This window comes from Streptomyces sp. Wb2n-11 (assembly GCF_001049855.1).
In the GTDB taxonomy this organism is placed as follows: domain Bacteria; phylum Actinomycetota; class Actinomycetes; order Streptomycetales; family Streptomycetaceae; genus Streptomyces; species Streptomyces altiplanensis.
Genome location: NZ_CVPB01000001.1, coordinates 3170907 through 3226267 on the forward strand (window position 1 = coordinate 3170907; position 55361 = coordinate 3226267).

55 protein-coding genes and 1 pseudogene (1 of these 56 only partly in view) are annotated in these 55361 nt (G+C 72.0%); 25 read left to right on the forward strand and 31 right to left on the reverse strand.

The window, feature by feature from the left end:
• Positions 1-166 precede the first annotated feature (166 nt).
• The 6 genes from folE to dacB all read right to left on the reverse strand — a co-directional run bounded on the left by folE (position 167) and on the right by dacB (position 7559).
• Positions 167-772 (reverse strand): GTP cyclohydrolase I FolE, encoded by a 606-nt coding sequence (folE, locus tag BN1555_RS14350; protein ID WP_093799747.1) that lies wholly within the window; start codon positions 770-772, stop codon positions 167-169.
• Between the two features lie 124 nt (positions 773-896).
• The gene (gene ftsH, locus BN1555_RS14355) at positions 897-2930 is read right to left on the reverse strand and encodes an ATP-dependent zinc metalloprotease FtsH (protein WP_093799748.1); all 2034 of its coding nucleotides are present in this window, start codon (positions 2928-2930) and stop codon (positions 897-899) included.
• A gap of 197 nt (positions 2931-3127) precedes the next feature.
• The gene (gene hpt / locus BN1555_RS14360) at positions 3128-3667 is read right to left on the reverse strand and encodes a hypoxanthine phosphoribosyltransferase (RefSeq protein WP_037647340.1); all 540 of its coding nucleotides are present in this window, start codon (positions 3665-3667) and stop codon (positions 3128-3130) included.
• A 44-nt stretch (positions 3668-3711) separates the two neighbouring features.
• Positions 3712-4755: a tRNA lysidine(34) synthetase TilS gene (gene tilS, locus BN1555_RS14365; protein ID WP_093799749.1), complete on the reverse strand. Its 1044-nt coding sequence runs from the start codon at positions 4753-4755 to the stop codon at positions 3712-3714.
• 175 nt (positions 4756-4930) lie between these two features.
• On the reverse strand, positions 4931-6061 hold the full coding sequence (locus BN1555_RS14370) for a zinc-dependent metalloprotease (RefSeq protein ID WP_093799750.1): 1131 nt from the start codon (positions 6059-6061) through the stop codon (positions 4931-4933).
• Between the two features lie 76 nt (positions 6062-6137).
• Entirely contained in the window at positions 6138-7559 is a 1422-nt protein-coding gene (gene dacB / locus BN1555_RS14375) for a D-alanyl-D-alanine carboxypeptidase/D-alanyl-D-alanine endopeptidase (protein ID WP_093799751.1), read from the reverse strand.
• Positions 7560-7740: 181 nt separating this feature from the next.
• Here dacB and BN1555_RS14380 point away from each other — a divergent pair, with 181 nt between their 5' ends.
• Both BN1555_RS14380 and BN1555_RS14385 read left to right on the forward strand, forming a co-directional pair.
• Positions 7741-8235, forward strand: a complete 495-nt coding sequence (locus BN1555_RS14380) for an inorganic diphosphatase (protein ID WP_069930540.1) — start codon at positions 7741-7743, stop codon at positions 8233-8235.
• Positions 8236-8422: 187 nt separating this feature from the next.
• Positions 8423-10114 carry a threonine/serine exporter family protein gene (locus BN1555_RS14385; protein ID WP_176710036.1) on the forward strand — a complete coding sequence of 564 codons (1692 nt, stop codon included), beginning with the start codon at positions 8423-8425 and terminating at the stop codon, positions 10112-10114.
• A 27-nt stretch (positions 10115-10141) separates the two neighbouring features.
• Here the strand turns inward: BN1555_RS14385 and BN1555_RS14390 are convergent, their stop codons facing one another.
• From BN1555_RS14390 to BN1555_RS14425, 8 genes are all read right to left on the reverse strand, one after another.
• Entirely contained in the window at positions 10142-10834 is a 693-nt protein-coding gene (locus BN1555_RS14390; RefSeq protein ID WP_093799752.1) for a DedA family protein, read from the reverse strand.
• A gap of 166 nt (positions 10835-11000) precedes the next feature.
• Entirely contained in the window at positions 11001-11759 is a 759-nt protein-coding gene (locus BN1555_RS14395) for a MerR family transcriptional regulator (RefSeq protein ID WP_093803399.1), read from the reverse strand.
• A gap of 324 nt (positions 11760-12083) precedes the next feature.
• Complete coding sequence (locus BN1555_RS14400; RefSeq protein ID WP_093799753.1) at positions 12084-12875, reverse strand: ABC transporter permease; 792 nt, start codon at positions 12873-12875, stop codon at positions 12084-12086.
• A complete protein-coding gene (locus tag BN1555_RS14405) occupies positions 12872-13846 on the reverse strand; it encodes an ATP-binding cassette domain-containing protein (RefSeq protein ID WP_093799754.1) in 975 nt (324 codons plus the stop codon). The genes BN1555_RS14400 and BN1555_RS14405 overlap by 4 nt, the downstream gene beginning before the upstream one ends.
• A 78-nt stretch (positions 13847-13924) precedes the next feature.
• A complete protein-coding gene (locus BN1555_RS14410) occupies positions 13925-14542 on the reverse strand; it encodes a PadR family transcriptional regulator (protein ID WP_093799755.1) in 618 nt (205 codons plus the stop codon).
• A 66-nt stretch (positions 14543-14608) separates the two neighbouring features.
• Complete coding sequence (locus BN1555_RS14415; protein ID WP_093799756.1) at positions 14609-15157, reverse strand: DinB family protein; 549 nt, start codon at positions 15155-15157, stop codon at positions 14609-14611.
• Between the two features lie 103 nt (positions 15158-15260).
• A complete protein-coding gene (locus tag BN1555_RS14420; RefSeq protein WP_093799757.1) occupies positions 15261-16718 on the reverse strand; it encodes an aldehyde dehydrogenase family protein in 1458 nt (485 codons plus the stop codon).
• A gap of 63 nt (positions 16719-16781) precedes the next feature.
• On the reverse strand, positions 16782-17645 hold the full coding sequence (locus tag BN1555_RS14425; protein ID WP_093799758.1) for a helix-turn-helix domain-containing protein: 864 nt from the start codon (positions 17643-17645) through the stop codon (positions 16782-16784).
• A gap of 340 nt (positions 17646-17985) precedes the next feature.
• Between BN1555_RS14425 and BN1555_RS14430 the strand changes: the two genes are divergently transcribed.
• Positions 17986-18492 carry an ATP-binding protein gene (locus tag BN1555_RS14430; RefSeq protein WP_093799759.1) on the forward strand — a complete coding sequence of 169 codons (507 nt, stop codon included), beginning with the start codon at positions 17986-17988 and terminating at the stop codon, positions 18490-18492.
• A gap of 60 nt (positions 18493-18552) precedes the next feature.
• Here the strand turns inward: BN1555_RS14430 and BN1555_RS14435 are convergent, their stop codons facing one another.
• The 5 genes from BN1555_RS14435 to rpmG form a co-directional block, all read right to left on the reverse strand.
• Entirely contained in the window at positions 18553-18795 is a 243-nt protein-coding gene (locus BN1555_RS14435) for a DUF397 domain-containing protein (protein ID WP_093799760.1), read from the reverse strand.
• A gap of 117 nt (positions 18796-18912) precedes the next feature.
• Positions 18913-19158, reverse strand: coding sequence for a 30S ribosomal protein S18 (gene rpsR / locus BN1555_RS14440; RefSeq protein ID WP_093799761.1), 246 nt, complete (start codon positions 19156-19158; stop codon positions 18913-18915).
• The gene (locus BN1555_RS14445) at positions 19158-20309 is read right to left on the reverse strand and encodes a CobW family GTP-binding protein (protein WP_093799762.1); all 1152 of its coding nucleotides are present in this window, start codon (positions 20307-20309) and stop codon (positions 19158-19160) included. The genes rpsR and BN1555_RS14445 overlap by 1 nt, the downstream gene beginning before the upstream one ends.
• Positions 20306-20557 carry a type B 50S ribosomal protein L31 gene (locus tag BN1555_RS14450; protein WP_093799763.1) on the reverse strand — a complete coding sequence of 84 codons (252 nt, stop codon included), beginning with the start codon at positions 20555-20557 and terminating at the stop codon, positions 20306-20308. Before BN1555_RS14450 ends, BN1555_RS14445 begins: the two co-directional genes overlap by 4 nt.
• 77 nt (positions 20558-20634) lie before the next feature.
• Complete coding sequence (rpmG, locus tag BN1555_RS14455) at positions 20635-20799, reverse strand: 50S ribosomal protein L33 (RefSeq protein WP_093799764.1); 165 nt, start codon at positions 20797-20799, stop codon at positions 20635-20637.
• A 51-nt stretch (positions 20800-20850) separates the two neighbouring features.
• Between rpmG and rpmB the strand changes: the two genes are divergently transcribed.
• The 3 genes from rpmB to BN1555_RS14470 are packed head-to-tail and all read left to right on the forward strand — an operon-like array spanning position 20851 to position 21920.
• Complete coding sequence (rpmB, locus tag BN1555_RS14460) at positions 20851-21087, forward strand: 50S ribosomal protein L28 (protein WP_093799765.1); 237 nt, start codon at positions 20851-20853, stop codon at positions 21085-21087.
• On the forward strand, positions 21087-21392 hold the full coding sequence (gene rpsN / locus BN1555_RS14465) for a 30S ribosomal protein S14 (RefSeq protein WP_093799766.1): 306 nt from the start codon (positions 21087-21089) through the stop codon (positions 21390-21392). Before rpmB ends, rpsN begins: the two co-directional genes overlap by 1 nt.
• Before the next feature lie 39 nt (positions 21393-21431).
• Entirely contained in the window at positions 21432-21920 is a 489-nt protein-coding gene (locus tag BN1555_RS14470) for a hypothetical protein (RefSeq protein ID WP_093799767.1), read from the forward strand.
• A 283-nt stretch (positions 21921-22203) separates the two neighbouring features.
• Here BN1555_RS14470 and BN1555_RS14475 read toward each other — a convergent pair whose 3' ends face one another.
• Positions 22204-23385, reverse strand: coding sequence for a DUF2786 domain-containing protein (locus BN1555_RS14475; RefSeq protein ID WP_176710037.1), 1182 nt, complete (start codon positions 23383-23385; stop codon positions 22204-22206).
• Positions 23386-23962: 577 nt separating this feature from the next.
• Between BN1555_RS14475 and BN1555_RS14485 the strand changes: the two genes are divergently transcribed.
• The 7 genes from BN1555_RS14485 (at position 23963) to BN1555_RS14515 (ending at position 31213) form a co-directional block, all read left to right on the forward strand.
• Positions 23963-25261 carry a helix-turn-helix transcriptional regulator gene (locus BN1555_RS14485; protein WP_093799769.1) on the forward strand — a complete coding sequence of 433 codons (1299 nt, stop codon included), beginning with the start codon at positions 23963-23965 and terminating at the stop codon, positions 25259-25261.
• A 73-nt stretch (positions 25262-25334) separates the two neighbouring features.
• Positions 25335-27044, forward strand: a complete 1710-nt coding sequence (locus tag BN1555_RS14490) for a bifunctional 3'-5' exonuclease/DNA polymerase (protein ID WP_093799770.1) — start codon at positions 25335-25337, stop codon at positions 27042-27044.
• 59 nt (positions 27045-27103) lie between these two features.
• Complete coding sequence (locus BN1555_RS14495) at positions 27104-27508, forward strand: DUF6479 family protein (protein WP_255306036.1); 405 nt, start codon at positions 27104-27106, stop codon at positions 27506-27508.
• A 135-nt stretch (positions 27509-27643) separates the two neighbouring features.
• Positions 27644-28117 (forward strand): Dps family protein, encoded by a 474-nt coding sequence (locus BN1555_RS14500; RefSeq protein ID WP_093799772.1) that lies wholly within the window; start codon positions 27644-27646, stop codon positions 28115-28117.
• Positions 28118-28145: 28 nt separating this feature from the next.
• A complete protein-coding gene (locus tag BN1555_RS14505; protein WP_093799773.1) occupies positions 28146-29507 on the forward strand; it encodes a cytochrome P450 in 1362 nt (453 codons plus the stop codon).
• Positions 29508-29646: 139 nt separating this feature from the next.
• A complete protein-coding gene (locus BN1555_RS14510; RefSeq protein WP_093799774.1) occupies positions 29647-30405 on the forward strand; it encodes a DsbA family protein in 759 nt (252 codons plus the stop codon).
• The gene (locus BN1555_RS14515) at positions 30392-31213 is read left to right on the forward strand and encodes a VOC family protein (protein WP_093799775.1); all 822 of its coding nucleotides are present in this window, start codon (positions 30392-30394) and stop codon (positions 31211-31213) included. Before BN1555_RS14510 ends, BN1555_RS14515 begins: the two co-directional genes overlap by 14 nt.
• 98 nt (positions 31214-31311) lie before the next feature.
• Here BN1555_RS14515 and BN1555_RS14520 read toward each other — a convergent pair whose 3' ends face one another.
• On the reverse strand, positions 31312-32661 hold the full coding sequence (locus BN1555_RS14520) for an ABC transporter permease (RefSeq protein WP_093799776.1): 1350 nt from the start codon (positions 32659-32661) through the stop codon (positions 31312-31314).
• A gap of 5 nt (positions 32662-32666) precedes the next feature.
• Positions 32667-33497: an ABC transporter ATP-binding protein gene (locus tag BN1555_RS14525; RefSeq protein WP_093799777.1), complete on the reverse strand. Its 831-nt coding sequence runs from the start codon at positions 33495-33497 to the stop codon at positions 32667-32669.
• 249 nt (positions 33498-33746) lie between these two features.
• Between BN1555_RS14525 and BN1555_RS14530 the strand changes: the two genes are divergently transcribed.
• Both BN1555_RS14530 and BN1555_RS14535 read left to right on the forward strand, forming a co-directional pair.
• Entirely contained in the window at positions 33747-35204 is a 1458-nt protein-coding gene (locus tag BN1555_RS14530; protein ID WP_093799778.1) for a Gfo/Idh/MocA family protein, read from the forward strand.
• A 22-nt stretch (positions 35205-35226) separates the two neighbouring features.
• Entirely contained in the window at positions 35227-36225 is a 999-nt protein-coding gene (locus BN1555_RS14535; protein ID WP_176710038.1) for an NEW3 domain-containing protein, read from the forward strand.
• A gap of 131 nt (positions 36226-36356) precedes the next feature.
• Here BN1555_RS14535 and BN1555_RS14540 read toward each other — a convergent pair whose 3' ends face one another.
• On the reverse strand, positions 36357-37181 hold the full coding sequence (locus tag BN1555_RS14540) for a DeoR/GlpR family DNA-binding transcription regulator (RefSeq protein WP_093799779.1): 825 nt from the start codon (positions 37179-37181) through the stop codon (positions 36357-36359).
• 219 nt (positions 37182-37400) lie between these two features.
• Here BN1555_RS14540 and BN1555_RS14545 point away from each other — a divergent pair, with 219 nt between their 5' ends.
• Complete coding sequence (locus BN1555_RS14545) at positions 37401-38351, forward strand: SIS domain-containing protein (protein WP_093799780.1); 951 nt, start codon at positions 37401-37403, stop codon at positions 38349-38351.
• Between the two features lie 3 nt (positions 38352-38354).
• Here BN1555_RS14545 and BN1555_RS14550 read toward each other — a convergent pair whose 3' ends face one another.
• The 4 genes from BN1555_RS14550 to BN1555_RS14570 all read right to left on the reverse strand — a co-directional run bounded on the left by BN1555_RS14550 (position 38355) and on the right by BN1555_RS14570 (position 44161).
• A complete protein-coding gene (locus tag BN1555_RS14550; RefSeq protein ID WP_255306037.1) occupies positions 38355-38867 on the reverse strand; it encodes a 2'-5' RNA ligase family protein in 513 nt (170 codons plus the stop codon).
• A gap of 90 nt (positions 38868-38957) precedes the next feature.
• Positions 38958-40220: an APC family permease gene (locus BN1555_RS14555; protein WP_255306413.1), complete on the reverse strand. Its 1263-nt coding sequence runs from the start codon at positions 40218-40220 to the stop codon at positions 38958-38960.
• Positions 40221-40937: 717 nt separating this feature from the next.
• A complete protein-coding gene (locus tag BN1555_RS14565; RefSeq protein ID WP_093799781.1) occupies positions 40938-43433 on the reverse strand; it encodes an ABC transporter permease in 2496 nt (831 codons plus the stop codon).
• Complete coding sequence (locus tag BN1555_RS14570) at positions 43427-44161, reverse strand: ABC transporter ATP-binding protein (protein ID WP_093803406.1); 735 nt, start codon at positions 44159-44161, stop codon at positions 43427-43429. Before BN1555_RS14570 ends, BN1555_RS14565 begins: the two co-directional genes overlap by 7 nt.
• 243 nt (positions 44162-44404) lie before the next feature.
• Here BN1555_RS14570 and BN1555_RS14575 point away from each other — a divergent pair, with 243 nt between their 5' ends.
• Genes BN1555_RS14575 through BN1555_RS14585 form a run of 3 tightly spaced genes read left to right on the forward strand, consistent with a single transcriptional unit; the run spans position 44405 to position 47119 of the window.
• Positions 44405-45148: a thioesterase II family protein gene (locus BN1555_RS14575; protein ID WP_093799782.1), complete on the forward strand. Its 744-nt coding sequence runs from the start codon at positions 44405-44407 to the stop codon at positions 45146-45148.
• Positions 45149-45188: 40 nt separating this feature from the next.
• On the forward strand, positions 45189-46475 hold the full coding sequence (locus BN1555_RS14580; RefSeq protein WP_093799783.1) for a sensor histidine kinase: 1287 nt from the start codon (positions 45189-45191) through the stop codon (positions 46473-46475).
• Positions 46475-47119 (forward strand): response regulator transcription factor, encoded by a 645-nt coding sequence (locus tag BN1555_RS14585; protein ID WP_093799784.1) that lies wholly within the window; start codon positions 46475-46477, stop codon positions 47117-47119. Before BN1555_RS14580 ends, BN1555_RS14585 begins: the two co-directional genes overlap by 1 nt.
• 123 nt (positions 47120-47242) lie before the next feature.
• On the opposite strand, the pseudogene BN1555_RS40335 reads toward BN1555_RS14585, so the two are convergent.
• Positions 47243-47656, reverse strand: a pseudogene (locus tag BN1555_RS40335) (LuxR family transcriptional regulator); the annotation flags it as partial.
• Here BN1555_RS40335 and BN1555_RS40340 point away from each other — a divergent pair.
• A complete protein-coding gene (locus tag BN1555_RS40340) occupies positions 47655-47810 on the forward strand; it encodes a hypothetical protein (RefSeq protein ID WP_255306038.1) in 156 nt (51 codons plus the stop codon). The pseudogene BN1555_RS40335 and the gene BN1555_RS40340 sit on opposite strands and share 2 nt — an antisense overlap.
• The gene (locus BN1555_RS14595) at positions 47803-48084 is read left to right on the forward strand and encodes a hypothetical protein (protein WP_093799785.1); all 282 of its coding nucleotides are present in this window, start codon (positions 47803-47805) and stop codon (positions 48082-48084) included. Before BN1555_RS40340 ends, BN1555_RS14595 begins: the two co-directional genes overlap by 8 nt.
• A 129-nt stretch (positions 48085-48213) precedes the next feature.
• Here BN1555_RS14595 and BN1555_RS14600 read toward each other — a convergent pair whose 3' ends face one another.
• The 3 genes from BN1555_RS14600 to BN1555_RS14610 form a co-directional block, all read right to left on the reverse strand.
• Entirely contained in the window at positions 48214-49545 is a 1332-nt protein-coding gene (locus tag BN1555_RS14600) for a hypothetical protein (RefSeq protein ID WP_093799786.1), read from the reverse strand.
• Between the two features lie 200 nt (positions 49546-49745).
• The gene (locus BN1555_RS14605; RefSeq protein WP_093799787.1) at positions 49746-50096 is read right to left on the reverse strand and encodes a hypothetical protein; all 351 of its coding nucleotides are present in this window, start codon (positions 50094-50096) and stop codon (positions 49746-49748) included.
• A gap of 161 nt (positions 50097-50257) precedes the next feature.
• The gene (locus BN1555_RS14610; RefSeq protein WP_093799788.1) at positions 50258-51658 is read right to left on the reverse strand and encodes a MocR-like pyridoxine biosynthesis transcription factor PdxR; all 1401 of its coding nucleotides are present in this window, start codon (positions 51656-51658) and stop codon (positions 50258-50260) included.
• Between the two features lie 243 nt (positions 51659-51901).
• Here BN1555_RS14610 and BN1555_RS14615 point away from each other — a divergent pair, with 243 nt between their 5' ends.
• The 4 genes from BN1555_RS14615 to BN1555_RS14625 form a co-directional block, all read left to right on the forward strand.
• Complete coding sequence (locus BN1555_RS14615; protein WP_093799789.1) at positions 51902-53485, forward strand: anthranilate synthase component I family protein; 1584 nt, start codon at positions 51902-51904, stop codon at positions 53483-53485.
• Entirely contained in the window at positions 53482-54078 is a 597-nt protein-coding gene (locus BN1555_RS14620) for an anthranilate synthase component II (protein WP_093799790.1), read from the forward strand. Before BN1555_RS14615 ends, BN1555_RS14620 begins: the two co-directional genes overlap by 4 nt.
• Before the next feature lie 61 nt (positions 54079-54139).
• Positions 54140-54304, forward strand: coding sequence for a hypothetical protein (locus BN1555_RS38955; protein ID WP_176710039.1), 165 nt, complete (start codon positions 54140-54142; stop codon positions 54302-54304).
• A gap of 407 nt (positions 54305-54711) precedes the next feature.
• Positions 54712-55361, forward strand: partial view of a phenylacetate--CoA ligase family protein gene (locus BN1555_RS14625; RefSeq protein WP_093799791.1) — the beginning only. Its footprint extends 772 nt past the window's final position; the window shows 650 of its 1422 coding nt (coding positions 1-650); the start codon lies at positions 54712-54714; its stop codon lies off the right edge, out of view.

The window sequence follows — 55361 nt, forward strand, 5'->3', positions numbered from 1 at the left end:
CCGCGCTCGTCGTCGATCTCTCCGTAGACCCCGGGCGAGAGGACATCGCGCCGAAACCGAGCGCGGACACGTCCAGGCCGCCCAGGCGGCGTACGGGCAGCAGATTCTCAGCCATGCGCCCGATGCTTGCGCAACCCCGCTTCCGCCAGAGGAAGTTGGCCGGACATCAACGAGCCATGATCAGGCTCATCGCCTCGTTGCGCGTCGCCGCGTCCCTGAGCTGCCCGCGCACCGCGGAGGTGATGGTCTTCGCGCCGGGCTTGCGGATACCGCGCATCGACATGCACATGTGCTCGCACTCGATGACCACGATCACGCCGCGCGGCTCCAGGATCTCCATCAGGGAGTCGGCGACCTGCGTGGTGAGCCGCTCCTGCACCTGCGGGCGGCGGGCGAAGACGTCGACCAGCCGCGCCAGCTTCGACAGGCCGGTGATCTTGCCACTGGTCGCCGGGATGTACCCGACGTGGGCGACCCCGCGGAACGGGACCAGGTGGTGTTCGCACGTACTGAACACCTCGATGTCCTTGACCAGGATCATCTCGTCGTGACCCAGGTCGAACGTCGTCGTCAGTACGTCCTCGGGCTTCTGCCACAGGCCGGCGAATATCTCCCTGTACGCCCGCGCCACGCGCCCCGGAGTGGCCAGCAGCCCCTCCCTGTCCGGGTCCTCCCCGACCGCGATGAGGAGCTCGCGTACGGCGTTCTCGGCCCGCTTCTCGTCGAACTCGCCGATCGAGCCTTCGCCGTCCAACGTCACCGGGTCGGTCATCTGTGCCTCGTTCCTGTGCTTTCACATGACGCAAACGTTCCGGCGTACGAAAACGCCGCGTCCCCCAGGCTAAAACCTGGGGGACGCGGCGTTCATTCCGGGCCCCGCGGGGGCTCCGGAGCGATCAGCTCTCGGGGCGCTCCTCGGGAATCGCCTCGGTGGCCTGGGCGTCCGTGGAGCCGGCCGTCACCGCGGGAGTCACACCGTTGGCAATGGCGCCGTTGGTGAGGGAGAGCTCCTTCGGGGAGAGCACCGGCGGCCGCGTGGACGGCGTACGGCGGGAAGAACCGGTCCACGCGGGGCGGGCCGGACGCTTCACGATCGGGCTGAAGATCTCGGCGATCTCCTCCTTGTTCAGCGTCTCCTTCTCCAGGAGGGCCAGAACCAGGTTGTCGAGAACGTCGCGGTTCTCGACGAGGATCTCCCACGCCTCGTTGTGCGCGGTCTCGATGAGCTTCTTGACCTCTTCGTCGACCAGCGCGGCGACCTCTTCCGAGTAGTCGCGCTGGTGACCCATGTCACGGCCGAGGAACGGCTCGGAGCCGTCCTGGCCGAACTTGATCGCGCCGAGACGCTCGGTCATGCCGTACTGCGTGACCATCGCGCGGGCCGTGGCGGTGGCCTTCTCGATGTCGTTCGAAGCGCCCGTGGTCGGGTCGTGGAACACCAGTTCCTCGGCCGCACGGCCACCCATCATGTAGGCGAGCTGGTCCAGCATCTCGTTGCGCGTGGTCGAGTACTTGTCCTCGTCCGGGAGCACCATCGTGTAACCGAGGGCGCGCCCGCGGGAGAGGATGGTGACCTTGTGCACCGGGTCGCTGTTCGGAGACGCCGCCGCGACCAGGGCGTGTCCGCCCTCGTGGTACGCGGTGATCTTCTTCTCCTTCTCGCTCATGATCCGGGTCCGCTTCTGCGGTCCGGCCACGACGCGGTCGATCGCCTCGTCCAAGGAGTGGTTGTCGACCAGCTTCTTGTCACTGCGGGCGGTCAGCAGCGCGGCCTCGTTCAGCACGTTCGCCAGGTCGGCGCCGGTGAAGCCGGGCGTACGACGGGCGACGGCCCGCAGGTCGACCTCCGGCGTGACCGGCTTGCCCTTCGCGTGCACCTTGAGGATCTCGAGACGACCCTGGAGGTCCGGGCGGTCGACCGCGATCTGCCGGTCGAAGCGGCCCGGGCGCAGCAGCGCCGGGTCGAGGATGTCGGGCCGGTTCGTGGCGGCGATCAGGATGACGCCGCCCTTCACGTCGAAGCCGTCCATCTCGACGAGCAGCTGGTTGAGAGTCTGCTCGCGCTCGTCGTGACCGCCGCCCATGCCGGCACCGCGGTGCCGGCCGACGGCGTCGATCTCGTCGACGAAGACGATCGCCGGGGCGTTCGCCTTGGCCTGCTCGAAGAGGTCACGCACACGCGAGGCACCGACACCGACGAACATCTCGACGAAGTCGGAACCGGAGATCGAGTAGAACGGGACGCCGGCCTCGCCCGCGACAGCACGCGCGAGCAGCGTCTTGCCCGTACCGGGCGGGCCGTACAGCAGGACACCCTTGGGGATCTTGGCACCGACGGCCTGGAACTTCGCCGGCTCCTGGAGGAACTCCTTGATCTCGTGGAGTTCCTCGACCGCCTCGTCGGACCCCGCCACGTCGGCGAACGTCGTCTTCGGGGTGTCCTTGGTGATGAGCTTGGCCTTGGACTTCCCGAACTGCATGACCCGGGAGCCGCCGCCCTGCATCTGGTTCATCAGGAACAGGAAGACGACCACGATGAGGACGAAGGGGAGCAGGGAGAGCAGAATCCCGACGAAGGCGTTCTGCTTGGTGGGGGAGACCGTGTAGCCCTTCTCGATGTCCCCGCTGTCGAACTTCGACTGCAGCTTGTTGGCGAGCGCGACGCCCTGGTCGCCGATGTAGCTCGCCTGGATCTTGCTGCTGTCCTTGACCTTCTGGCCGTTCTTCAGCTCGACCTTGATGACCTGTTCGTCACCGGTCGTCAGCTTGGCCTGCTTGACCTGGTTCTTGTCGATCGTCTGGACGACCTCGGCAGTGTCCACCGTCTTGTAGCCGCCGGACGAGCCGACAACCTGCATCAACACGACCACGGCGAGGACGGCCAGCACGATCCACATGACCGGCCCACGGAAGTATCGCTTCACGTCCATCCATACGGGGCGGTAGTCGCCCCGTCCCTCCTGCCCGTAGGTAAATGCTGCTGTTTAAAAAGACTGTCCTTCGGACGGTACCCCAGCATTGTCACCCGCGACTGCCGGGGACGGCCGGTGAACCTGCCTTCCCATGCTCCAACGGCGGGACACGGGCGGAGGTTCCCGGCAAGCGGGGCACGGCTCCGCCTGCCGGCTCAGCCGCCGTAGACGTGCGGCGCGAGCGTGCCGACGAAAGGCAGGTTCCGGTACTTCTCGGCGTAGTCCAGGCCGTAGCCGACGACGAACTCGTTGGGGATGTCGAAGCCGACCCACTTCACGTCGAGCTGGACCTTCGCCGCCTCGGGCTTGCGCAGCAGCGTGCACACGTTCAGGGAGGCGGGCTCACGCGACCCGAGGTTCGACAGCAGCCAGGAGAGCGTCAGGCCCGAGTCGATGATGTCCTCGACGATCAGGACGTGCTTGCCCTTGATGTCGGTGTCGAGGTCCTTGAGGATGCGCACCACACCGGAGGACTGGGTGCCCGCGCCGTACGACGAGACGGCCATCCAGTCCATCGTGACGGGAGTGGACAGGGCACGCGCCAGGTCCGCCATGACCATCACGGCGCCCTTGAGGACACCGACGATGAGCAGGTCCTTGCCCGCGTACTCCGCATCGATCTTCGCGGCCAGCTCGGCCAGCTTCGCGTCGATTTCTTCCTTGGTGATGAGCACCGACTTGAGGTCGGTGCCCATGTCCTTCTCGTTCACCCGGGTCACTTTCGTAGTGCTTCAGCGCATCAGCCCTGCCGAATGACCAGTCTGCCACCCTGCCGCCGCGCCTCCACCCGGCCGGGGAGGTTGATGGCTCCCTGCCCGCGCCAACCGGTGATCAGCCGGTCGACCTCTTCGACGTGCCGTGCGAAGAGCGCTCCGGCCGGTGAGCCCGCCGAGATGGCCGCCCGGCGCAGGACGCGGCGGCGTACGGCCGGGGGCAGGGCGTAGAGCTTGACGCACTCCAGGTGGCCGGATTCGTCCCGTACGGACGCGTCCGCCTCGGCGGCCCAGTCGTCCAGGGCGTCGGCGTCGTCCCGGGAGAGCTGTGCCGTCCGGGCCAGGGCCCCGACGACGCCTTTGCCGAGCGCCTTCTCCAGGGCCGGCAGGCCGTCGTGACGCAGCCGCGAGCGCGTGTAGGCGGGGTCGGTGTTGTGCGGGTCGTCCCAGACGGGCAGCGACTGGACCATGCACGCCTTGCGGGCGGTCTGCCGGTCGAGCTGGAGGAAGGGCCTGCGGTAGCGGCCGGCGCCGGTCACGGCGGCCATGCCGGACAGCGAGCGGATGCCGGAACCGCGGGCGAGACCGAGCAGGACCGTCTCGGCCTGGTCGTCGCGCGTGTGGCCGAGCAGCACCGCGGCGGCGCCGTGGCGCTCCGCGGCGGCGTCCAGCGCGGCGTAGCGGGCGTCGCGGGCGGCCGCTTCGGGGCCGCCGGCGCGGCCGACGGTCACCGCGACGGCCTCGACGGGGTCGAGACGCAGTGCGGCGAGGCGGTGGGTGACCTCGTCGGCCCGTACGCCGGAGCCTTCCTGGAGGCCGTGGTCGACGGTGACGCCGCCTGCCCGGATGCCGAGCTTGGGTGCTTCGAAGGCGAGGGCGGAGGCGAGCGCCATGGAGTCGGCGCCACCGGAGCACGCGACCAGCACGAGCGGCGGGGGCGGCTCGTGCGGGGGTGCGCCCGGTACGGCGACCGGCGCCGTGGCCGTGCGTGAGGTGATGTCGTTGAGTACGTCGTGGAGTACGCGGCGGACCGCCAGGCGTATCGCTGCGACCGCAGGATGGGGACCCATGTCCGGTGCCCTTCGGTGAAGTTGGGGGTGCCTCGGGAGGAGAAGCCAGTCACTCAGAGTGCGTCGATGGTGACAGAGCCGAGCCATTACCCGAGCATCGCACGCCTACTCAGCCCTCACGGTCCCTCGGATGGGTGATTGAAGGAGCGTCCTCCTGCCGTCGGCCGGATCCGGCTCACGACTCTGCCCTACGGTGCACCCGCGCGACCCAGTCCGCCGGTTTGGCGATCTCGGCCTTGGTGGGAAGCGTGTTCGGGGAGGTCCAGACGCGGTTGAAGCCGTCCGTCCCGACCTCCTCCACCACGGCCCGCACGAAACGCTCACCGTCCCGGTACTGGCGGAGCTTGGCGTCCAGACCGAGCAGTTTGCGCAGGGCGAGGTCGAGGCGGCTCGCGCCGCGGGCCCTGCGCTGCTGGAACTTCTCGCGGATCTCGGCGACGGAGGGCACCACGTCGGGGCCCACGCCGTCCATCACGAAGTCGGCGTGGCCTTCGAGCAGCGACATGACCGCGGTCAGGCGGCCCAGGATCTCGCGCTGGGCGGGGGTCTGGACGATCTCGACGAGGCTGCGGCCGCCGTCCTCGCCCTCCTCGCCCTCGGGGCGGCCGCCGGCCAGCGACTGGGCCGCCTCTCGCAGCCGCTCCAGGACCGTCATCGGGTCGACCTCGGTCTCGGCGAGGAACGACTGGATTTCGCCCTCCAGGTGGTCGCGCAGCCAGGGCACGGCCGTGAACTGGGTGCGGTGGGTCTCCTCGTGCAGGCAGACCCAGAGCCGGAAGTCGTGCGGGTCCACTTCGAGCTCCCGCTCGACGTGCACGATGTTGGGGGCGACGAGCAGGAGGCGGCCGCCGCCGGTACCGGCGGGCAGCTCGCGGGAAGGCAGGGCGAACGTCTCGTACTGCCCGAGGACGCGCGAGGCGAGGAAGGAGAGCAGCATGCCGACCTCGACGCCGGTCACCTTGCCGCCGACCGCGCCGAGCACGGCGTTGCCGGGGCCCGAGCCCCTGCGTTCCTGCATCTTGCCGAGGAGCGGCCGCAGCACCTCCCGGAATCCGGCGACGTTCGCCCTGATCCAGCCGGCCCGGTCGACGACGAGGACCGGGGTGTCCTGCGGCTCGTGCCCCTCGGGGATCATCCGCGTGAAGGAGCGGACGTGCTCCTCGGAGGCCTTGGCGTGCCGGCGGAGCTCGGCGACGACGGCTCGCGCCTCGTCCCGGCTCACGTCGGGGCCCGGCCTCACCAGTCGGGTCGCGGTCGCCACCGCGAGGTTCCAGTCGACCATCTCCGCACCACTGATGCTCGTCATGCGTCAACCGTACGTTGTCGACCGGGCCCGCGGTCAGGTGTTGTCCTCCACCCGTACCCCTGAACTTCCTCGGGGTTCACGTACGTCCCGGCCGTCCCCCGGAGGGCTCGCAGCCGCAGTTGGCGATCGTGGAGGCCAGCCGGTCCAGGGCGGACTGGGCCGCGGCGGGGTTCTCGGCGCCCTCGGTGAGGAAGGCGAAGGAGAGGAGCCGGCCGTCCGCGTCGACGACGGTTCCGGCCAGTGCGTTCACGCCGGTGAGAGTGCCGGTCTTGGCGCGGACCATGCCCGTGCCCGCGGAGTCCTCGGCGTACCGGCTCTTCAGGGTGCCGCTGAAACCGGCCACGGGGAGGCCGGTCAGGACGGGCCGCAGTTCGGGGCGGGCCGGGTCGGCGGCGCGGGCGAGGAGTCCGGACAGCAGGGCCGCCGAGAGGCTGCCGGCGCGGTCCAGGCCGCTGCCGTCGGCGAAACGGGCGCCGGCCAGTGGGAGCCGGAGCTTCTTCAGCCGCGCCCCGACGGCCCTGCCCGCGCCTTCGAAACTGGCCGGTTCGCCCGAGGCGAGCGCGGTCTGGCGGGCGAGGGCCTCGGCGAGGTCGTTGTCGCTGTGGGTGAGGGTGCGCTCGACGAGGGCGGAGAGGGGCGCGGAGAGGGCCCTGGCGACCGGTGCGGCGCCGTCCGGCGCCTTCCCTGGGACCGGGGGCCTCTTCACTTCCACGCCGCGCTTGCGCAGCATTTCGGCGAAGGCGCGGGCCGCGTCGTCCGCCGGGTCGGCGCTGCGCGGGGCGGGGCCGCTGCGGGAGCCGTCGAGGCGGCCCTCCTCCAGCATCAGGGGGGTGACGGGGCTGATGTTCTCGTTGGGGCTGATGGGATGATCTACGGGCCCCGAGTACAGCGAGACGTCGTACGTCAGCTCCGTCCTGGTGACACCGCGGTCCCGCAGCACCCGTACCGTGTCGTCGGCCAGGGAGGCCAGGTCGTCCCGGTCGAGCGTGGGGTCGCCGCCGCCGGCCAGCACGACCTTCCTGCCGTCGGGGGCCGCGGTGACGGTGGTGGCGATGCGGTGGTCGGGGCCGAGGGCCAGGAGCGCGGCGGCCGTCGTCGCGATCTTGATGGTGGACGCCGGGACCAGCTCGTCGCCGTCGCCCTTTCCGTACACCTGCGTGCCCGTCGCGGTGTCGATCACCGACGCGGTACGCAGCGTGCCGAGCGCGGGGTCGCGCAGCAGCGGTTCGAGGGCGTCCGCGAGCGCGCTGGGGGCCGGCGGCGGCACGGGGGAACCGAGCGCGGTGAGCACACCGGGCGCGCTGGGGGCGGGCGCCGGCGGTTCGTGACGTGCGCCACCTTCCCCCGCGGCCTCGGGTGCGCGGGAGGCGGCCCAGGCCCGCTCGGCCTTACGCTGACCTGAGTCCCAGGGGCCCGCCGCGGCCACCGCCCCGGCGGAGAGGGCGAGACCGGCCACGGCCGCGACCGCCGCGAGCTGCCATGTTTTTCGCTCCGGCACCTCGGACCAGCCCCTTTCGCGATCACACACCTGCGTGAGGGACACTTAACCACTGCGTGTTGCCGGGAGCACGACGCCCCGGCTCGTCCGGCCTACCGAACCGGCCGGGAGGTCCGGGGGTCGCTCCCCCGGGAGGACGCAGCACCACCCGAAGCATGTGCTGATCATGGAGGAGCCACCCGTGGAGTTCGACGTCACCATCGAGATCCCGAAGGGTTCGCGGAACAAGTACGAGGTGGACCACGAGACCGGTCGGATCCGCCTGGACCGTCGACTCTTCACTTCCACGAGCTACCCGGCGGACTACGGCTTCGTCGAGAACACCCTCGGCGAGGACGGCGACCCGCTGGACGCGCTCGTACTGCTGGACGAGCCCACGTTCCCCGGCTGTGTCATCAAGTGCCGCGCGATCGGCATGTTCCGGATGACCGACGAGGCCGGCGGCGACGACAAGCTGCTGTGCGTCCCGGCGTCGGACCCGCGGGTGGAGCACCTGCGCGACATCCACCACGTGTCGGAGTTCGACCGCCTGGAGATCCAGCACTTCTTCGAGGTCTACAAGGACCTGGAGCCCGGCAAGTCCGTCGAGGGCGCCGACTGGGTCGGCCGCACCGAGGCCGAGGCCGAGGTCGAGGCCTCGTACAAGCGCCTGCAGGCGCAGGGCGGCAGCCACTGACGAGCCCCCGGGCTCACGCGACACCACGACGGCGGGCGGTGCACCCCAACGGGGGCGCACCGCCCGCCGTGTGTTGAGCCACGCGCAGGGGGAAGGTGTCCGTCCGCATACTGGGCACTGACTGGGCACGGCCTGGCCGTTCACCGGGCGGGCGGGCTCATTGGATCAAGGAATCGAAGCGAGGCAAGTGGTGGCGGAGCCGAAGCGCGGCGGCAGTGGGGCCGAGAGCGAGGGCCCCGAGGACCGCAAGCCGCAGTCGGACGAGGCGCGCAGCGCCTTCGCACCACCGGCCGGGGTCGAGCAGCCGGGGCCGGCCGACGAGGACAGTCCGACCTCCGAGTTCGCCCTTCCGCCGGGGCTGACCACCGGGGAGCACCCCGTGGTGCCGGAGGCGTCGGCCTTCGACACGCCGAGCACCTACAGCTCCCGCAACGCGCCGCCCGCGTTCACCCCGGCCCACGGCATGCCCATGGTCAAGCTGATCAAGGAGGCGCCCTGGCAGGACCGGATGCGCACGCTGCTGCGCATGCCGGTGGGCGACCGGCCCGTGCCGGAGCCGGTGCAGCGGCACGACGAGGCCGGGCCGGCCGTACCGCGCGTGCTGGACCTGACGCTGCGTATCGGGGAGCTGCTGCTCGCGGGCGGCGAGGGGGCCGAGGACGTCGAGGCGGCGATGTTCGGCGTCAGCCGGGCGTACGGGCTCGACCGGTGCGAGCCGAACGTCACCTTCACGCTGCTGTCGATCTCGTATCAGCCGTCGCTGGTTGAGGACCCGGTCACGGCGAGCAGGACCGTGCGCCGCCGGGGCACCGACTACACCCGGCTGGCCGCGGTCTACCACCTCATCGACGACATCACCTCCCCGGACACCGACGTCACGCTGGAGGAGGCGTACCGCACGCTCGCGGAGATACGCCGCAACCGCCATCCGTACCCCGGCTGGGCACTGACGTCGGCCAGCGGGCTGCTGGCCGGCGCGGCCTCCGTGCTGGTCGGCGGTGGGCCCGTGGTGTTCCTGGCGGCCGCGATCGGCGCGATGCTCGGCGACCGGCTGGCGTGGCTGTGCGCGGGGCGCGGGCTGCCGGAGTTCTACCAGTTCCTGGTGGCGGCGATGCCGCCCGCCGCGATAGGGGTGGCACTCACGCTGGCGCCGACGACGATGTGGGACGTCCGGCCCTCCGCCGTGATCACCGGTGGGCTCTTCGCGCTGCTGCCGGGGCGGGCCCTGGTCGCGGGTGTCCAGGACGGCCTGACCGGCTACTACATCACCGCCTCGGCACGGCTGCTCGAAGTCATGTACTTCTTCATCGCGATCGTCATCGGCGTGCTGGTCGTGCTCTACCTGGGGGTGCAGCTGGACGCGGAGCTGCACGCGGCGACGGCGCTGGAGACGGTCGAGCGTCCGGTGACGCAGATCCTGGCGTCGATGCTGCTCTGTTTCGCCTTCGCGATCCTGCTCCAGCAGGAACGCAACACCGTGCTGATAGTGACGCTGAACGGCGGAGTGGCCTGGCTCGTCTACGGTGCGATGCACGACGTCGGCGGGATCTCGCAGGTGGCTTCGACGGCCGTCGCGGCCGGGCTCGTGGGGCTCTTCGGGCAGCTGTTCTCGCGCTACCAGTACGCCTCGGCGCTGCCGTACGTCACGGCGGCGATCGGACCGCTGCTGCCGGGTTCGGCGACGTACTTCGGTCTGCTGGCCATCGCGCAGAACGACCTGAACTCGGGGCTCGCGTCGCTGTCGAAGGCGGCGGCGCTGTCGCTCGCGATCGCCATCGGGGTGAACCTGGGTGGCGAGATCTCCCGGCTGTTCCTGAAGATGCCGGGGGCGGGGCGTGGGGCGAGCCGCCGCGCGGCCAAGCGGACGCGCGGCTTCTAGGTCTCGTACGTACGCGGATCCGCCCGGTCAGCGCTTGGCGTGGCGGCCGCGCTGGGGGGCCGGGGACGCGCCATCGGCGGCCTCGGCCGCGGCGGCCTTCTTGCCCTTGCCGCGGGCGCGGAGGTACTCGACGACGATCGGGAGGACCGAGATCAGCACGATCAGGATCAGGATCGCCTCGATGTTCTTGTGAACGAAGTCGATCTTGCCGAGCGAGGCGCCGAGCAGCGTGACGCCGGCGCCCCAGAGCACACCGCCGATGATGTTGAACGTGATGAACGAGCGGTAGTTCATCCGGCTGACACCGGCGATGATCGGCGTGAAGGTGCGGACGATCGGCACGAAGCGGGCCAGGACCAGTGACTTCGGGCCGTACTTCTCGAAGAAGTCGTGGGCCTTCTCGACGTTCTCCTGCTTGAAGAGCTTGGAGTCCGGGCGCTTGAAGAGGGCGGGGCCGACCTTCCGGCCGAAGAGGTAGCCGACCTGGTCGCCGACGATCGCCGCGATGCAGACCAGGGTGCAGACCAGCCACAGCGGGGTGTCCAGGACGCCCGTGGTCACCAGCAGGCCGGTGGTGAACAGCAGCGAGTCGCCCGGCAGGAAGAAGCCGATGAGCAGGCCGGACTCGGCGAAGACGATGACCAGCAGGCCGATCAGGCCGAACTGCTCCAGCAGGTAGTCCGGATCCAGCCAGGCCGGTCCGAGCGCAAGCGTATTCATCGGGTACCGGCTCCAGGGTGGGATCGTCTGCGGCGGGGTTGCCGACCAAAGCTATCAACGTGGCCGGGGTACTCCGGGTTCCAGGAGGCGTTCTTGTGGGCCCCGGGGCGCCTCCGGGGCCCACATGGGCCGTTTGTCCTGTCACGCGTTCCGCCGTTCCGCCGTTCTACGCGTGACGGGCGGCGTTGGCCAGGATCGCCTCACGCAGATAGGCGGCCAGGCCGGGCTTCGCCGCGTCGACGGACGCGGTGAAGCGCTCGTCCGTGACGTACATCTCGGCGAGACCGACGTGCATGGCGTAGCCGCAGTCGTAGTAACTGCCGCTGATCAGGGCGCGGTGCTCCTCGGCCAGGTCCATGGCCCGGACCGAGTCGGGCGCCGCGCCCTCCTCCATGGCGGCGACCAGGCGGGCGGTGTTCCCCTCGCTCTCCGCCTTGATCCGCAGCCAGTCCCGCTTGGTGTACGACGCGGTCCTGCGCCGCGACTCCCTGTACGCCTCGCCGGCGCCCCAGCGCTGCTCGGCCTCCTCGGCGTACTGCTCGGGGTCGTGGTCGCCGAAGACCTCGAACTTCTCTTCCGGGGTGAGGTTGATGCCCATCTTCCGTGCCTCCAAGGCGGTCTCGACGGCGGCGGCCATCTCCTGCAGTTTCCTGATCCGGCCGGACAGCAGCTCGTGCCGGCGCCGCAGGTGTTCCTGCGGGTCCGCGTCCGGGTCGTCGAGGAGGGCCGCCACCTCGTCGAGCGGGAAGCCGAGCTCCCGGTAGAACAGGATCTGCTGCAGCCGGTCGAGGTCGGCGTCGTCATAGCGCCGGTGGCCCGCGTGGCTGCGGCCGCTCGGGGAGAGCAGTCCGATCCCGTCGTAGTGGTGCAGCGTGCGCACCGTCACTCCGGCGAATCCGGCGACCTGTCCCACGGAGTAGCTCATCGCTTTCCGCTCCTTCTTCTTCTCGGTACGCACCTCAGCCTGAGTCCTCACGTCACGTGAGGTGCAAGTCCCGGGTGCCGGCCGTCGTGGTCAGTCCCGGCAGCCGCCCACCTCGAAGGTGTCCCAGCGCTCCCCGTCGGCCGATATCCGGTACCGGCAGCAGCGCCAGCACCGCGAGAACGGCGCCGGTCAGCGCCCCTGCTGATCTGAACGGCCTGCGCATCGAAGCCCCCCGGTCTCGCGGCCTGCGGCCTCACGATGGACCGCTCCTCCTTCTGGTACACCGCGGACCGCGCCCGGGTTCCCCTTCCCGGACCGTCACTTTCAGTGGCTCAGCCGCCCGAACCGCCGTACCGCCAGCAGGAAGAACACCGCCACCAGCACCACCGGCCACACCACCGCCAACAGCCCCGCGTGGTCGGCGGGCCAGGAGGACCCGGCCGCCGCCGGACTGCCCAGCAGGTCCCGTACCGCCGTGGCCGTCGCCGACAGCGGGTTCCACTCGACGACCGCACCGAGCCAGCCCGGCATCGAGTCCGGGGTCGCGAAGGCGTTGGAGAGGAAGCCCGCCGGCCAGACCAGGATCTGCACCGCCTGGACCATCTCCGGCCGGCCCGCGACCATCGCCAGCTGGATGCCGATCCACAGCATCGCGAAGCGGAGCAGCAGCAGCAGCCCGATCGCGCCCAGGAGCGCGAGCGGACCGCCGTGCCAGCGCCAGCCGATCGCCCGGCCGACGGCGATCATGACGGCCAGGCCGGCCGCCGACTGGAGCATGTCCGCGACCGCGCGCCCCACCAGTACCGCCCCCGAGGCCATCGGCATCGAGCGGAACCGGTCGATCACCCCTTTGTTGAGGTCCTGGGTGACCGCGAGCATCGTCGCCTCCAGGCCGAAGACCATGGTCAGCGCCAGCATGCCGGGCACCAGGAAGTCGATGTACTCCCCCGACACGCCCCTGCCGCCGCCGACCAGGAACCCGAACATCAGCAGCAGCATCACCGGGAAGACCAGGCCGACGATCACCTGTACCGGCTGCCGCCCCCAGTGGGCGAGCTCGCGCCGTGTCATGGTCCACGCATCGGTGACCGCCCACCCGGCCGCGCCCGCGCTCATGCCGCCACCCCCTCGCTCTCGTCCTTGCTCCCGCCGGTCTCCTTCGTGAGGTGCAGGAACACCTCGTCGAGCGTCGGCCTGCGCAGCACGATGTCCTCGGCCTCGATCCCGGCCGTCTCCAGCGCCCGTACGGTCCCGGTCAGCGCCGCCATCCGGTCCGTCACGGGCGCGGTGATCCGCCGCCGGTCCGCGTCCGTCTCCGCGTCCGGGCCCAGCAGCGCGGCCGCGTCCCCCAGCCGGCGCACGTCGCGCAGCACCACGTCGATGCGGTCACCGCCGACCCGGCCCTTCAGCTCGTCCGGCGTGCCCTCCGCGACGGCCCTGCCGTGGTCGACCACCGTGATCCGGTCGGCCAGCTGGTCGGCCTCCTCCAGGTACTGCGTCGTGAGCAGTACGGTCGCGCCTCCCCCGACCAGTGAGCGCACCGCGCCCCACACCTCCGCCCGGCCGCGCGGGTCGAGCCCGGTCGTCGGCTCGTCCAGGAACAGCACCTGCGGATCCGTGATGAGCGAGGCCGCCAGGTCGAGCCGCCGCCGCATGCCGCCGCTGTACTTCGAGACCGCCTTGCGCCCCGCGTCCGCGAGTCCGAACCGCTCCAGGAGTTCGTCGGCCCGCGCGCCCGCCCCGCGCGCCCCCAGGTGGTACAGGCGGCCGAACATCTCCAGGTTCTGCCGCCCGCCCAGTTCCTCGTCCACCGCCGCGTGCTGCCCGAGCAGCCCGATCCGCCGCCGCACCTCGCCGGCCCGCGACCGTACGTCGTACCCGGCCACCTCCACCCGTCCCTCGTCGTGCCGCAGCAGCGTGGCCAGGATGCGGACGATCGTGGTCTTGCCCGCGCCGTTGGGGCCGAGCACGCCGTGCACCGTGCCGCGCCCCACCCTCAGATCGAGTCCGTCCAGGGCCCGCTTCTCCCCGTACCGCTTCCGCGCTCCTTCGACGACGATCACCGCGTCGGCGTCAGCCCGTGCCATCCGGTCCCCTCCCACTCATTAGTCAAAGTTGACTACATAGAGAAAGGTAAACCCGCTCCCCTTACTCGTCAAGCTTGATTAGCTGGCGTACGGGTTCTCCTGGCCCTCCGCGAGCACCCCCACGAAGGGCTCACCGCCCTCGCCGGCGAAGGTGTACGCCCCGCCCTCGATCCGGGCGATCAGGCCGCGCGTCCACTCGCCCCCCGCGTCCGCCGAGTGGACCCACATGTTCATGATCTCGCCGATGTGGCCGAGCGACTCGGGCCCCTCCTCCGGCGTGTAGTGCTCCGTGACGGCCGACCGCCACGCCTCCAGGGTCCGCATCCGCTCCCTGAGCAGCTCGACCGCCTCGGCCCGCTCCAGGTCGACGATGAAGCCGATGCCCGCCGACAGCACGTCCATCTTCTGGTCGTACGTCGTCAGGGCCTCGCGGAGCAGCCGGAAGTACTCCTCGGCGCCCTTCTCCGTGACCTCGTACTCGGTCCTCGGCGGCCCGCCGGCCGTGCTCGGCGCGATCTCGTGGGCGTGCAGCAGGCCCTGCTTCGCCATCTGCTTGAGCGCGTGGTAGATCGACCCGGGTTTGGCGTTGGACCACTCGTGGGCGCCCCAGTACTCCAGGTCGTTGCGTACCTGATAGCCGTGCGCGCGCCCGTGCTGACGGACGGCGCCGAGGACCAGCAGCCTGATAGCTGACATCGCCGCACCCTTCTGCTCAACTCCGCTCCGAGGGTAGCGGGCGGGCGCGCCGCGGAAACGACCAGCTCAGCCCCAGGTTTCGCCGCGCTCCAGCGCCACCAGCTCGAACGCCGTCCTGCCGTCGAGGCTCTCGCGGATGACGTCGGCGTGGCCGGCGTGCCGGGACACCTCGGTGATCAGCCGGAGCAGCAGCCAGCGCATGGACACCCGCTGGGCGTCGGGGAACCAGGGCGCGTCGGGCAGCGGGAAGGTGTCGTCCAGGCCGGGCACGGAGCGGATGAACTCCTCGGTCTGCCGGGCGACCTTCTCCCAGTACGCCAGGCGGCCCTCGACCGTCTCGCCACCGACGAGGCGGAAGCTCTCGTGCCAGTCCTCCTCGGACCGCTGCACCTCCGGTGCGCCCTGCTTCGCCCGGGACAGCCAGCCCTGCTCGGTCTCGGACACGTGCTTGAGGAGACCGGAGAGCGAGAGCTCGCTCGCGCTCGGCCTCGTCGCGGCCTGCTCGTCCGTCAGGCCCAGCAGCGCCCGGCGGATGCCGCCGCGCTCGGCGTCCAGGAAGGCCAGGAGCGCTCCGCGCTCGTCACCGGGGGTCTCCGGGTTCACGTGTACGACCATGGTGTCCGCCTCTTGCCGAAGGGTGTTCAGGCGCTCTGCCGCCCTGCTGACAAGAACCACGCTATGCATCGTCGCGGACAGCTCCTGTCCGCAATGGGCCGTGTCAGAAGGGAAACCTCGTCCGGCCGTGCTGCACCGAGATCCACTTCTGGGTGGTGAACGCCTCCACCGCCGACTCCCCGTTCAGCCGCCCGATTCCCGAGAGCTTCTCGCCGCCGAAGGCCACCTGCGGTTCGTCCTGGACGGTCGAGTCGTTGATGTGGATCATCCCGGTCTCGATCCGCTCGGCGAACCGCACGCCCCGCTCCAGGTTCCCCGTGTGCACCGCCCCGCTCAGCCCGTACTGGCTGTCGTTGGCGATCCGTACGGCCTCTTCCTCCCCGTCGAAGGGCAGCAGCAGCACCACGGGCCCGAAGATCTCCTGCTCCAGGACCGAAGAGCCGGCCGGCAGGCCGCCCAGTACGGTCGGCTCGACGAGGTTGCCGCGCGTGGCCCCCCGCACGAGCGCGGTCGCGCCCTCCGCGAGCGCCTGCTCCACCAGAGCCGTCAGGGCGTCCGCCTGGAAGGTGTTGATGACCGGGCCGATGTGGGTCCCGGGGTCGGCCGGATCGCCGGTCACCAGGGACCGCACCTTCGCGACGAACTTCTCCGTGAACTCCGCCTCGACCGACCGGTCCACCAGGATGCGGTTGGCGGCCATGCAGACCTGCCCCTGGTACACGAAGCGGCTGAAGACCGCCGCGTCCACCGCGTAGTCGACGTCCGCGTCGTCCAGGACGACCAGCGCGCTGTTGCCGCTCAGTTCGAGCACCACGCGCTTGAAGTGGCTCGCGGCGACGGAGGCGACGTGCCGACCCACCTTGTCGGAGCCGGCGAAGGAGATCACCTTCGGCACCCGGTGCTCTATCAGCGCGTCACCGATCTCCGCGATGTCGGTGACCAGCACGTTGAGCAGCCCGGCCGGCAGTCCGGCGTCCTCGAAGATCCTGGCGATCAGGCCGCCGCCGACGACGGGGGTGTTCTGGTTCGGCTTGATCACGACCGCGTTGCCGAGCGCCAGCGCGGGGGCGACCGACTTGAGCGTCACCAGGAACGGGAAGTTGAAGGGGCTTATGACCCCGACCACGCCGACCGGCAGCCGGTGGACGCGGTTCTCCTTGCCCTCCACGGGCGAGGGCAGGATGCTCGCCCCGGGACGCAGTGCCGTCCGCATCGCCTCGCGCAGGAACTCCTTGGCGAGGCCGATCTCGTACGACGCCTTCAGCCGCGTGCCGCCGAGCTCGTCGGTGATCGCCCGGGCTATCTCCTCCTCCCGCTCCTCCGTGATCCGCAGGGCGCGTTCGAGGACGTCCCTCCTGCGGTACGCGCTCGACGCGGCCCAGGCGGGCTGCGCGCGCTCCGCCGCCAGATACGCCTCGTCGACCTCGTCCACCGAGGCCACCGTGATCGCGGCGAGCTTCTCCCCGCTGTAGGGGTTGAAGTCGATGATGTCCCACGAGCCGCTTCCGGTCCGCCACTCGCCGGCGATGTACTGGTGGGCCAGGTCGGTGAAGAAGGACATGCGATCCCTTACTGCAGGGTGAGCAGGTGCGGACTCCTGTCGGAACGTCATCCTACTGGTGGGTCAGGTCAGTTGGAGCAGACCACGGAGCACGTCCCGGGTCTCGGCGGGGCTCGGGCTGTCCTTCTGGAGCCGCTCCATCACCCGTTCGTACTGGGCGACCTCCTCGCGCTTGTCCAGATAGAGCGCGCTGGTGAGCTGCTCCAGGTAGACGAGGTCCGAGAGGTCCGACTCGGGGAACCGCAGCATCGTGAACGCGCCGCTCTCGCCCGCGTGGCCGCCGAAGCTGAACGGCATGACCTGGAGCGTGATGTTCGGCTGCTCCGAGACCTCGATGAGGTGCTTCAACTGGTTCCGCATCACGGCCCGGTCACCGTACGGGCGGCGCAGCGCGGCCTCGTCGAGCACGGCGTGGAAGTGCGGCGCGTGCTCGGACACGAGCACCTTCTGACGCTCCAGGCGCAGAGCGACCCTGCGGTCGGTCTCGGCGGCGCTCGCGTGGGGCATGCCGCGGGAGACGACCGCGTGGGCGTAACTCTCGGTCTGCAACAGACCGTGCACGAACTGGACTTCGTAGATCCGGATGAGGGAGGCGGCGCCCTCCAGTCCGATGTACGTCTGGAACCAGCCGGGCAGCACATCGCCGTAACTGTGCCACCAGCCCGCCACGTTGGCCTCCCGCGCCAGGCTCAGCAGAGACTCGCGCTCCGCCGCGTCCGTGACGCCGTAGAGGGTCAGCAGGTCCTCGACATCCCTGGCCTTGAAGCTCACCCGTCCCAACTCCATGCGGCTGATCTTCGATTCGGACGCTCGGATCGAGTAGCCGGCCGCCTCGCGGGTGACACCACGCGACTCGCGCAACCGCCTGAGCTGGGACCCCAGCAGGATGCGCCGCACCACGGAGCCGCTCGACTCGCCTGCGGTCACTTCTCCGGCCCTCCCCAGTCCGACAGTCAGCAGTGGAAGCCCTCCCCCGGGACCCCGAGAGGCGCAGTCTGCCATCAAAACGCTTCACCCCGTACTCATTCGATTACGGAAACGGCAAGAGCAGCACAAGGCGCCGAAAGAGGACAGGGGAAGAAATGCGCAAGAACCGCTACGAGACTGGACAGGTCAGGCACGTGCACGTGCATCTGCCCTTGCATCTGCCGTACGCATTCGGAACCATGGTCCGCGCGCACCTGCATGCTCTTTCGTGCTGACGCCGTACTACCGCCGCATCGCTACCGCTGTATCGCAACGACCGCGAATCCCGGGAGTGCCTCGCATGGGGACGAATGGATCGACCGTGCTCGAGCCGTTCGAGCCTTTGAGGCAGGGCCTTCCGCCCATCGACCCCGGGGCGGTCTCCAGCTCGGCCTCCTGCGCGCTGCCCGCCGAGTACGAAGCGGTGGGCGGAGCACGGAAGTTCACCAAGTCGACACTGGCCCAGTGGGAGCTCGGCGAGCGCTTCGACGACGTGGCCCTGGTCGTCTCCGAACTCGTCACCAACGCGCTGCGGCACGCCCTGCCGGCCGACGTCCCCCGTACGGGCGAGCAGGATCCGCCCGTACGGCTGCACCTGATGCGCTGGACCTCGCGCCTGGTGTGCGCGGTGCGTGACCCCAGCGACGAGAGTCCGGTGACGCGCGAGACGGACGACTTCTCCGCCGAGTCGGGGCGCGGCCTGTTCCTGGTGGATTCGTTCAGCGACAGCTGGGGCTGGCACCCGCTCGCCGGGAGACCGAGCGGCAAGGTCGTCTGGGCGCTGTTCCGCCTGAGAACCGAGCGGTAAGCGGCGGAGAACGTGACCGCCGCGGCGGTCGGCCGGTGGTCGGCGGCCGGCGGTTTCCAGTCAGCCGCCGGCTGCCAGGTGGTCGAACTCGCCGTCCTTGATGCCGAGCAGCATCGCCTCGATCTCGGCGGGCGTGTAGACGAGAGCGGGTCCGTCCGGGTGGCGCGAATTACGGACCGCGACATTCCCGCCCGGCAATTTGGCGAACTCCACGCAGGAGCCCTGCGAGTTGCTGTGCCTGCTCTTCTGCCAGACCACCCCGTGAAGCTCTGTGGCCGCCATGCCGTTGTACGCGTGGTGCACAGCTCGCTCCCGGAAAGTGCAGATGTCAACTGCCCCGGATCATAGCTTTGTTCACTTGCTGATGCATGGGCAGATGCACGTGCACGCGGGGTGTTCCCTCGGTTACAGATCTTCCGCTCAGCGCGAGGAGTACGGCAGGAGGGCCATCTCCCTGGCGTTCTTGACGGCCCGTGACAGCTGCCGCTGCTGCTGGGCCGAGACCCTTGTCACACGGCGGCTGCGGATCTTCCCGCGATCCGAAATGAATTTCCGCAGCAGATCGGTGTCCTTGTAGTCAATGTACGTAATACCCGCCTCGCCCAGCGGATTGGGGCGGGACCCGGCGGATTTGCGGGGGTCATTACCTCGGTACGGACGGGACATCACGCCTCCAGGAGGGAATCAAAAGCGGACGGCAGGCGCTTCCACGCATCACGCCCCGCCGCGTATTCGGTGTCGGTCAGCAAGCAGGATTCGAGGAGCCCTTCGAGTCCGTCGCGGTCGAGCCCGGGGGACGTGAAGACCAAGTGCTGGCAGCAGTCCCCGTGCTCGGGGTGCCAGTCGAGCGCGGCCGCCGCCCTGCGGACCGGCGGGACCATCTCCCACGCGGCGTCCGGCAGCGACGCCAGCCACGGCCCCGCGCTCTCCACGCACAGCGCTCCGCCCGCCGCGTCCCACGCCATCAGCGTGTCCGGCCGGTCGGCGAGCCAGAAGCGGCCCCGGCTGCGGGCGGCGGCGCAGGTCAGGTCCTCCAGCGCCGCGTACAGCCGCTCCGGGTGGAAGGGGCGGTTGCGGTGCCACACCAGCGTGGAGACGCCCTTGTCGTCCGCGTCCTGCGGAAGCAGCGCGCACGCCGGGTGCTGACGGTCGGCCGCCGCCTCGATGTCGAAGCCGGCGAAGGCCGCCTCAGCCGCCTCGTCGGAGGCGGCCCGGACCCGGCGGGCCGTCGGGTGCAGCTGCGCCAGCAGCGCCTCGTCCTGCTCGTCCGCCTCCTCGCTGTCCACGACGGCCAGCACGGGCGCGTACTCCAGTTGCCGCGCCCAGGTGTCGGCGACCGTCCGCCGGTCGGTGGCGGCCGCTGCCAGGCCGGCTTCCGCCAGGTCGTCGCCGCAGCCGAGGCAGGGCAGGAGCAGCGCGGGATCGACGGCGGTCATGACGGCGGTGAGGTCGAGTACGTCACCGCCGTGCGCGACGACGACCTCGGCCATCGCCTTGGGCTCGACCGAGTCCCACAGCTCGACGACCGCGAGGCGGGTGAGCCCGCCGCCGGCCAGCCGCTCCAGCTCGGGCACGAGATCTTCGCGCAGCGCGCAGCAGGCGCAGTCGTCGACCAGCGGCGCTTCGCCGGACGTGCATACGCCCCCGGCGTCGCGGACGGTGCGGCGTACCGTCCCTTCGGCCGCGGTCGAGAGGTCGTGGTGCAGGGCGACGCTGCCGGGGACCCGGCTCAGCAGTTGCTCCACGACCTCCTTGCGGGCGTCGGAGTGCAGCCCGCCGACGATGACGACCGGCAGCTTCGATGCCTTCCCGCTCACCTCTTCCCCGCCCCGTAACGGCGCTCGAAGCGCTCCACGCGTCCGGCGGTGTCCAGTACGCGCGCCGTCCCCGTGTAGAAGGGGTGGCTCTGCGAGGAGATCTCCACGTCGACGACGGGGTACGTGCGGCCGTCCTCCCACTCCACCGTCTTGTCGCCGGTCATGGTGGAGCGGGTGAGGAAGGCGAAGCCGCCGGCCCTGTCGCGGAAGACGACGGGGCCGTACGGCGGGTGGATTCCGGGCTTCATTACGTGATGCCCCCTTCTGGTCTGGCTGGGCCGGTTGGTTCGGTCAGGCCGTGGCGCCGGTCGGCGCGTGGTGCCGGTCAGCGCTCTTCGCGGAAGTCGACGTGGCGGCGGACCACCGGATCGAACTTGCGGAGCGTCATGCGGTCGGGGTCGTTGCGGCGGTTCTTGCGGGTCACGTACGTGTAGCCGGTCCCTGCCGTGGACCTGAGCCTGATGATCGGGCGGATCTCATTGCGTGCCATGTGGTTAGTATATGGAAATGGTTCTCATTTTCAAGAAGGAGTGATCGCACCTTGTCCGCCCACTGCCAGCTGACCGGCGCCGTGCCGGGATTCGGCAACCGCATCTCCCACTCGCACCGGCGCACCTCCCGCCGCTTCGACCCGAACATCCAGCGCAAGCGCTACTGGCTGGCGAGCGAGGGCCGCCATGTGCGCCTCACGCTCAGCGCCAGGGCGGTCAAGACCGTCGACGTGATCGGCGTCGAGGCGGCCGTGGCCCGGATCCGCGCGCGGGGGGTGAAGGTCTGATGGCGAAGAAGAGCAAGATCGCCCGCAATGAGCGGCGCAAGGCCGTCGTCGAGCGGTACGCCGTGCGGCGGGCGGAGCTGAAGGAGATCCTCCGCGGGCCCGGGACGAGCGAGGCCGAACGCCGGTCGGCGCGGGAGGAACTCGCCCGTCAGCCGCGCGACGCGAGCCCGACGCGCGTACGCAACCGGGACAGCGTGGACGGCCGGCCCCGGGGCCACCTCAGGAAGTTCGGGCTGTCGCGGGTCCGGGTGCGGGAACAGGCACACGCCGGTTTCCTCCCCGGTGTGCGCAAGTCCTCCTGGTAGCTTGGCGCGTTCTGACCTGACGAAACTGGGGAGCCCGGAGTGCGTGAGTACGTACGTACCACCGTCGCGGCGGCGGTCGTCGCTGCCGCCCTCGTCCTGACCGGCTGCAGTGGTGACAGCGGCGGCACGGACGGCGGCAAGAGCGAGGACAAGGGCGGCAGCACCGGACAGAGCAGCACGCCGTCCGGCGGCGGCCAGGGGGCGGGGGCGTCGGCGGACGTCACCGGGTCCTGGATCGCGACGACCGACGGCAAGGTCGTCGCGCTGATCGTCCAGGGTTCCGACGCGGCCGTCGCGGGTGAGCACGTCTGCTCCGGCAAGGTCAACAAGGAGGACACGGTGACGCTGGACCTGAGGTGCGCCGACGGCAACACCGACCGTACGGCCGGGCTGGTCACGCCGGGGTCCGACGGCGGCACCCTCACGGTGAAGTGGGACAGCGGGCTCAAGGACTCCTTCAGGAAGTCCGCCGGCGGCACGCTGCCGGAGGGGGTTCCCACGGACATGCCGAAGCTGCCGGGTTCCTGACGGCCGGCGGGCCGGTCGGCCCGTCGGCCCGTCGGCCGGGCCGGGCTGCGCGCGGGCCGCGGTTCCCTCACGGGGCCGCGGCCCTTCGGCGTCCAGTTCCCTGGGGGTTGGGCGCGGGTGTGGCCGGCGTCGCGGGGCGGGGCCGGGTGTGGTTTGCGCCCGCGGGAGCGGGACGTGGGTGTGGCTGGCGCCGTGGGGGCTGGGCGGGGCCCGGGGTGTCCCAGGGTGGGCGCAGTGCGTGCCGGACGCTGGTTCCTCGTGCCGGTGGGTGGCGGGCCGTGGGTCAGGGGGTGAGGCCGGGGCGGCCCGGCATTTTCGCCCGGTCGGCGGCGGCCGTGCCGTGTTCCCAGCCCGCGTGGTCGTTGACGCCCCGTACCCGCGTCGACGTCGTCTGCGGGAACATCCGCTCCGTGCGGTCCTCCACCGCCACGTCCCGCGCCGCCAGCACCGGCAGCAGCGAACCGCCGGCCTCCTTGGTCACGTGCTGCGCCGCCTCGGACAGGCGGTGGCCCACCCGGCTCGCGTACGCCGTCAGGAACGCCTGGCGGAATGCCTTCGTGCGCTTGCGGCCGGCCGCGCGCTGGGCCGCCTCCGCGCGGGTCATCGCCGTTGTGCCCTGCACGAGGAGGGAGGTGTAGAGCAGCTCCACGGCTTCGAGGTCGGGTTCGAAGCCGACGACCGTGGAGAAGCCCAGGGCGCTGTTCCATACCGCGCGGCAGCGGTTCGCGGAGGCGGCGGCGTCGAGGAGGATCGCCTTGGCCGTCTCGTACGGGGCGTCGACGCCGATCCGGCAGGCGGCCGGCGCGTCACCGGTGTGGCCCTGGGCGGCGAGCAGTGCGACGTCGATGCTGTGGCGCGCCATCAGCTCCTGCGCCTTGGCGGTCAGGGCTTCCGCCTCGTCGGGGTAGTCGGTGGCCTCCGCCTTGGCCAGCAGCGCGCGGATGCGGGTGAGCATGCGCGGCTCGTCGGGGGTGGGCGCGTGCGGGCGTACGTGGACGGGTTCGCCCGGGGGCGGGCCCACCGGCTCGATCGCGGGGAGGCGGATCAGGAGGCGGAAGAGTTCGAGGAGGGCCGTGGCGAGGGAGAAGCGGTCCGTCCGCTCGCGGGCGGCGAGCGCGTCGGCGTAACGGTCGTCGCTGCCCCACCAGGGCTCCGTCGCCGCCAGGTCGCGCAGCTGCGCCTCCCAGCGGGGGGCCGTGGTGGCGTACCTGCGGTTCTCGGCCGCGATCAGGTCGGCCGTCAGGCGCACGTGCAGGTCGCCGAGGTCACGCCGGACGACGCGGACGACGTCGGCGGGCTGCCAGCCGCGCTCCCAGGCTCGGCGTACGGACTCCTCGCCCCCGCGCAGGAGCTCACGGCCCGCTTCGGACCAGGGCGCGGCGGCGACGAGGGAGGCCCCCAGGTCCAGGCCCGCGTCGTCCTCGGCGTACACCGCTGCCGCGACCGCCTTCTCGATCTGTTCCATCAGCGGGTTCCCGCTGCCGGTCCGGCGACGGCCGGGATGCCGTGGCCCTCCCGCGGTTCGCCGCAGTCGGTCACGAACCCGGTGATCGTCTTCCTGTGCCCCGCTGACATGGGAATGCCTCCTCACGCGACCGCACGCCGCCACCGACGATGGTCCCAGTCACGGACAGGAACCACGAACGCGGGGAGAGCCGTCCCGTCAGGGAACGTCAGGGGAAGAGGAGCACCGCCTTGCCGCCCGCGGGTCCCGACTCGCCCGGCTCGTGCGCCTTCCCCGCCCGCGCCGACGGGAGCGTCTTCGGCCGGCCGGTCCTGCGGGCGGGCCGTGCCGCCGCCCGTACCCTCACCCGCACCGGACCGGGGCCGGCGGGCGCCTTCCCGGTCTCTGTGAGCCGCAGCACTCCGGGGCCGCCGAACCCGTCGAAAACGACCGCGCCGACGGTCTCTCCCCTGTGGGGATCGTCACCCGCCCTCTCGGCGTCGTCCCTGCCGTGCCCAGGCAGGGCCCGCCTTTTGGCCGGTTGCGCCTGTCCGGAAGGCGGGCCGGGGGGCGGGAATACCGCCTTACGCTGTCTGCCATGGAGCCGAAGGCCGACAGGAACACAGGAAACGCCGCCCCCGCCGCTGCCGCCGAGGTGATCGGCGCGCCGCTGGGGCAGGCGCACGGGAGGCTGTCGGCCGTGCTGGGCGGGCTCGTCCCGCACCGCGCTTTCGCCGAGCTGTCCGGCGCTCGCGCGCACTCCCCCTTCGAGGCGCACGGCGAGCCGGGGCTCGCGGGCCGCATCACCGGCTCCGAGCTGGCGGCGATCGCCGCCGGCGTGCGGGCCGGGCGGCCCTGGCAGGGGCACGCCCGTATCGCCGGGGAGGAGCGTCCCGTACTGGCCGTGACCGGCGACGCGACGGCTCGCGGTGCGCTGCTCGTGCTCGTACGGACGGAGGACGTCCCGGTTCCGGAGGCCGACGCCACCGCTGTCCAGGCGTTCTGGGACCTCGTCACCGGCCGTCCGGGCCACCTCTCCACCGAGGCCGTGCCCGGCCCGCTCGCCCAGTCGCGCACCGCCGCCGGCGAACGGGCGCGCGCCATCGCCGAGCTGAGCGAGGCGCACGCCGCGGCCCTGACCGCCCTGCTGGGCGTACTGCGCAGCCGCGACCTCGACGACACGGCGGCCCGCGCCCACGCCACCGAGCTCGCCGTGACCTCGCTGGTCGAACTGCGCGCCGCAGCGGAACGGGACCAGGCCGTCTCCGAGGAGCCCGCCGACCAGGCCTTCGCCCGGCTGGCGGAATCGCTGCGTCCGCTGCTGAGCCACGGGCCGGTCCGGCTGGAACTCGGCCCGCCCGGCGACAGCCGTCCGCTGGCCGCCGACGTCGTGCACGCGGCGCGCGCGGTCGTACGGGCCGTGGTCCTCGCCGTACTGGAACAGGATCCGCTCGGCCGCGTCCACGTCGGCTGGCAGATCGGCGACGGGGGCGCGAACGGCTCCTCGGGCACCGAACTGCGCGCGACCGTGCGGGACGACGGCCCGGGTGACCTGTCCCGCGACGCCGTCACCGTCCACCGCGTGGGCGAACGGCTCGCCGCGCTCGGCGGCCGCCTGGACGTCGACGCGGTGCCCGGCTGGGGCACCACGGTCACGGCGGTCCTCCCGCTGGGTGCGCCGGAGGCCGCGCCCGCCGACCCGCTGGCGGCGCTCGGGGCGCGCGAACGGGAAGTACTCGCACATCTCGCGCGGGGGCACCGGAACCGGGCCATCGCACAGGAGCTGCACATCAGCGAGTCCACGGTGAAGTTCCACGTGGCGAACATCCTCAGCAAACTGAGCGTCAGCACGCGCGGTGAGGCCGCCGCCCTGGCGCACACGCTGCGGGCGGCCTGACCGGGCACCGCGACCCGCTTCGGACCCCGTCGGCGCACGGCCGTTGTCAGTGCCGGGTGCCAGACTCGCACCCATGAGCGAGCGCTGGGCCGTCGCCGCGACGGACGGGGGTGGGGCGCTGCTCGTGCCGCTGGGGCGGGACGGGCGGCCGGCCGGTGAGGTGCGCGAAGAGCCCGATCTCGTGGCCGCGGTCGGCTCTCGGCCCGAAGTCGGACGGTGGGTGTGGCGGTCCACCGCCGGGATCTATCCGCGCCTGCTCGCCGCCGGGGCGCGGGTCGGGCGGTGCTACGACATCGAGGACGCGGAGTCCCTGCTGCTCGGCCACGAGGGGCGGCACGGCGAGCCGCGTTCGGCGGCGGCGGCCCGGGCGCGGCTGCACGGCCTGCCCGTACCGCCCGATCCGCCGCAGCGCGCCGCCGAGCCCGGCTCGCAGTCCTCGCTCTTCGAGCCGCAGCCGGTGGCGGTGCCGTTCGAGGACCTGCTGGAGGTGTACGCCGATCAGCAGCGCAGACACGGCGCGGCGGAGCACCCCGACCGGATGCGGCTGCTGACGGCCGCCGAGTCGGCGGGGATGCTGGTGGCCGCCGAGATGAACCGGACGGGGCTGCCGTGGCGGGCGGACGTCCACCGGGCGCTGCTGGAGGAGCTGCTCGGCGAGCGGTACGCCGGCGGCGGCGAGCCGCGGCGCCTGGCGGAGCTGACGGACCAGGTGTCGGCGGCCTTCGGGCGGCGCGTGCGGCCGGAGCTGCCCGCGGATGTGATCAAGGCGTTCGCGCAGGCCGGGATCAAGGTCGGGTCGACGCGGCGGTGGGAGCTTAAGGAGATCGACCATCCGGCGGTGGAGCCGCTCATCGCGTACAAGAAGCTGTACCGGATCTACACGGCGCACGGCTGGGGGTGGCTCCAGGACTGGGTGCGCGGGGGCCGTTTCCGGCCCCAGTACCTGCCCGGCGGGACGATCACGGGCAGGTGGGTCACCCATGGCGGCGGCGCGCTCCAGATCCCGAAGGTGATCCGGCGTGCGGTGATCGCCGACGACGGCTGGCGGCTCGTGGTGGCCGACGCGGACCAGATGGAGCCGCGCGTCCTGGCCGCGATCTCGCGCGACCCGGGACTGATGGAGGTGGCGGGCCAGCCCGGCGACCTCTACAAGGCGGTGTCGGACCGGGCGTTCGCCGGTGACCGCGACATGGCGAAGCTCGCGGTGCTCGGCGCGGTGTACGGGCAGACCTCCGGGGACGGCCTGAAGAACCTCGCGGCACTGCGAAGACGCTTCCCGCGTGCCGTCGCGTACGTGGACGACGCGGCGCGCGCGGGCGAGGAGAAGCGGCTCGTACGGACCTGGCTGGGGCGGACGTGCCCGCCGGCCGCGGGGTCGGGCGACGACGGTGACAGCAACGGCGAGGCGGGCATTCCGCAGGACGACGACACACCGGTGGCGGCGGCGCGCGACGGGGGGTTCACGCCGGGGTACGCGTCGGTGAACGCCCGCGCGCGGGGCCGTTTCACCCGGAACTTCGTGGTGCAGGGCAGCGCCGCCGACTGGGCGCTGCTGATGACGGCGGCGCTGCGGCAGAGTCTGCGGGCGGCGGGACTCCGGGCGGAACTGGTCTTCTTCCAGCACGACGAGGTGATCGTGCACTGTCCCGCCGAGGAGGCGGAGGCGGTCGCGGAGGCGATCCGCGCGGCCGGCGCTCTGGCCGGGCGGACCGCCTTCGGGCAGACGCCGGTGCGCTTCCCCTTCACGACGGCGGTCGTGGAGTGCTATGCCGACGCGAAGTGAGGAAATGTTTCACCTGCACGAAAGCTCATGACTCGGGCGCCCGTGGGTACTCGCCGCGCATGAGCGCATTCCAGAGCACAAGAGCCAGTGGAATCGCAGGGCTCACGGACCCCATGGCCGCGAGTGACCTGGTCGTCGGCATCGCTCCGTTCATCGCGGGTCTGGCCGTCGTGGCCGCTCTGACCGCTGCCGTGTGGTGGGGCATCCGCATCAGAAGTCGTGAGCCGGCTCCTCCTACGCCCGAGGAGCAACCGCACCGCCCGCCCGACGCGGAGCTGCCCGAGGACGTGGAGTACCGGGAGCCCGACGAGGTGGTGCCTCCGGAAGGCAGGCGGCTCCTGCCGCACGAGCTCAGGAACACCGGGAACGCGTCCGGCAAGCACAGCGACAGGGACCCCCACGAGCGGCGGCGGTGGAGTGAGAACTCCGGCGGTTCGTTCGGCAGCGGAGGCCCCGGCGGCTGACTCGCCGGCAGGCGGCATGACGCCGGACTCCGGCGGACGCCTGCGGACCGGTGAGGGCAGACGGCCGGACCACAAGTGAAGACGGACGACACGACAGACGAAAAAGACGACAGAGCGTCGAGAAGGAGCTACTGCATGACCGCCCTGAAGAGCACCCTGCCCGAAGCTGCCCGCCAGACCACCGCGGACGCCCTCCAGGGCGCGCTGGTGGATCTGCTCGGCCTGTCGCTCCTGGCCAAGCAGGCGCACTGGACGATCGTGGGCCCGCGCTTCCGGTCCATCCACCTCCAGCTCGACGAGGTGGTGTCCTTCGCCCGTTCGTACGCCGACGTGGTCGCCGAGCGCTCGTCGGCCATCGGCGTCGCGCCGGACGGCCGGGCCGGGACGGTCGCCAAGACCAGCGAGCTTCCCGAGCCCCCGAACGGCTGGAACCAGGACAACGACGTCGTGACCCTGATCGTCGACGCACTCGGCACCGTCGGCCTCAGGATGCGGGAGCGGATCGAGGCGACCGAGAAGGCCGACCCGGTGACCCAGGACATCTTCATCGGCCTCACCGCGGAGCTGGAGAAGCAGCGCTGGATGTTCCAGGCCGAGAACCAGCACTGAGGCCAGCCCGCGCCGAAGGAGCCGCCGGATGGCCCGGACCGGACGAGCCGGACGGACGGAAGAGGCGGGACGGGCCGCGGGGGCCGGACGTCACGCGTCGGCCCCCGCCCGCGTGTCCGGCCGGGACACCGCCCGGCTCGCGGTCCGGGCGGTCCTGCCGGTACTCCTCGGTGGCGGTGGCGGCGTCACCGTGCACCGCCGGCAGGGCCTGGCGCTCGCCGCCCGCCTCGACAGCGACCGCCGCGCGGTGGAGCTCCTGAACCACCTGCGTGCGCGGTACGGCCCCGGCCCGCTGCATCTGCGCCCGGCCGGCCGGGACATCGCGCTTCCCCTCCGCGCCGAGGACGCGGACCGCGTCCTGGAGGAGACGCCGGATCCGTTCGGCCCGGCGGTCCACGAGAAGCACGGCCCGTTCGGCCGTGTGCGGCCGCACGGCGTGCCGTTCTCCACGGGTCCGGAACGCGAGGCACGCCGGGCCTTCGGCGAGAGGGCCCTGGAGACCGGGCACCACTTCCACCACCTCGCCCCGCGGTTCGTACGCGTCGTCCGCGAGGAGGCCGGCGAACTGCTCGACAGCGCCGGCGCCCATGCCGGCCGACTGGACCGGGACGCCTTCGGCGCCGCCTGGTGGCGGGCCGTACGCCGTGTCCTCCTCGGCGACGCGGCGCGCGACGACACCGCGCTCACCGGCCGGCCCGGCCGGCTGCGCGCTCACCTGGACCGGGCGGATCCGGGCAGCCTCGCCGGGGCGTCGGCGCGGGCCGCCGCCGGGCCGCGCACCGGTCCGGCGGACCTGGCGGACCAGATGGCGCACTGGCTGTCCGCGTTCGACGCGGCGGGCGCGGCGGCCGTACGGGCGCTGGCCCTGCTGGCCACCCATCCCGCGCAGGAGCAGCAGGTGCACAACGAACTGGCCATACCCGACCTGTCGCGGCCGCAGTTGCTTCCCTACAGCCGCGCGTGCGTCCTGGAGTCCGTACGGCTGTGGCCGACGACGCCGTTCCTGCTGCGCGAGAGCACCCGGCAGACGCGGTGGGACGAGGGGGCCGTCCTGCCCGCGGGCACGGTGTTCCTGGTGTACGCCCCCTTCTTCCACCGGGACGGATCCGTTCCGTACGGCGACCGCTTCGTACCGGAGATCTGGCTGGACGGCACGGCGCACACCGGCCCCGCGCTGGTGCCGTTCGGTTCGGGCCCCGGTGTGTGCCCCGGCGAGGACCTCGCCCTCCTCGTCACGTCGACGCTCGTCGCCGCGCTCATGGAGCGTCACGACTTCTGGCTGCCCGGTCCGGCGCGGCTGCGCCCCGGCCGTCCGCTGCCGTACACCCTCGATCACTCCGCCCTGTGCTTCACCGTCACCGCGAAACACGGTGAGAGCAGGGCCCGGTGAACAGGCCCGGTGAACAGGGTTCGGAGAGTCACGCCCCGCCGGGTCCCGCGGACGAAATGATGCGGCGCGCGCCCCTTCGTGCGTAGCTGGACGGGACCGCCCGAGAGGGACGATCCGAGGGGCACGGAGGAAAAGCGCCATGAGCCGCACGCCCCCGCCGGGGCCCGGCGCCGCAGGGGACCCGGCAGCCGTGCCGGACCACACGACCGGCCCGGGAGGGCTCGTCGTCCCGTACGGCCCGGACGGCGACGACGTGCCGGTCCTCTCCGTGTACGAGGACCCGCGCTGCCCGTACTGCGCGGCCATGGAGCGGTCCTCGGACGCCGCGATCCGCGCCTTCGCGGACGACGGCCGGCTGCGCCTCGAATACCACTTCGGCACCTTCCTCGACGCCTCGCTGGGCGGCCGCAGCTCGCGGCTGGCCCTGGGCGCGCTGGGCGCGGCGGCCGACGAGGGGCGGACCGTGTTCAAGGGCCTCCACGAGGCGCTGTACGCGAACCAGCCCGCCGAGAGCGACGACGCGTACGGCGACACGGCCCATCTGCTGGTGGACGCCGGAACGGTCGCCGGCCTGCCCTCCGAAGCGTTCAAGCAGGCGGTCGGGGACCGTACTTGCCTCCCGTGGGCGGCGGCGGTGGCCGACGCCTTCGACCGCAGCGGCGTGCGCGGTACGCCGTCCCTGCGCCTGAACGGCCGCTCCCTGCACGCCTTCGACAAGGAGGACCGGGCCCTGCCGGGTCCGGAGGCCGCCCGGCAGATCGAACAGGCGCTGTCCCCGGCCGCACGATCTGAGGAAGCCGACGGGCGGTTGTCAGTGCCGGGTGACAGGCTGCTTTACGAGTATTCACGAGGGTTTACGAGGATCTGCGACGAGAGGAAGCACCATGATCACCACTGACTTCGTGCCCGGTTCCCCCTGTTGGATCGACCTCGGCTCCCCCGACGTACCCGCCACGACCGCCTTCTACGGCTCGGTGTTCGGCTGGCAGTTCCAGAGCTACACCCCCGAGACCGAAGCCCCGGACGCCGTCGACTTCGGCTTCTTCAAGCAGGACGGCAAGACCGTCGCCGGAATCGGCCCGCTCACCGAGGAGGGGGCCCGGTCGGCCTGGATGATCTACTTCTGCACCCCGGACGCCGACGCCACCACCGAGGCCGTGGAGCGGTCGGGCGGCACGGTGCGGGTCGCCCCGATGGACGCCGACGGCGAGGGGCGGATGGCCCAGTACACCGATCCGCAGGGAGGTCAGTTCGCCGTCTGGCAGCCGGGCAGGACCCGGGGCATGGAGATCACCGACCAGCCCTGCAGCCTGTGCTGGACCGAGCTCTACACCACCGACTCGGCCGCGGCGAAGCAGTTCTACGGCGGCCTCTTCGGCTGGGAGACGCAGGACATGGACCTCCCGGGCGGAGGCGGGACGTACTCGATGATCGTTCCCCCCGGCCTCCCCCCGGAGCGCATGCACGGCGGCCTCACGCAGGTCCCCCCGGACGCACTCGCGCCGAACGGCGGCAAGCCCTACTGGCACCCGGTCTTCGCGGTCGAGGACTGCGACGCGACGGTCGCCAAGGTCACCAGCAGCGGCGGCAGCGTGCAGATGGGGCCGGAGGACGCCGGGGACGTCGGACGGCTGGCCGTCTGCCACGACCCGTCCGGCGCCGAATTCGTGGTGCTGGCCCCGGCGGCCATGCCGGCTCCGGCCTGAGGCGACGGGCCCTGGCCCCTCGGGCACAGGAGACGGCTCGGGCACAGGAGACGGAAGGAATCCGGGCCGGCGGACCGCCGGCCCGGACTCCGGTGCGCTCAGGCAGCCACCGCCACCGCGTCCACCGCCGGCGTGCGCAGCGTCCGGCGGGCCGTCCCCAGGCTGGTGCCCAGTGTCACCGCGGCGGCGACCGCCACGACGGCGAGCCAGATCCCGGGCCCCTGGCCGGGGAGGACGCCGCCGGTACGGGCGTACGTGAACGGCAGGACCCCGGCGAACCCCGCCGCCGTGCCGAAGAAGACCCCGGTCACCGTCAGCACGAGCCCTTCGCAGCCGACCGCCCCCAGCACCTGCCCGGGGGTGGCCCCGGCGAGCCGCTGCCGGCCGAACTCCCGGCTCCGGTAGGAGGTGGCGGCGTACAGGCTGTTGACCAGCATGACGCAGGAGAAGACCACGACGATGCCGACGACCACGAGGTTCAGGGTTTCCAGGTTCTTGTCCTCGACCGACCTGGTGAGGCCGGACGCCTTGATCGCGTCGCTCTCGACGGCCTGCATGTACAGCGTCGCCGTCGCCATGCCGGTGAAGAGGACCAGCGGCACCAGTACGCCCGACAGCTCTCCGGCGCGGCGGCGCATGGTGTGCGCCGCCAGATAGCCGCTCACCCCGGCGAGGGCCTCGGCCGGCCGTGCCAGCCGGCCCGCGGCCGCCCGGAGCAGCGCCGGTGAGAAGAGCGCGAAGCCCACGGCGAGCAGGATCGCGCCGTACGCCGCCGGCGCCATCGTCAGGGGGTCGGCGCCGTCCATGGCGAAGGTGGTGAGCACGGAGCCCGTACCGGCCGCGAGCGCGCCGTATCCGGCGAACTTCCGCGCCCGCCCGCCCGGTTCGCGCGCACCCGGTTCGCCCGCGCCCGGCGCCCGGGTCGCCCGGCGGACCGCGAGGAACGCGGCGCCCACCGAGGCCAGCAGGGTGATGGCCGCGCCGGACAGGAGCGCGACGGGACCGAAGACGTGCTCCACGCCGCCGGCGACCTGCCCGCTGTCCTGGAACATCCCCAGAAGCGCCCGCCCCGCGAACATCGCGGGGACGACCGCCAGTGCCACCCCGGCCAGGGCGACCACGGCCGATTCACCGAGCACCATCCGCTTGATCTGCGCCGGGGTCGCCCCCGTGCTGCGCAGCAGGCCGATCTCCGCGCTCCGCTGCCGTACGTTCACGGTGAGCGTGGAGGCGACGGCGAAGAACACCAGCAGCGATCCGTAGCCGCCGACCACCGCGGCCGTGGTGGTCATCGACTCCGCGCTGACCTCGTCGACGCCCCCGGCCCCCGCCGTGTCGTGCAGCGAGTGGAACGTCATGATGATCGCGGCCCCCAGGAAGGCGGACAGCAGCGTCGCGACGAGGCGCCCGGGGCGGTGGCGGACCGAGCTCATGGCCAGTGCGAACATCCCGCTCACACCCCCGCCGGCACGTCGTGCACGTCGCCGTGCACGCGGTCGCCCAGGTGCGCGAGCCGCTCCGCGACCGCGTCCACGGTCGGCGCGTTCAGGCGCCCCGCCAGCCGGCCGTCCGCGAGGAAGAGCACGGAGTCCGCGTAGGAGGCGGCCACCGGGTCGTGCGTCACCATCACCACCGTGCGGCCGTGGACGCGTACCGCGTCCTGGAGCAGCCGCAGGACGTCGCGCGCGCTGCGCGTGTCCAGCGCGCCGGTCGGTTCGTCGGCGAAGACCACGCTGGGTTCGGTGACCAGCGCCCGCGCGATGGCGACGCGCTGGCGCTGGCCGCCGGACAGCTGGTCGGGGCGGTGGCCGAGGCGCTCGCCCAGGCCGACCCGGGTGAGGATCTCGCGCACCCGGTCCCGGTCGACGCGGCGGCCGGCGAGCTTCAGCGGCAGGGTGGTGTTCTGCGCGACGGTGAGGGTGGGCAGCAGGTTGTACTGCTGGAAGACGAAGCCGATCCGCTGCCGCCGGAACCTGGTCAGCTCGGCCTCGGTGGAGCCGGTCATCTCCTCGCCGTCGACCACGACCTGCCCCGTGTCCGGCCGGTCGAGGCCCGCCGCGCACTGAAGGAGGGTGGACTTCCCGGACCCGGAGGGCCCCATGACGGCGGTGAAGGTCCCCGCCCCCAGGCTCAGCGTCACCCCGTCCAGCGCGGTCACGGCGTTCCCGCCCGTCCCGTACACCTTGCCGACCGATACGAGCCGCAGGGCTTCGGCTGCCGGACCAGGGGCTGCCGGCCTGCGGGGGTGCTCCTGCTTCACGCGGCGGGACCGGAACATCGTCATCACTCCCTCGTGGCACCTGTCGGTGCCGTCGGAAAGGACGCTACGGACGGGAGCGAGCCGTGCCGATGGCCGTACACACCCTGTGCGGGTGTACCTGGATACACCTTCGTCCGGCCGCCTCCACGCCACCGGATGCTTGTTTCTGTTCGTAACACCGTTCCTGCGAACACCTATTGACATGTAACTGGCGGCCCGGCCAGAGTCGACCCCGCAAGTGATGCCGGTCACGTCACGAGGAGTGTTGTCGCCATGCCCGAAATCCCCGCAGTCTCACGTCGCTTGCTCCTCGGAGGAACGCTGGCCACCGGAGCGCTCGCCGCCGGGATCGGCTCGGCCGGGAGCGCGTCGGCGGCGGCCTCGTCCGCCGCCTCCGACGTGGCCGACGCGTCCGCCGCGGCGCCCGGCCGCGGACCGGGCCAGAAGTCCATGATCAACGTGCCCTTCGAGGTCCACCGGACGGTCCGCGTCGCGGTGATCGGGCTCGGCAACCGGGGCTCCGGGATGACCCCCGGCTGGTCGGCTGTCCCCGGCTGCGTCGTGACCGCCGTCTGCGACATCCGCGCCGACCGCGCGAGGCGCACGGCCGACCAGCTGGTCTCCAAGGGCAGGCCCCGCCCCGCCGAGTACGGCGGCTCGGCCGACTCGTACGCGGACATGCTCAAGCGCGACGACATCGACCTCGTGTACATCGCGACGCCGTGGGAGTTCCACTACGAGCAGGGCAAGGCCGCGCTGCTGGCCGGGAAGCACGTCGTCGTCGAGCTGCCCGTCGCGACCGAGCTGCGCGAGCTGTGGGACCTCGTGGACACCTCGGAGCGCACCCGCAGGAACCTGATGCTGTCCGAGAACTGCAGCTACGGCCGCAACGAGCTGGCCATGCTCAAGATGGCGCACGAGGGCCTGTTCGGCGACGTCACCAACGGCCACGGCGGCTACCTGCACGACCTGCGCGCCCTGCTCTTCTCCGACACGTACTACACGGACTCCTGGCGCCGGCTCTGGCACACCCGCTCCACCGCGTCCTTCTACGCCATGCACGGGCTCGCCCCGGTCGCGGCGGCCATGGACATCAACCGCGGCGACCGGATGGCCGTGCTGCGCGCCACCGCGACCGAGCCGAAGGGCCTCGCCGACTACCGCGAGCGCTTCGTCCCGAAGTCGCACCCCTCGTGGCGGGAGACGTACGTCAACGGCGACCTGGTCACGTGCCTGATCGACACGGCCAGGGGCAGGGTCATCCGGGCCGAGCACGACGTGAGCTCGCCCCGCCCGTACAGCCGCATCAACTCCCTCGCCGGCAGCCGCGGCATCTTCGAGGACTACGCCGGCGTCTCGTCGGCCGGCGGTGGTCGCATCTACGTCGAGCCGGACCACGGCGGCCACTCCTGGCGGGCCTTCGACGCCTACCGCAAGGAGTTCGACCACTGGCTGTGGAAGAAGATCGGCGACGACGCCGCTAACAACGGCGGCCACGGCGGCATGGACTACGTCCTGCAGTGGCGCACGGTGCAGCTGATGCGGGCGGGGCTGGTCCCGGACATCGACGTGTACGACTCGGCCGCCTGGTGCGCGCCGGTTCCGTTGAGCGTCATGTCCCTGGCGAACAAGGGGCGTCCGGTCGCGATACCGGACTTCACACGGGGCGGCTGGGTCAATCTGCGTTCCGGCCTGGACTCGCGCACCACCGAGATGCCCCCCGTTTCCTGAGGACGTGAAGGAGGAGCAGGTCATGAGACCAGCACGACTGATCAGTCCGCTCAGGGCCCTGGCCGCGACGGTGGCGGGAGCGGTCCTGCTCGTCCCCGCCCCGGCGGTGGCGGCCACGCAGCAGGTCCCGGCTTCGGCCGGGACCGAGGTGGGCATCTCCCCCGTGGATCTCGACGGCCCGGCCGTCTCGACGGTGAAGGTGACCGTCAGGAACGGCGGTCCGCAGCGCATGCGCTCGCTGAAGGTGTCGTTCGCCGGGCCGGCCGGGTGGGCGGTCCAGCCGTCCGTACGCGCCGTGGACGGCTCCCTCGCGACGGGGGCCTCGGCCGACGCGACGTTCCGGATCCAAGTGCCGGAGAAACGCCCCGGGTTCGTGATCCGCACGTTCACGGCGACCGCGACGTACCGGGGCGGGGACGGCGAGGGCACGGCCACCGGCACCCGCGCCGAGCGCAGCGGAACACCGCAGGCGAGCCTGTCGGCGGCGTACAACAACGTGGCGATCACCGACGAGTCCGCGACGCGGGCCGGTGACTACGACGGCGGGGGCAACAGCTTCTCGGCGCAGAAGCTGGCGGCCGTCGGCCTGACGCCCGGGGCGGGGGTCGACGCCCTCGGGGCCGAGCTGACCTGGCCGGACGTGCCGGCCGGCACGAAGGACAACGTGGCGAGCTCCGGGCAGGCCGTCGCGCTGGGCGGCAAGGGCGGCAAGCTGGTGTTCCTCGGCTCCGGCGTCACCAGCGCCGCCACGGGCAGCGCCACGGTGTACTACACCGACGGGACGTCCGGCACGGGGACGTTCGGCTTCCCCAACTGGTCGTTCGATCCGGTCACCGCGCACGGCGCGACGCTGGTCAAGTCGACCGACGGCCGCAACCGGCAGGACGGTTACGGCAACGCCGGCGTGAAGTACAGCGTCTTCGCGCACTCGGTCCCGCTGGATCCGGCCAAGACGGTCGAGTTCGTGGTCCTGCCCTCGAACGCCAACGTCCACATCTTCGACATGGCGATCGCACCCTGACCGCGTAGGGGCGGCGCCCCGCGGGGCGCCGCCCCGGGCCCCGGCCCGCGACCGCCGGACGGGCTGAAGTCCGCCGCACACGGCACGGACAAGCCCGTCCGGTGTTCGAGGAGACGCCCGCCGCGCCGCCCTCAGACGGCGATCACCTTGATTCCGGCGTCGGTGAGGCGGCCCGTCGCCTCGGCGGAGATGGCGGAGTCGGTCACCACGACGTCGATGCGGTCCAGCCCGCAGATCCGGGCGAAGGCGCGCTTGCCCATCTTGGACGAGTCGGTCACCACGATCACCCGGTGCGCGCGTTCGGCGAACAGCCGGCTGACGCTCGCCTCGTCCTCCTGGTGCGCCATGACGCCCAGGTCCGGGTCCACCCCGTCGACGCCGAGGACGACGACGTCCAGCACGACCTCGTTGAGTACGCCCATGGTCAACGGCCCGACCAGCTCGTACGTCTGCGGGCGGGCCACCCCGCCGGTGACCACGATCTTGATCTGCGGCCGCACCGCCAGCTCGCCCGCGATGTTGAGCGCGTTGGTGACCACGGTCAGGACCGGACCGACGGGGGCGGGGACGGAGCCGGCGGTGGGGGCGGTGGCCGTGTCGCGCAGGCCGCTGCCGGTCCGCAGCGCCAGGGCCCGCGCCACTTCCGTCGTGGTCGTGCCGCCGTTGAGGCCCACCACTTCCCCGTCGGCGACCAGGTCGGCCACGGCCGCGGCGATCCGCTGCTTCTCGGACGCGTGCCGGGAGGACTTGTAGCGCAGCGGCAGCTCGTACGAGACGCCGTGTGCGATCGCGCCGCCGCGGGTCCGCACGAGCATCTGCTGCTCCGCGAGTTCGTCGAGGTCCCGGCGGATCGTCGCGGCGGAGACCTCCAGGGTGGTGGCGGCCTCCTCGACCTCCAGCCTCCCCCCGGCGGCCAGCAGTTCCAGCAGCGCGCTCCACCGCTCGTGTTTGGACATGCGGCCGGACTCCTTCGTGCCAGACGTGCGTGAAGGTGATGGTAGCCCGCCGGGGCGGTACGGCTCCGGGGAGCGCGCGGCACCGCCAGGGAGCCCCACGAGGACGTCCTGGACTGCGTGTTCACCTTCGTGGATACTTCGCCCCACGGCAGACACAAGCTCGAACCTGCTTGAAAACAGACTTTTTTGAGCAGTTCCAATCATCGGGGAGTTCGTCCCATGTCCACCGCACATTCCTCCCGCACCTCGGCCGAGATCGCCTCCCAGCCCGCCACCTGGGCCGAGGCGGCCACGTCGCTCCCTCTCCACACCGACGCCCTGCCCCGCCGCGGCGAGCGCGTCGCCGTGATCGGCTGCGGCACCTCCTGGTTCATGGCCCAGGCGTACGCGGTACTGCGCGAGAGCGGGGGCCACGGCGAGACGGACGCCTTCGCCGCCTCGGAGTTCCCGTACCGCGACGGCTACGACCGCGTACTGGCGATCACCCGTTCCGGCACCACGACCGAGGTCCTGGAGGTACTGCGGCGCGTGCGGGGCACCGTGCCCACCGGCGCGATCACCGCCGACCCGGCGACGCCCGTCATGCGGGCGGCGGACGCCGTGGCCGTGCTGGACTTCGCCGACGAGGAGTCGGTGGTGCAGACCCGCTTCGCCACCACCGTCCTCGCGCTCCTTCGCGCCCACCTGGAGGCCGAGGACGCCCTGCCGGCCGGTGTGCGCCCGCTCGCGGAGGCGATCCGGGACGCCGAACTCGCCGTCACCGTGCCGCCGGCCGCCGAGGTGCTCGGCGCCGAGCAGTTCACCTTCCTCGGCACCGGCTGGACGTACGGTCTCGCGCTGGAGGCGGGCCTCAAGATGCGCGAGGCGGCGGGCGCCTGGACGGAGGCGTACCCGGCCATGGAGTACCGGCACGGCCCGATCAGCATCACCGGTCCCGGCCGCGTGGCCTGGATCTTCGGCGCGCTGCCGCAGGGCCTGGCGGACGACGTCCTGCGGGTCGGCGGCACGGTGGCCGCCGGCTCCCGCGGGGCACAGGGCGACCTGGACCCGCTGGCCGACCTGATCCGCGTCCAGCGCCTGGCGGTCGCGCTCGCCGAGGCGCGCGGCTACGACCCGGACAGGCCGCGCAACCTCACGCGGTCCGTGGTCCTGGAGGACACCACCGCGTAACGCTCAGGACCAGCCCAGCGGGTACGCCGTACGGTCCCGCCAGCGGTCGCCGTCCCGGACGATCAGGTGGACCGCCCCGACCCGGACGGTCAGCGGCAGGGCGGGCGCGCACTCGGCCTCCAGCAGGTCGTACGCGCGCTCGTACGTCTTTGGGCCCTCGTGGTTGGCGAGCGTCAGGTGAGGGTCGAGGCCCTCGCCGAACAGGCCCCGGTAGGGCACCGCTTCGGGCCAGCGGCCGGTGAGCTCCTTGGTGAGCGCCCGTACCGGATCGTGCGGCCTCGGATCGAGGAAGAGGACGCCCGGGTACCGGCCGAACCCGGCGAAGGACAGTTCGAAGGGGGCGTGCGAGCGGAACAGTTCCAGCAGCTCACGGTGGACCGGACCGTCGATCCGGCTCGCACGGAGGAACGGGTAGAGCACGGTGACGTGGGCGGGAGCACCGGTCCTGACGAGCGGATCGGCCTCGGGGACCTTGATGGTCAGGGCCGTGTCCCCGTCGACGTCCGGCCACCCCACTGTCCCGCCCCTCCCCCTGGCTGTTCCCGCGGGAGCCAAGAGAATCACAGGCGGTCCGGCCCCCGGCGGTCAGCCCCTGCCCCTGGGCGCTCAGCCCCTGCGCCTGCGTACGGCCGCCAGTACGCCGAGCAGCGCGCCCGCCGCGAGCACGATCAGGCCGCGGGTCCACACCTCGCGTTCGATCTGGGTCGCGAGGAGGACGCAGGACACCGCACCGAGCACGGCGACCGGAGCGGGCGTCCTGAAGTGGTCGTGGGGCACCGCGTCGCGGCGCAGCACGAGCACGGCCGTGTTGACGACGAAGAAGACGACGAGGAGCAGCAGGACGAGGGTGGAGGCGAGCTCGGCCACGTCACCGGTCAGCGCGAGCAGGAGGGAGAGCGAGGTGGTGGCCGCGATCGCGGCCCACGGGGTGCGGCGGCCGGGCAGCACCTTGGCCAGAAAACCCGGGAGCAGTCCGTCGCGTGCCATGCCGTACGCGAGCCGGGAGGACATGATGCCGGTGAGCAGCGCGCCGTTGGCGACCGCGACCAGCGCGATGAAGCCGAACAGCCGTGCCGGTACTCCCCCGGCGGCCTCGACCACTTCGAGCAGCGGCCCGCTGGACGCGGCGAGCGTCTTCGTGTCGACCGCCGCCGCGGCCGCGATGCCCACCAGTACGTAGACCAGACCGGCGGTGACCAGCGCGCCGAACAGGGCGCGCGGGTAGGACCGCCGGGGGTCGCGGGTCTCCTCGGCGACATTGACGGACGTCTCGAAGCCGACGAAGGAGTAGAAGGCGAGGACGGAGCCGCTCAGGACCGCCGCCGCGGGCCCGTGTCCGGGCGTACCGAGCTCGGTCAGTCCGCTCAGGTCGCCGTCGCCGCGCAGCACCACCCGGGCGCCGAGCCCGACGACCAGCACCAGGCCGGCGACCTCGACGAGCGTGGCGACGGTGTTGGCCCGGGTCGACTCCCTGATGCCGCGGGCGTTGAGCAGGGCCAGGGCCGTCAGGAAGACCACCGCCACGAGTGCGACGGGCAGGGAGACGAAGGCGGTCAGGTAGTCCCCGCCGAATCCCCGGGCGAGAGCCGCGACGGAGACGACGCCCGCGGCGAGCATGCAGAAGCCCGCGAGGAAGCCGGCGAACGGCCCGTAGGCGAGGGTGGCGTAGTGCGAGGCGCCACCCGCCCTGGGGTACTTCGTGGCGAGTTCCGCGTACGAGGACGCGGTCAGCAGGGCGAGGCCGAGCGCGACGGCGAGGGGCACCCACACGGCGCCGCCCGACTCGGCGGCGACCTGGCCCACCAGCACGTAGACGCCCGCGCCCAGCACATCGCCGAGGATGAAGAAGTAGAGCAGCGGTGTCGTCAGAGCCCGCTTGAGCGGGCCGCCCGGGGCCGGCCCCGGTCCCGGTGCCGATTCCTGTGCTGCTGTCCCGTGCGAGGCCACGGCCTCCCTCTCTCTCCGCTTCTCCACCGGCCGCGTGCCGCCGCCGTGACGCACCGCTTCCGCGACGCCCCGCTCCTGCGGTACCCCGCTTCCGTGATGCCACCGCCGCGAGTGCTGCGAGTGCTGCGAGGAAACCGTGCTCCGCCCGTGCGCGACCGCACGCGCCGGCGTACGCCACCTCAGCCTCGGTGATCTGCCGGGCCCCGCACCTCTCCGACACTCACCGCAACGAGAACGCGTCCGCACGCACGGTGCGTATGGAGCTGCTGTCTCCGCATTGGCCTTGCGCCCCGCGTGGTGACCGGTGGAAACAGGTCTGCTGCCGCACCTCGACCCGCGGGAAGCGCCGACTCGGGGCGGAGGCCGGCTAAGTGGTGACCACGACCGCCCGGCAGCTCCTGGATCATTCCGGTGAAGGCCCCTGTCCCCGGGCCGAGTTCGACGACCACGGGGTCGCCCGTCTCGGGCACGGGCGCGGTCACCGCCGCGGCGAGTCTGCGCGAACTCGGTGCCACCGCACCGATCTGCAGGGGTGACCGCAGGAACTCATGGAGCATCACACCGGTATCGCTCGTCAACGCGCTCTGCCTCTCGGAATCAGATGGTGATGGCCGCCGCCGGCCCCTGCCGGTGTACGGACTACTCCCGCATGCCGGCCAGTTCGACCGGCCGGGTGCGCAGCGCGAGCGACGCGGGCAGTACGGCGGACACGGTGGCCAGTACGGCGCTGGCCGCGACCACGGCGCCGACGGTCCCCCAGGGCACGACGACCGCCGACCAGACGTCGAGCAGCCCCAGCGCGCCCCACACACCGAGCAGGTTCAGTACGGACACGGCGCCGCCGATCACGGCGCCCACCGCCACCACCACCAGTGCCTCCACCGCGACCAGCCGCAGGACCTGCGGTTTGGTCGCCCCGGTGAGGCGCAGCACCGCGAGGTCGCGCACCCGGTCGGAGGTGGCCATCACCAGGGTGTTGGCCAGGGCGATTCCGGTGTAGACGAGGGCGATTCCCAGGATCATCAGCAGGCCGAGGCGGGTGTTCTCACTGGAGCGCGGGTAGTGCTCCGTCACCCACTCGCTCTTCGTCAGCACCTCGGTGCCGCTCGCCCGGCCCGCCTCGCGCAGCTCCGCCGCGACGGCCGAGCGGTCGGCGCCGTCCTCGACCTTGACGTCGACCCGGTCGATGCCGGCGCCGGCGGCGTTGCGCGGCGTCAGGTACACACCGTTGCTGCCGGTGCCGGTGCCGAGTACCGCGGCCACCTTGAGCGAGACCTTGCGGCCGTCGCCCAGCCAGACGCTGACCTGCTGTCCGACGGTACTGACCAGCCACTCCTCGTTGACGACGATGCTCTTGTCGTCGAGATCGGTGAGCCTGCCCGCCACCACGGGCAGGCTGGACACGGCGGCCAGGGCGGCCGGATCCACTGCCCTGGCCTCGGACCTGATCAGCGCCGTGCCCTCTTCGAGCACCGTCACCCCGGTGGAGCGCGACGCGCTGACCGCGGCGCCCGGGATGTTCCCGGCCCGCTCCACGAACTCCGGGGAGAGAGCGCGGCCTTCGTCTGCCGGGGAGACCACGAAGTCGGCGGCCGTCTGGTTCCCCGCCTCGGTGGCCTTGGCCTCGTTGATGGTGGCCACCGTCCCCATGAGGGAGGCGGCCAGTGCGACGGTGATGATGACGGGGGCGGCCACGGCGGCGGTCCTGCGCACCCCGGCAGCCGCGTTCTCCCTGGCCAGTACGCCGGTGGCGCCGGGCAGCCGGGCCGGCAGCCAGGTCATGAGCCGGGTCAGCGGCCGCACCAGGACCGGTGCGAGCAGGGCGAACCCGACGATCAGCAGCATCGGCTGGGTGATGTACGTCTTGCGCTTGAGGACGTCCCCGGGGTCGGAGACGAGCGCCATGACGAGCAGCCCGACCCCGGTCAGCAGTACGGCCGCGCCCGTCAGCCACCGGCTCAGCGGCATCGCCCGGCTGTCGACGGCCGATTCGCGCAGTGCCTCGGTCGGCCCGACCTTCCCGGCCCGGTAGGAGGAGACCAGTACACCGGCCATGGCCACGACCAGCCCGGTCCAGAAGGCCGTGTGCAGCGGCCAGGTCTGGTCGCCGATGGCGAACCAGTGCGGCGCGATCTTCACGTCGACCATCCAGGCGGCGAGCCGGGGCGCTCCGGCGGCGCCCAGCCGGCAGCCCGCGGCCGAGGCCAGCACGCCGATGACGACGGCTTCGGCGTACACCATCCGCCGCACCTGGCCGGGCGTGGCGCCCGCCGTGCGGAGCAGACCGAACTCGCGCCTGCGCTGGGCCACTGCGAAGGAGAAGGTCGAGGCCACCACGAAGACGGAGACGAAGCCGGTGATGGCGGCCGCCGTGCCCAGCAGCGCGTTGACCGAGACCAGGGCCTCGGCGTCGCGGTCCGGGTCGGGGTCGGCCCTGCGCCGGTCGTCGCCCGTGAGGACCACCATGCCGGTGCTCCCGCCGGCCACCGCGGCGACCGCCTCCGCGTCCGCGTGCACCACGACGGCGTCGATGGGCGGGGAGATCCTGGCGGCCTCGGCGCCGGTGAAGAACACCGCGGTCTCGAAGCCCGCGGGCCGCACGGTGCCGACCACGGTCCTGGTGCCGGTGCCCGCGGGGGTGCCGACCTCGATCCGGTCGCCCGTACGCACACCGGCGCCGGGACCTGCCGTGACGACGACCTCGCCGGGCGCTGAGGGGGCGCGTCCGCCGGAGAGCCGGTAGGGGGTGGCATCCGCGACCGGCCACGGGTGGCCGACGACCGCCCCGCCGTCACCGGCCAGGTCCGCGTCCGCGACGTTCACCGGGAAGGTCCGGTCCTCGACCGTACGGCCGAGCCCGGCGAGTGCGGCGGCCAGTTTCCCGGGCACCGCGCGGGGGTCGGCGAGGGGCTGCGTCCGGACGCCGATCGGCGTGTCGACCCGGAGCCGGTCCGACGCCTGGACCACCACGGGGGCCGCGGCGAACCGCTCGGGTCCCCGGTCCGGGGCGCTGAACGTGGCCGCGAGCGCGAGTCCGGTGGTCGCGATGAGCCCCACGCCCAGGGCCAGGGCCACGAAGGAGCCGACGAAGGTGACCCAGCGGGCCCTCATGCCGCGCAGCGCGAGACTCAGCACGGGACCGCCGCCAGCTTCGTCATGCGCGCGGCGACCTGCTCGGCGGCCGGGGAGTACAGCTCGTCCTGCACCCGGCCGTCGGCCAGGAACAGCACCCGGTCGGCGTAGGAGGCGGCGACCGGGTCGTGCGTCACCATGATCACGGTCTGGCCGCCGTCGACCATCGAGCGGAGCATGGACAGCACCTCCCGGCTGGTGGTGGAGTCCAGCGCGCCGGTCGGCTCGTCGCCGAAGAGCACCTCGGGGCGGGTGACCAGGGCGCGGGCCAGCGCCACGCGCTGCTGCTGGCCGCCGGACATCTCACTGGGCCGGTGCCCGGCGCGCTCGCGCAGCCCCACCCGCTCCAGCACCTCGAGTACGTGGGCCCGCTTGGGCCGGCGACCGGCCAGCCGCAGCGGGAGCGCCACGTTCTGCTCCGCGGTGAGCGAGGGGAGCAGGTTGAAGGCCTGGAAGACGAAACCGATCCTCTTGCGGCGCAGTAGCGTCAGCTTGGTCTCGTTGAGCCGGGTCAGGTCGGTGTCGCCCAGGAACACCTGGCCGCTGGTCGGCCGGTCAAGTCCCGCGGTGCACTGCAGGAGGGTCGACTTGCCGGAGCCCGAGGGGCCCATCACGGCGGTGAAGGTGCCCTGAGGAATGTCCAGGCTGACCCGGTCCAGCGCGGTCACCGCGCTGGCGTCCTTGCCGTAGGACCGGGTGACCGAACGGAGCCGGACGGCTGCTTGATTCATGGTGTCCACTCAATAGGGCCCGCGCTTCCGACACATCGGAGCGGAGCGGAGTCTTGGAGGTGGAGGTAGCTCCACCCTCATGTGCACGATGTCTGCACCCGCGCGGAAAAGGCAGCGAACCAGCGGGCAGGAACCTGCGGCGGCAGCAGCCTGCACGCGCGCGGAAGGCCCGCGGCCCGCCACCTCCACGGATCATGACGCGTGCAAGGTCGTGACATCAGACGCTGGGAGAGGTGGGTTCGCGTGACGGTCATCGACGCCGACAGGGGGAGCCGGTGGTTCCGGAGGCACCGGCGGGCCGGGGCGGCACGGGCCCGGCTGGTCTGCTTCCCGCACGCGGGCGGTACGGCGACCCTGTTCCACCACTGGCCCGGGCGGATACCCGGCGATGTCGAACTGCTCGCCGTCCAGTACCCGGGCCGGCAGGAGCGGTTCGCCGAACCGTGCATCGAGGACATGACGGAGCCGGCCGACCGGATCACCGGTGCGCTGGAGCCCGTACTCGCCGGACCGCGGCCGCTGCCCCTGGTCCTGTTCGGACACAGCCTCGGCTCCGCGGTCGCCTACGAGGTGGCTCGCCGCCTCGACGAACGGCACGGCATCGTCGCGGACCGCGTCATCGTGTCGGGGCGCGGCGCGCCCCACCTCGAACGCGGCGGGAAGCTGCACCTGCTGGACGACGACCGGCTCATCGCCTCGGCGCGGCGGCTGGGCGACCTGGCCTCGCAGCATGCCCAGCACAGGAAGTACCGGCTCCACCGTGGGGAGCAGGAAGACGATGACCAGCGTCAACCAGACCGGCACGGTGGACAACTGGGCCTGGAGCCAGTCCATTCGGATCCCCTTGGTGCCGGGCGGCCCCGGGATGCGGGGTGGGAGCAGTCGGCTGCTCACTGCCTCAAGGAGACCCGGCCGGGCGGGCCCGGCACATTGCAACTGGGAGGACTCTTCCGGGAGAGGCAGTGCCCACCCGAAAGGTGGAGCTAGCTGGGTGGTCCGCCCGCACGGCGTTTCGTAGCGTGCCCTCATGCCCTCCCCCAGCCTCTGGCAGGCACTCCAGCAGCGTCGTTACGTCCTCAGCGGCTGGCCGTGGCGCGCGGCGCTCTATCTGCTGACCAGCGTGGCGCTCGGCATGGCCACGCTGGTCACGCTGCTCCTGCTCGCCGTCGCGGGCAGTGTGCTCACGGTGGTCCTGATCGGCGTGCCCCTGCTGCTCACGCTCGTACTCACCGGAGTTCCGCTGGCCGCGCTGGAGCGCCACAGGCTCCGGCTGATCGACCCGGGCCCGTTTCCCGGACCGCACCGCGAGCCGGCCGGCACCGGGCTGTCGTCCTGGCTGCGCACGCGGATCCAGGAGCGTGCCACCTGGCGGGAGCTGGGCTACGCGCTGCTGTTCGCCTTCCTGCTGTGGCCCCTTGAGGGGCTCGTCGTGGGTACGGTGATCACGGTCTGCGGCGGTCTGGTAGCCACCCCCGTGATGATGGCGGCGGGCGGCGACGGGGAAGCGCGCGTGCTCAAGCTCTGGCTCGCCGACTCCTGCCCGGAGGCCTTCGCCGCGCTGCTGGCCGGGCTGCTGCTCCTCCCCCTGCTCGCCTACCCGCTGGGCGTACTGGCCGCCGGCCGGGCCGTACTGACCAGGCAGTTGCTCTCCGTCCCCGAAAGCGGGCTCGACTCCCGCGTGCAGGAGCTGGGCCGTTCCCGGATGCGACTGGTGGACGCCTTCGAGGCGGAGCGCCGCCGCATCGAACGCGATCTCCACGACGGGGCGCAACAGCGCCTGGTCGCCCTGTCCATGACGCTGGGTCTGGCCAGGCTCGAAAGTCCCGCCGAGCCGCTGGGCGGCCTGCTGGCCAAGGCGCACGAGGAGGCGGGGGTCGCGCTGGTGGAGATCAGGGAACTGATCCGGGGCATCCATCCCCAGATCCTCACGGACCGGGGCCTGGAGGCCGCCGTCGAGGACATCGCCGACCGCTCGGCGGTCCCGGTGGACGTGAGTTTCGACCTGCCGGGGCGCCTGCTCGAAGCCGTGGAGACAGCGGTCTACTTCGCGGTCTGCGAGGCCCTGGCCAATGTCGCGAAGCACAGCAGGGCCACCCGGGCCCGGGTGACCGGACGGGCCGAGAAGGGCCGACTGACCGTGGAGGTGGAGGACGACGGGGTGGGCGGCGCCGACACGGTCGACGGGACGGGGCTCCAGGGGGTGGCCGATCGCATCTCGGTGCTCGGAGGCCACCTGCTAGTGTCCAGTCCGCCCGGCGGGCCCACGGTGTTCCGCCTGCAAGTCCCCTGCTCACCCGCCCGATCGAGGACATGATGTTGCGCATCGTACTGGCCGAGGACAGCGTGCTCCTGCGGGAGGGCCTGGTCGGTCTGCTGGAGCGATTCGGTCATCAGGTGGTGGCAGGGGCCGGAACCGCCGAGGAGCTGACCGCGGCGGTCGCCGAGCACCGCCCGGACATCGTGGTGACCGACGTCCGCATGCCGCCCGGTTTCTCCGACGAAGGACTGCGCGCCGCGATCAGCCTGCGCAAGCAGCAGCCGGGCCTGCCCATCCTGGTGCTCAGCCAGTACGTCCAGCGCGCCTACGCCGAGGACCTGCTCGACTCGTCGGACGGTACGAGCGTCGGCTACCTGCTCAAGGAACGCATCGGCAACGTCGAGGAGTTCATCGACGCCCTGCACCGGGTCGCCGACGGCGCCACGGTGGTGGACCCCGAGGTGGTCCGGCAGCTGATCCGGCACCGCCGCGACCCCATGGCGAGGCTGACCGCCCGCGAGCAGGAAGTGCTGGCCCTGATGGCGGAAGGCAAGTCCAACGCCTCCATCGCCGCGGCCCTGACCGTCAGCGAGGGAACGGTCAGCAAGCACTTCGGCAGCATCCTCACCAAGCTCGACCTCAACCTGTCCGACTCCACGAACCGCCGGGTTCTGGCGGTACTCGCCTATTTGCGCGGGTGACCTCCGCCGCCCGCGTCCTTCCCCCGCCGCTCGGACCGTGAGCCAGCCGCGCTGTGCGGCCAGCGCGCCCAGCTGGAACCGGCTGCGGGCCCCGAGCCGCCCCATCAGCTCGGCGGTGATCCGACGGCTGGTGCGTACGGACACGCCGAGCTTGCGGGCGATGACCTCGTCGGTGAGCCCACTGGCGAGCAGCCCCAGTACGGCACTCTCCTGGTCCGCCAGGGCGCCGTCGCTGTTCCGGCAGCGGTCCTCGCCGAACCGTGCCGCCACCTGCCAGACGTGTTCGAACAGCGCCTGCAGCGCGGCGACCGGCCCCGGTCCGGACAGCAGGAAGGCACCCCGGTCCGGATCGTTGGGATCGACCGGGACGAGCGCCACCCGCCGGTCCCAGATCATCATCCGCAGCGGCAGGTGGGCGACGGTCCTGACCTGGCCCCCCTGTTCGCCGAGCCACTGGGCGTACTCGCTGGTCGGCCGGTCGTTGCGGATGCTGTCCAGGTAGACGGACCTGACCCGTACGGACCGCTCCAGCAGCATGAGGTCCAGCGCCCTGGCCTCCCGCAGGCTCTCCGCCGACTGCGCGCCCCCCGGCAGGAAGACCTCCACCTCTTCGCGGCAGTCGTGGGCGGCCTTCTCGATCCAGGCATGGACCGCGTCCGCGCCACTGGCCAGGGATCTCAAGAATGCGTGACAACAGAAACTTCTTCGCGGCGGTCATCGGTGCGGCCTGCTTGAACGCCCTGCTGTTCACCGGCACGGCGAATGCGGAGGACGACCTGCCCTGGACCCTCTCGGTCCCCACGGCGGTCGCGGCGGTCACCGTGACGGTCGGCGCGGAGGACGACCTGCCCTGGACCGGGCCCGCCCCGGCCCCGGCGCCGGCGCCGGGGCTGGGGCTGGGGCTGGGGCTGGGGCCGACCGGCAGGGCAGGAGCGCTGGACAGCGACCTGCCCTGGACGAAGTAACACACCACACCTACAAGGCGTCGACCGAGGTGGTCCCAGGGGGAACGGGAACCATCGGCCGACGCCTTGCGCGTTCGGGCTCGTGGAGGGGGCGGCGCGCGTGCCGGCCCCGGCCCGCCGCTTCGGCCGTCAGGAGCGGATGCGCAGCCCCGTGCCCCGCAGGCAGAGGGCGACATTGCGCACGGCGGCGGTGAGTTCCTCGATCACCTTGGCGGCCTGGTCCGCGTCGTGGAGGGCCGACCGGTCGACCTGCGCGAGGCCGAGTTCCTCCGTGAGCCGGCGTACCGCCTCGATGTTCTGGAGAGAGATCATGGGCGCCGCGGCGTCGGCGGAGGGCGCCGGGCGCGGAGGTGACTCCGGGTCCGGGTGGTCGATGGGGGACGAGTGGTGCATGCGGGCGACCGGCCGGACCGCGGACTCCTCGTATCCCGCGCGTTCCTGACCGCCCGGGGGGCCCTGGTGCGCCGGAGGGGCGAAGGGGGCGGCAGGCGCGGGATTCGCATGGTTCACGTGGTTCGCATGGCTCACGTGGGACGTCTCGGACGCGAGGCGCGGCACCGGGCCGTGGACGGGCGGCACCGCCTGCTCGAAGAGCTTCGTGCCATTGGCCTGCGGTTCGTGCCGCGCGTCCGGGAGCCCGGAGCGGTGGGCCTCCGTCCCGTCCGTCGCCAGGTGGTTCCAGTCCGGCTGCTGCGCGGAGTTCGCGGGCCTCGCCCGCGGCAGCATGAAACCTTCGCTGTCCGAGAGCCCGAGGGCGAAGACCGGCTGGGACATGGCGGGCGGGTACTCGGCCATCCACTGCGCGCGGTAGCAGTCGACCTGGTCCGCGCAGGCGGTCCGGGCGTGGAAGACCGCGCTCCCGTCCTCCCGGTCGGGGTACCAGAGGTTGGGGCCGGGGAAGCGCACCGTCCGCATCCGGGGCTTGATGTGCTCCGCGCATCCGATGCAGCAGTCGGGCGGGACGATGAGGGTGACGCCTCCGTTGTGTTCGGGCTGCCGGGGGCCGCCCTCCCACCGGTACTCCCCGTTGTGGCAGGGAGGCAGTTCACCGCAGGCCCGGCAGACGGAGTAGTGCTCCGGCAGGACCTGCCAGTCGTGGGACGCCGGTGCGCACCAGTGCTTCGGAGCGGACCGGGGGAGGTTCTCGTTGCGCAGCACCAGGACGATGGGGCGCTTGTAGAAGTCCGCCCGCGCGGGGGCCTCCGTGGCCGGCTGCCCGTTGGCCCGGTGCAGGCTTTCGGAGTGCTTCCACAGCTCGACGTGATCACGCCAGGCTTTCTCGTACGACTTGGGCCACGGGTCGCGGTACCCGTGGATTTCGAGGATCCGCCAGGGCTGCCGGTCGACGACGACGATGTGGCCCGCTCGCAGGCGAAGGTACGTACCGTCGTCGGCCTCTTCGGGCCAGTCGATCCGACCGATGCGAATGGGCTGATCGGGGAGCCATTCGCTGACGTGCATCACATGCTCCTCAACAACCAAGTTCTATCGACTGAATAGTTACTGGTAGTCTTGAGGACTTTGCACACAAAGCGGCCCAGCCACGCATGTACCGCCCGATTAATACCCGTACAGACCAATACTCCCAGTATCTCCCCCTTGCGGGTGGTTCTTAAGCAAGCCGAACGTGTGACGTGGGGTCACTCTCGTGAGGGAAGCCCTCAGAACTCCTGTGACGCCGTTCCCCTTGCGCGGTCCGCCCCGTGACCCATGAGAACTTCATCCCCCGCCAGTGAGGGCGGCACTGTCTGAAGTCCGTCCGCGGACAAGGATGACGGCTGAAAAGGAACCCCAGAAGCGCCACGGAAGGACACCACGACCATGGCCATGGCCATGACCATGACCGACATCATGATTGACCGCGTCATGAGCGTCGCCATACTCACGTCGTGCCCCGCGTTCACCGCCAGCAACGCCAGCAACGCCGGCATCTGCCGCGGCTTGGCCGCGCTGGGTACCACCGATGTGCCGTCGATACGTACGACGGGCGGCCCGAGAACTCCGCTCTCCATACCTGCCCCCTCTCACCTGCACTGCTCTGCCAGGACAGTGACACCGACGGGCGGCGGAGCGACATCCATCCCCTCACGAGCCGGATGTGAATGCTGCGGCTCCCCGGCACGAATCCCTCACCCCGGCGAATGACGGGCCGACCTCCGCGGGCCCGCGCCCGTCAGGCTTCCAGCTCCCGGTACGCCGCCCCTATGGCCATCAGGCTCCGGGTCACCCCGGCGCTGTTCACCGCCGCGTAACTGATCACCAGTGCAGGGGGCCTCGACGTGTCCGTGAGGGTGTAGAAGTGGCCGCCCCTGACCAGTACGGAACGGTGGCGGGCGGCCCGGACCAGGGCTTGCTCGTCGACGTGGGCGGGGAGTTCGAGGTACGCCTGCAAGCCGCTGTCGCGGCCGATGAGGCGGCTGCCGGGAAGGCTCGCCCCGGCCTGGCGGCGCACGGCCTGGCGGCGGCGGTGGAACTCCGAGCGGAGCTTGCGCTGGTGCCGGTCGAAGGCGCCGGTGTCCATGAAGCGGGTGAAGACCAGTTGCTCCAGCCCGGAACAGCCGATGTCCCAGCCCGCGCGGACGTGCTCGATCGAGGCCATCAGCTCCGAGGGGGCCGCGAGCCAGCCCAGGCGCAGGGCGGGGGCCAGGGCCTTGCTCGCGCTTCCGGCGTAGACCACCCGGTCCGGGGCGAGGCTCTGGAGCGCCGGGAGCCGGTCGTTGCGGTGCAGGAACGGGCTGTCGAAGTCGTCCTCGATGACGTAGCCGTCGACCTCACGCGCCCAGTCCGTGAGGCGTTCGCGGCGGACCCGGCTGAGCCGGGTGCCCGTGGGGAACTGGTTGCCGGGCGTGGCCAGGACGGCCCGTACGCCGCTCTGCTCCAGGAGGTCCACCCGCAGCCCGTCCCCGTCCACCGGGATGCCGACCGGACGCAGGCCCGAGCTGGTGATGAACTCCCGCTCGCCCGGGTGGCCGGGGTCCTCCACGCCGAGCGTGGTGTGACCGCGGTCGAGCAGGACCTTGCAGACCAGGGCGAGGCCCTGGGCGAAGCCGGCCGTCACCATCAGGTCCTCGGGGCGGCTCCGCACGCCGCGCACCCGGCCCAGGTAGCCGACCAGTACGCGCCGGGTCAACGGGACGCCGGCCGGCTGGGAGTAACCCAGCTCCCGGCGGCCGGAGTTGTTGACCACGTGGGTGACGCAGCGGATCCACTCCTGGCGGGGGAAGTCCACGATGTTCGACGTCCCGGTGCGCAGGTCCCACGTGGCTCCGGGAGCGGGCTCCGGGTCGGCCGGCACGAGGGCGGAGCCGACGGCGTCGGGCTGGGCGCGGCGCGAGATCGTGGTGCCCGAACCGCGCCTGGTCTCCAGGTACCCCTCGGCCGACAGCTGCTCGTAGGCCTCCACCACGACGCTGCGGGACACGCCGATGTCCAGGGCCAGTTGGCGGCTGGAGGGGATCCGCGTGCCCGGCCACAGGGTCCCGTCGTCGACTAACCCGCGCAGCGAGTTGCGCACCTGGACAGCCAGCGGAAGGTGCGAATCACGGTCCACGGTGAGCCCCAGTTGCCACGACAAGTGGTCTCCTCCCGGACGGTCGAAGTGGTATGGCCCGGGCATTCTCACATTTGATGAAGTCGTCTCGCACACACATTCGCCGCCGGGCAGGCTGCCGGCGGCACGGGGGGTGGTGCGGGGGAGCCGGGACGGTGCGGTCCTGGCATGCGTGACGTGCGGCGCTGCATGACCGGAGTGCGCCGCGGACGTGATGGTTGATTCCTCGAAGCCCCTACGGTCCGTTCGGATCAGAAAGGTTTCGTCATGTCGTTGCTGTCAGAGTTGGGCCCGCCCGGAGCCGGGGCGGCGGGGCCGGCGCAGGGGGCCGCCGGGTGCCCCGCGCGGCCCGGGGCCGTGCGGGTGCGCGTGGTCTCCGAAGGACTTCCGCCCGTCGACGCGCTGAGTCTGTACGAAGCCCTCGCCGCCACCCGGGAACAGGGCGACGTCTACCTCTTCGAGAGCCTGGACGGGCCGGACCAGGACCGGCACTTCGCCGCCGTCGGCTGCGGACGCCTCGCGGAGCTGCGCGTCTTCGCCGACCGGGTGGAGCTCGTCGCCCCCGGTGATCTCGGCGACGCGCTCGCCGCGGCCCTGACGGCGGCCGTCGGGGCGCCGTACGGCGCGGAGGGCGCCACTCGGCGGTGGGGCGTGGGCGATTCCGGCGCGGTGTGGCGGATCCTGCGCGCGGTGCAGGGCGCTTTCGACGTCGACACCGAGGTGCCCACGGGAACCTTCGCCTTCGGTTTCCTCACCACGCTGTCGTACGAGGCGGCCTGGGCCATGGAGGACCTCCCGGCCCAGGCGGCCGGGGCGGACCTGCCGCGCTGCACCCTCACCCTCTTCAGGGACACGGTCTGGTACGACCTGCGGGACGGCGGGGTGCGTCATCTCGTCGCCGAGGGGCCGCGGTTGCCGGCGGACGGGGGCCGGGAGCCGCTGCGGGCGGTCGTGGCCAGGGTGAACGCCCAGGACGCGGCGAACGGTGCCGCCGCCGTGCCGGACGCTCCGGCGCCCCGGTCCGTGCGGGACACCGTGGACGAGGAGACGTTCGTCGTGCGCGCCAAGCGGTGCCTCGGCCACATCGAGATCGGTGACGCCTACCAGATCCAGATCGGCCACCGCATCGACGTCGAGAGCGCGTTGACGCCGCTCGAGGTGTACCGGCGCCTGCGCCACCGCAACCCCTCCCCCTACATGTACCTCGTCCCCTGGGCGGGACGGACGGTGATCGGGGCGAGCCCCGAGCTGTTCGTCCGCATCCAGAACGACACCATCTCCATGCGCCCCATCGCGGGCACCGCGCCCCGCGCCGCCGACCCGGACGAGGACGGCCACCGGGTGGCGGAGCTGCGGGCCAGCGCCAAGGAACAGGCCGAGCACGTCATGCTCGTCGACCTGTGCCGCAACGACATCGGGCGGGTCAGTGTGCCCGGGACGCTCTCCGTCGACACGATGATGGAGGTCGAGCCCTTCGCCTACGTCCACCACCTGGTCTCCACCGTGTCCGGCCGGGTCAGGGAGGGCACCGACGTCTGGACGGCGATCTGCGCGACCTTCCCCGCGGGCACCATGACCGGTGCGCCGAAGCTGCGCGCCATGGAGATCATCGACGACATCGAGGACCATCCGCGCGGCATCTACGCCGGGGCGCTCGGCCTGGTCGACGTGCGCGGGTTCGCGGTGCTCGCCCTGTGCATCCGGACCGCCGTCCACGACGGGGACCGCTACAGCACCCAGGCGTCGGCGGGCATGGTCGCCGACTCCGACCCCCGCGCCGAATGGCGCGAGACGCTGGCGAAGATGAGCGCCACCTACTGGGCGCTGACGGGCGAGGAGCTGTTGAAGTGAAGGTCCTGCTCGTCGACGCGTACGACAGTTTCAGCCACATCATCGACCAGTACCTGCTCACGCTCGGCGCCGAGACCGAGGTGGTCCGCTCGCGCACCCGCACGGTGGAGCAACTGGTGGACTCGGCACCCGACGCGGTGGTCCTCGGCCCGGGCCCCGGGCACCCCGCGGACTCCGGGCACGTCGAGCTGGTGCACGCCTTCGCCGGACGGGTGCCGCTGCTCGGTGTCTGCCTGGGGCACCAGGCGATCGGCCTCGCGTACGGGGCGCGGATCGCCGTCGCCAAGCACCTGATGCACGGCAAGACCAGCCCCGTCGAGCACGACGGGCAGGGGGTGTTCACGGACGCCGCGCGGCCGCTGACCGTCACCCGCTACCACTCGCTGATCGTCACCGGTCCGCCCGCGGAACTGGCGGTGACGGCGACGTCCGTGGACGACGGTTACGTGATGGGCGTCCGGCACCGGACGCTCGCCGTCGAAGGGGTGCAGTTCCATCCGGAGAGCATCATGACGGAGGACGGAATGCGGCTCTTCGGGAACTTCCTGGAGAGGGCGGGTGCGGTGAGCGCGCCGGGGGGCGCCGCCCGCTGAAGGGGGAACCGAGGAAACAACGGGGACACGGGGAACACGGGAAATGATCCGGGGGGATCACATGAACGGCCGAGCAACCACTGAGGTGGTGTCGCCGACCACGACGACCGCCTGCGCCAAGAAGACCGAGAACGCCGGGGAGGCCGGGAAGGCCGGGCGGGCCACGACGGCGCCCGAGGAGCCGGGGACTTCCGGCCCCGCGGCGCGAAGAGCCACCGCCGGCTGACCGCCGCGCGGCGTCCGGCCGGGCCGTCACCGCCGCCCCGGCCGGGACCGGAGCGGCAGTCCGTGCCCGCGTACCGAGTCTCCGAAGGCGCCGTACGCCCCGTCCCTGCCACCGGGGCCGGCACGCGCGCCACGCCGCACCGCATCCGCGTCCGCACCGCCGTGCCGGGGCCGACCGCCGCCCCGCCGTGGGCGGCCCGGACCCCCGCGACCGCGCGACCGGCCGCGGGCCGTGCCGCCGCGAACGCCCCGGGCACCGGCGGAAACCGAACGCCCCCGTACCGCCGCGCACGGCGGCCGTACGCCTCCACGACCGCGCACCCGCGTCACGAAGACACCTGCTTCGCGCGCGGCGGCCCGCACGGCGCCGCCCCACGCGCGCTTCCACCACGAGAGGACCCCTCACCCATGTGGCTGCCCACTCAGGGCCCCGCGGCCGACTTCGCCGCCCGGTATCTCGAACTCCACCGGGCCTTCTACGGCCGGACGCTCACCGACACGGCCCTCGCGGACTGGCGCACCCGCCAGCTGCGTACCGTTCTCGACCAGGTCAGCACCGGATCGCCCTTCTACGCACGGCACTTGAAGGGCGTCGACCTCGCGGCGATCACGCCGGACGACCTCTCGGCGCTGCCCTACACCACCAAGGCCGATCTGCGGGAGGAGATGCTCGACGTCCTCAGCAGGCCGCTCGCCGACGCCCTCTTCTTCTACGAGACGACCGGCACCACCGGCCGGGCGACGCCCTGCCCGCGCGACGGCCGCGAGATCACCGCCAGCAACGCGCACATCACCGAGTCCTGGGCGTCGATCTTCCGCCACCACTTCGGCGGACACGCTCCGCGTATCGGCCTGATGGGCCCGACCGAGGTGCACTCCTTCGGCGACACCCTCGGGGACATCGCCCGCAACGTCGGCTCGCTCAACGCCAAGATCTGGCCGTACTCGCCCGTCATCGGCTTCGAGAAGGCCCTGCAGCTGATGAAGGACCTCGAACTCGAGGTGATCTGCTGCACACCGGGGGTCGCCCTCACCCTGGCCAAGGCCGCCGAGCACTT

What these genes read in the sequence shown, in the direction of transcription:
- BN1555_RS14510 (WP_093799774.1), top strand. Translation starts at nt 29,647, where the DNA reads ATGAGCCGCACGCCCCCGCCGGGGCCCGGCGCCGCAGGGGACCCGGCA.
- BN1555_RS14525 (WP_093799777.1), bottom strand. Translation starts at nt 33,497, where the DNA reads ATGACGATGTTCCGGTCCCGCCGCGTGAAGCAGGAGCACCCCCGCAGG.
- BN1555_RS14430 (WP_093799759.1), top strand. Translation starts at nt 17,986, where the DNA reads ATGGGGACGAATGGATCGACCGTGCTCGAGCCGTTCGAGCCTTTGAGG.
- BN1555_RS14520 (WP_093799776.1), bottom strand. Translation starts at nt 32,661, where the DNA reads ATGTTCGCACTGGCCATGAGCTCGGTCCGCCACCGCCCCGGGCGCCTC.
- rpmG (WP_093799764.1), bottom strand. Translation starts at nt 20,799, where the DNA reads ATGGCACGCAATGAGATCCGCCCGATCATCAGGCTCAGGTCCACGGCA.
- tilS (WP_093799749.1), bottom strand. Translation starts at nt 4,755, where the DNA reads ATGGGTCCCCATCCTGCGGTCGCAGCGATACGCCTGGCGGTCCGCCGC.
- BN1555_RS14540 (WP_093799779.1), bottom strand. Translation starts at nt 37,181, where the DNA reads ATGTCCAAACACGAGCGGTGGAGCGCGCTGCTGGAACTGCTGGCCGCC.
- BN1555_RS14490 (WP_093799770.1), top strand. Translation starts at nt 25,335, where the DNA reads ATGAGCGAGCGCTGGGCCGTCGCCGCGACGGACGGGGGTGGGGCGCTG.
- BN1555_RS14410 (WP_093799755.1), bottom strand. Translation starts at nt 14,542, where the DNA reads ATGTCAGCTATCAGGCTGCTGGTCCTCGGCGCCGTCCGTCAGCACGGG.
- BN1555_RS14595 (WP_093799785.1), top strand. Translation starts at nt 47,803, where the DNA reads ATGCGTGACAACAGAAACTTCTTCGCGGCGGTCATCGGTGCGGCCTGC.
- BN1555_RS40340 (WP_255306038.1), top strand. Translation starts at nt 47,655, where the DNA reads ATGAGGTCCAGCGCCCTGGCCTCCCGCAGGCTCTCCGCCGACTGCGCG.
- BN1555_RS14395 (WP_093803399.1), bottom strand. Translation starts at nt 11,759, where the DNA reads ATGAGCTACTCCGTGGGACAGGTCGCCGGATTCGCCGGAGTGACGGTG.
- BN1555_RS14570 (WP_093803406.1), bottom strand. Translation starts at nt 44,161, where the DNA reads ATGAATCAAGCAGCCGTCCGGCTCCGTTCGGTCACCCGGTCCTACGGC.
- ftsH (WP_093799748.1), bottom strand. Translation starts at nt 2,930, where the DNA reads ATGGACGTGAAGCGATACTTCCGTGGGCCGGTCATGTGGATCGTGCTG.
- BN1555_RS14400 (WP_093799753.1), bottom strand. Translation starts at nt 12,875, where the DNA reads ATGAGCGCGGGCGCGGCCGGGTGGGCGGTCACCGATGCGTGGACCATG.
- rpsN (WP_093799766.1), top strand. Translation starts at nt 21,087, where the DNA reads ATGGCGAAGAAGAGCAAGATCGCCCGCAATGAGCGGCGCAAGGCCGTC.
- BN1555_RS14545 (WP_093799780.1), top strand. Translation starts at nt 37,401, where the DNA reads ATGTCCACCGCACATTCCTCCCGCACCTCGGCCGAGATCGCCTCCCAG.
- BN1555_RS14450 (WP_093799763.1), bottom strand. Translation starts at nt 20,557, where the DNA reads ATGAAGCCCGGAATCCACCCGCCGTACGGCCCCGTCGTCTTCCGCGAC.
- BN1555_RS14615 (WP_093799789.1), top strand. Translation starts at nt 51,902, where the DNA reads ATGTCGTTGCTGTCAGAGTTGGGCCCGCCCGGAGCCGGGGCGGCGGGG.
- hpt (WP_037647340.1), bottom strand. Translation starts at nt 3,667, where the DNA reads ATGGGCACCGACCTCAAGTCGGTGCTCATCACCAAGGAAGAAATCGAC.
- BN1555_RS14475 (WP_176710037.1), bottom strand. Translation starts at nt 23,385, where the DNA reads ATGGAACAGATCGAGAAGGCGGTCGCGGCAGCGGTGTACGCCGAGGAC.
- BN1555_RS14500 (WP_093799772.1), top strand. Translation starts at nt 27,644, where the DNA reads ATGACCGCCCTGAAGAGCACCCTGCCCGAAGCTGCCCGCCAGACCACC.
- BN1555_RS14585 (WP_093799784.1), top strand. Translation starts at nt 46,475, where the DNA reads ATGTTGCGCATCGTACTGGCCGAGGACAGCGTGCTCCTGCGGGAGGGC.
- BN1555_RS14530 (WP_093799778.1), top strand. Translation starts at nt 33,747, where the DNA reads ATGCCCGAAATCCCCGCAGTCTCACGTCGCTTGCTCCTCGGAGGAACG.
- BN1555_RS14420 (WP_093799757.1), bottom strand. Translation starts at nt 16,718, where the DNA reads ATGTCCTTCTTCACCGACCTGGCCCACCAGTACATCGCCGGCGAGTGG.
- BN1555_RS14390 (WP_093799752.1), bottom strand. Translation starts at nt 10,834, where the DNA reads ATGAATACGCTTGCGCTCGGACCGGCCTGGCTGGATCCGGACTACCTG.
- BN1555_RS14580 (WP_093799783.1), top strand. Translation starts at nt 45,189, where the DNA reads ATGCCCTCCCCCAGCCTCTGGCAGGCACTCCAGCAGCGTCGTTACGTC.
- BN1555_RS14505 (WP_093799773.1), top strand. Translation starts at nt 28,146, where the DNA reads ATGGCCCGGACCGGACGAGCCGGACGGACGGAAGAGGCGGGACGGGCC.
- BN1555_RS38955 (WP_176710039.1), top strand. Translation starts at nt 54,140, where the DNA reads ATGAACGGCCGAGCAACCACTGAGGTGGTGTCGCCGACCACGACGACC.
- BN1555_RS14605 (WP_093799787.1), bottom strand. Translation starts at nt 50,096, where the DNA reads ATGGAGAGCGGAGTTCTCGGGCCGCCCGTCGTACGTATCGACGGCACA.
- BN1555_RS14495 (WP_255306036.1), top strand. Translation starts at nt 27,104, where the DNA reads ATGAGCGCATTCCAGAGCACAAGAGCCAGTGGAATCGCAGGGCTCACG.
- folE (WP_093799747.1), bottom strand. Translation starts at nt 772, where the DNA reads ATGACCGACCCGGTGACGTTGGACGGCGAAGGCTCGATCGGCGAGTTC.
- BN1555_RS14535 (WP_176710038.1), top strand. Translation starts at nt 35,227, where the DNA reads ATGAGACCAGCACGACTGATCAGTCCGCTCAGGGCCCTGGCCGCGACG.
- rpsR (WP_093799761.1), bottom strand. Translation starts at nt 19,158, where the DNA reads ATGTCCCGTCCGTACCGAGGTAATGACCCCCGCAAATCCGCCGGGTCC.
- BN1555_RS14405 (WP_093799754.1), bottom strand. Translation starts at nt 13,846, where the DNA reads ATGGCACGGGCTGACGCCGACGCGGTGATCGTCGTCGAAGGAGCGCGG.
- BN1555_RS14415 (WP_093799756.1), bottom strand. Translation starts at nt 15,157, where the DNA reads ATGGTCGTACACGTGAACCCGGAGACCCCCGGTGACGAGCGCGGAGCG.
- BN1555_RS14370 (WP_093799750.1), bottom strand. Translation starts at nt 6,061, where the DNA reads ATGACGAGCATCAGTGGTGCGGAGATGGTCGACTGGAACCTCGCGGTG.
- BN1555_RS14515 (WP_093799775.1), top strand. Translation starts at nt 30,392, where the DNA reads ATGATCACCACTGACTTCGTGCCCGGTTCCCCCTGTTGGATCGACCTC.
- BN1555_RS14485 (WP_093799769.1), top strand. Translation starts at nt 23,963, where the DNA reads ATGGAGCCGAAGGCCGACAGGAACACAGGAAACGCCGCCCCCGCCGCT.
- BN1555_RS14600 (WP_093799786.1), bottom strand. Translation starts at nt 49,545, where the DNA reads ATGCACGTCAGCGAATGGCTCCCCGATCAGCCCATTCGCATCGGTCGG.